The following is a 56,404-nucleotide window of genomic DNA, read 5'->3' as shown; positions in this document are numbered from 1 at the left end:
AAACCCTGCGTGCACTGGAAGATGCCTTGCTCGAATTTGCCGGCAGCGTCATGGTGATTTCCCATGATCGCTGGTTCCTTGACCGTATCGCCACCCACATTCTGGCATTCGAAGGTAATTCGCAAGTCAGTTTCTTTGATGGCAACTATCAGGAATATGAAGCCGATAAGAAAAAACGCCTGGGTGAAGAAGGTGCCAAGCCAAAACGCATCCGTTACAAACCTTTGACAGTGTAAATGAGGGTATAAGCACGACGGGAGCACGACGGAAGCAAGCCAGAACAATCAGGCCTGTTTTTTGCATTAGCCGGTTTCAAGCATGCTTGAAACCGGCTTTTTCACATCTGACAGCAACAATTATTAACCTCCAATCAAGTTTCTTTAACAGTGTGTTTCAGCAAGATGCGCTAAGCTAATGTTCATCGCCCGATAACGAATACTGGGCCAGGCAATCTCAATAGGACTTACGCAAAATTGTCCCAGCAAGGCGTAGCGACGAAGACAGTACGAATAGTACGCGGCTCCTAGGAGAGGAGCTGCAACGCAGTTGGGGCGGTTTTGCGTAAGTCCAACTAAATATAAATTACACCCAATGGCAAAAATATCCTCAATCACCCTCGCCCTCTGTCTTGCCCTTGGCATGGTAACGGGGTCGGCCTCTGCCAATTCAGGCGGCAAGGAAGCCAGTGCGTCTGCTGGTGCACCCACCGCCAAGCTGGAAGCATTCGTTGTCAATCTGTCGACAACTGAACGCTATCTGCAACTCAGCATGGCACTACAGATTGCCAATCCCGAAGTGAGTGACAGAATCAAAATGCTCATGCCCAAGGTCAGGCATACTCTGATACTGCTGTTGAGCGGCAAAGGCAGTGAACAATTGCAAAGTCTGGAAGGCAAGCATCAGTTGATGGAAGAAATCAAGGACGGCGTCAACAAAACCCTGGAACTGAAAGAACATGATGGCGTGACCGATGTGTTCTTTGAAAACTTTGTGATTCAGTAAGCACGGCAGATCAACTGAGGCGAGTGGCATCACTCAGACCAGCGACCACGCAGTTTCCATGGCAATTTCCATCATATGATTAAAATTGTTTTGCCTTTCGTCGGCTGACATGCTGCTGCCTTTGCGCAAGTGATCGGACACCGTCAGCAAACCCAGCGCCTGCACGCCATGTTCTGCCGCAATCGAATATAAACCGGCCAGTTCCATTTCCACCGCCAGTATCTGCATTTTTTCCATCACATCAAACAGGGCTGGCTGTACCGAATAGAACAGGTCCGCAGAAAACACATTTCCCAGCCTGACCGGCAATTGCAGTCGCTGTGCGGTTTCAACTGCGCGGGCCAGCAGCGCATAATCAGCAATGGCGGCAAAGTCATGGTCCATGAAACGCATGCGGTTGACCTTGCTGTCGGTACTGGCCCCCATGGCAATCAGCACATCACCCAGCTCAATATCTGCATGCAAGGCACCGCATGAACCCAGGCGCAGCAGTTTGCTCACACCGTAATGCCGTATCAGCTCAGTGGCATAAATGCTGATGGACGGTATGCCCATACCATGCGCCATGACAGAAATTCTTTTGCCACGGTAAGTGCCGGTATATCCCCACATATTGCGTACCGTATTGACCAGCCGCGCATCAGTCAGCCAGGCATCGGCAATCGCCTTGGCCCGCAAAGGGTCGCCCGGCATCAACACGATATCGGCAAAGTCACCGGCTGCGGCATTTATGTGGGGTGTGGACATGCGGTATCACTTATAAGCTGCTTGGATAAAGATGGCGTGCCATATTGCAAAGAACCGCGCACGGTATGCCGGATTTGTTGCGGGCGAGCCAGCGCCTCTTCACCAAATGTGAAGGCGGCCAGCAACTGCCTGCCGGCTTCCTGCGCGCTGGCTTCATCGCTGGCATGTATGATGGCCAGCGGCGTATCGGCATCAACTCTTTGCCCCAGTTCAGCAAGCTGGCTAAGACCTGTGCTCAAATCCACACCGGCGTTGCGGCCAGCGCCCATTTTCAATACCGCCATGCCTACCGCCCGGGTATCGATATGATTCAAAAACATGCCAATGCCAGTCTGCGGCGCCAGTAAAGTATGCTGCACCCTCGCTTGTGGCAGGTAGCGATCAAAGCCGGACAATAAATCGGCAGGCCCGCCAAGCGCTGCACAACTGCGTTCAAAAACCTGTGCTGCCTTGCCACCGTGCAGGGCATCGAGCAAGCGCACCTGGGCATCAAGAGCATTACTGGCCAGGCCTGCCTGCATCAGCATTTCTGTGCCCAGTGCCAACACCGTCTGATGCAAACGCGACGGGCAGGTATCTGCGCGCAAGTAATGCAGGGCCTCACGGATTTCTGTCGCATTACCTACACTGGGTACAAGCGGCTGGCTCATGTCGGTAATCAGGGCTGAACACACCATGCCAGCCGCATTCGCGGTGTCGATGATATGCCGTGCCAGTGTTTGCGCCTGCAACAACGCTGGTGTTTGTGCGCCGTTGCCGCACTTAATATCCATCACCAACACATCCAACCCGGCCGCAAATTTTTTCGACAGGATGGATGCCGTAATCAAAGGCAGACAATCCACCGTCGCCGTTATATCGCGTATGGCATACAGACGCTTGTCAGCCGGTGCCAGATCAACAGTCTGGCCTATGATGGCCATGCCGCATTCCCTGACTACCTTGCGAAAGCGAGCCAAATCTGGTGTGCTGCAATAACCAGGTATGGCTTCCAGCTTGTCCTGTGTACCGCCGGTATGCCCCAGACCGCGCCCGCTAATCATGGGTACCACGCCACCACATGCCACCACCATCGGTGCCAGCACCAGCGACACCAGATCGCCTACACCACCGGTAGAATGCTTGTCGACGATAGGGCCAGCCAAATCCAGATCGTCCCAGCGCAAGACCGTGCCAGAATCGCGCATGGCCAAGGTCAGCACCGCCCCTTCTGCCGCCGTCATTCCCTGAAAACAGGTCGCCATGCAAAACGCGCCCAGCTGGGCGTCAGACACGCTGCCATCCACCATGCCTGCGACCAAAGCCAGAATCTCTGGCTGATCCAAAGCCTGCCCTGCCCGCTTCTTGCGTATCAGCTCTTGTGCCAGCAACATCTCAATAACCCGTGGAAGACTGCATTTGCCCGCCGCGCAGGCAAGCCAGCAAATTATTCAACAGGCTGGAAGCGCCAAAGCGAAAGTGTGCCGGGCTCACCCAATCCGGCCCCAGCAGTGAATCAGCCAAAGCCAGATAGGCGGCTGCCTCTTCAGCGGTTTTCACCCCACCTGCTGCCTTGAAACCGCAATGCCCACCGGTTTCCTTAATCACCGTCAGCATGGTTTTTGCAGCCGCCAGCGTGGCATTCACAGCCACCTTGCCGGTAGATGTCTTGATAAAATCGGCCCCGGCATCAATCGCTAACAGACTGGCAACACGAATGAATGCCCCGGTTTTCAGCTCGCCACTTTCTATAATTACTTTCAACACCTTGTCGCCACAGGCTGCCTTGCAAGCCCTGACCATCGAGGCCCCCGTACTGGTGTCGCCCGCCATCAGCGCAGCATATGGAAAAACCAGGTCCACTTCATCTGCACCATAGGCAATCGCAGCACGGGTTTCTGCCAAGGCGATATCCACGTCTGCATCGCCATAAGGAAAGTTAACCACCGTCGCCACTTTGATGCCTGGCGTACCCAATTCAAGCAACATCTTTTTTGCATGTGGAATAAAGCGCGGATAAATACACACCGCCGCCACCTGCCCCTCTGCGCTGCTGGCCGCATTGCACAGGGCCGTGATTTTTTCCCTGGTGTCATCATCATTCAAGCTGGTCAGGTCCATCAGGCGCAAGGCGCGGCTGGCGGCCTGCATCAGGACGGGGTCGGTAAGGGAAGACATGTTCTCACTCCGGTAAAAGCGTGTTCAAACGCAAAAGATAAGATGCTTGTGGACCAGGCTGCTTGATATACATCATAGGTCGCCGCATCATCTGCAAAAAGCTGGTGAAATGCTGGCAATATGTGCCGATAACCGCATCGGCTTTGCATTCAGGCTTTGCAAGGTCGAAAGCAAACAAAGCCTGACACGCATAGCAAGAATGGTTTCGCCCCTTCCCCTTCAAGGGGAAGGCTGGGATGGGGATGGGTTTCCATAGTAATTTGCAAACAAGTCAATCCACCGAAACCCATCCCTACCCTAGCCCTTCCCTTGAAGGGAATGGAACTAAGCAAAATTTCACACACGAACCCACGCGGTTTTAGCGCCTTTTTTGTATACCCAAACCCAATAAGCCGCCAAAATAGCGACTTTGCCCCACCAGACCATCCATGTACCAGCTTGCTGCCCCCGCTTTTGCCGAAATTGAAATCAAGAAAAGCCGTTTTCTGGGACAGCTCTATCCACTCAACAGCCGTGCCGAAGCACGCCAGCAACTGGCAAGCATACGTGCACAACATCCGGACGCCGTACACGTCTGCTGGGCGTTGATCTGCACTGGCGATTCTGGCCTCGATGATGATGGCGAACCCTCTGGCACTGCCGCCAAACCCATGTACAACGTACTGGTACACAAAGATGTCACCAACGTATTGGCCGTCGTCGTACGTTACTGGGGCGGCACCAAGCTGGGTGCCGGTGGTCTGACCCGCGCCTATGGGCAAGCCATTTCCGACGCCTTCAAAAATGCAGAACTGGTGGAAGTTGAATATGTTGTTGAATGGGACATCGTCTGCGCCTATGCCGATGAATCGCATGTACGTCGCCTGAGCGATAAATTTGCCGCCACCGTACAGCAATTGGTTTATACCGAATCCACCACCATCACGATCGCCATCAAACAAAAACTGGCCCATCAGTTTGAAACAGAACTTGTGACCATGCTAAAAGGGCAAGTCAATATCATCAAACCGGACTGAAGCCGGAATACGCCGCATCGCATAGCAAAAGTGCTAGTATTTTAGACACCCTGCATTAATAGATGCATATTCATGCGGTAGCAGATTATTCAATTAGCAATACCCGTTGCTTACATGTAAATAGCTGCCTGTTGACATGTCATTTACATATAAAATATCTTTGCTTGTCACCATGAGTACACAGTTTTGTAATAAAGTTCTCTACCAAATTGCCGTTACAACTTGTTACGACTAGCAACTATCTTGCGTAGTTGGATAGCTGCTTAGAACAATATGCGGCAAAAAATAATAACCATGCAAGAAACCAATGCAAAATACCAATCAGGACAGCATAACCTTAAGGCATTACGAATTTAAACAACGCCTTGGTGAAGGCGGCTTTGGCCAAGTACACGAAGCCTGGGACACCAAGCTATGCCGCCCTGTTGCCATCAAACAGCTGAAAGCATTGGAAGGCATGGCCCAACCCGCCAGCCTGATCAAAGAAGCACGTCTTGCCGCCTCCCTGAAACACCCAGCCTTTGTCAAAGTATTTGCCATTGAAGAAGAAGGCGACAGCCAATCCATCGTCATGGAACTGGTACCCGGCCACACCCTGAAACAACTGCTGCGACAAGAAAAAGTCAGCGAACAGCAAGCCATCAACATCATCAACCAGGTGGCAGAAGCGATGCAGGAAGCGCATGCATCCGGCCTCATCCACGGCGACCTGAAACCATCCAACCTGATGGTGGAACCAGACGGCAGAGTACGCATCCTTGATTTTGGTCTGGCATCGCAAGCCGACGTGCAGGCCACCACATCATTAAGCCAGGTAGACCCCCAGGGCACCATCGCCTACATGGCACCAGAACGCATGATGGGCGCCGCCGCCAATGCCCAGAGCGATATCTATGCCTTGGGCGTCATCCTGTACGAAATCATCAGCGGCACCCGCCCCTTCGCCAACGCCAGCGGCCTGGCCCTGGCCGCCGCACTGATGCAATCCAATTCAGACACCTGGGAATTCCCGGCCGATACCAATCCTGCACTGATTAAACTGGTGCGGGCGATGACGGCGAAGCAGGTTGAAAAGCGTTTGGGGAGCATGCAGGAGGTAAGTGAAAAACTGCGGCCTTTGATTAGTGTATTGGCAGTAAAACCAAATCTGACGAGCAGCAAATCTACCGCCTCAAACAAAGGCTGGAAACAACTCAGCACACCCAAGCGTGCGGTATTGATATTGGCTGCCTTCATCGCGCTGGGTTACGGTGTCTGGCAGGCTGTGCCTTATCTTGAACTGGACAAGATGTCGTTGAAGCCGTTTTCACCATCATTGACAATGCAACAAGGTTTAGACGCGCTCAAATTATTTGATAGACCAGGTAAGTTAAATGCTGCCATCAATAGCTTCGAGAGCATTCTGCAACATAATCCCAAAAATGCAGCCGCAATCGCAGGGCTATCTATTGCCTATAGCCTTCGATTTACGAATGAGGATCAAGACGACATTTGGTTAAAAAAAGCGGATGCAAGTGCACAATTGGCCATGAAAATCAATGATCAGTTAGCGCTGTCTTATGTCGCTAAGGCATGGGTGCTAGTAAAACAAGGAAAAGGTGAAGAATCAATAGTCAACGCCGAAAAAGCGCTTGCGCTCGATCCCGGTGAAATATTTGGTTGGATGTGTAAATTAGCGGCTTTGCGGAGTATGAAGCAGCATGATGAAATTATAAAAATTGCGGAAATTGCACTGAAAAAATTCCCACAAGAACGTGTATTTGCCGAAGAAATTGGAACCGCACGTTATCAACAAGGTAGATATGCAGAAGCTGAACAAGCTTTCAGACTGAGTATAAAACTGCAACCAGACGCTGTAAATGCGTATGCAAATTTGAACGCCACTCTCTTGCATCAAAACAGAACTGATGAAGCGATGGCGGTGTTGCAGAAGGGGTTGCAAATTTCCCCAAGTGCCAGACTTTACACTAGCTTAGGAAATGCTCAATTTTTGAAAGGAAATTATCTGGCCGCAGCAGAAGCGTTTGAATATGCGGTATCACCAGACAAAGGCAACCCAAATAGTTACCTAGGCTGGGCAAACCTAGCAGATACGCTGTTATGGCTGCCAGGGCGAACTGAGGACTCGAAAAAAGCATATGAGAAGGCTAGCAATTTAATTGGGATTTTAATAGAAAAAAATCCAAATGATTCGACATTAATCTCTAGAATGGCCGTTTATTCTGCTCGAATAAATGACAAAGCGAAATCAGAAGAATTAATTAAACAACTTCTCAATTTGAAGTTGATAAGCGCTGTAGAGTATTTTCGTATAGGTCTGGCACAAGAATTGCTGGGGGATAGGCAATCTGCTTTGATCTCCATCAATAAAGCGAAAGAACTTGGGTATCCAATCAAAATCATCGAATCCGAACCGGGCCTAATGACTCTTCGCCGGGATACTGGTTACAAGTAAAATTCTTGTAAGTTGGAAAAGGATTTTCGAAGAGATTGTTGAATATTGATGTTTTAGTGAAAGTGAATTAGTAATTAACATTACTGATTCATAAAATTAACCAGTACCCCCTACTTCAAGGAGAAAATTTTGACAAATTATGTTTTCACTATACCTTATGACCGACGTGGTAACGCAGTTGGACAATTCACCTCATTACCTTTGCCCCCTATCGACCCTGCCAATGGATTGCCGTATTTTTGTGATGGCGACACAATCACGTATCAGTACAATTTCATTGAGCACGGTATAAATCAAGGTTCTGACTATTCGGTCATAAGCGAAAGTCAAATATGCGCCACTCCAGGGAACGTAAATGGCACAGGCCCCTTCCCCCCTGACGGTGCATATACATACGACCTCAATGCAGCGAATAACTTCACAGTAGCCTTAATAAACAATACGATAAAAACGGACAAATGGAGAATTCAAGGTTCATTTTTATCCACCCTTACAAATCCTGGTGTCACAGTCAAATGGGATCCGGAGTGTGATGTAGGACCCGGAACATAAGCAATTCAGAAAATTCCTAATGGTTCAGCAAAGTAAATATTAATAAATCATTTTAAATATTTCGGCTAAACATTGTACGGAGCACTGATTAGATTGGTTATTGATAAGCTGATGCAGTTGATACACTCTGCCCGATAAAGATAATCAATTTCAGTTAATCTAACCAACAAGTGCTCCCTTTTTAATCACCACCACCCTGTCCGCCATCGCTATCGTCTCCGGCCTGTGAGCGACGATAATGCGGGTTAAGCCCAGGTCAGTCACGGTCGCATTCACACTACGTTCGTTTGCCACATCCAGTTGACTGGTAGCTTCATCCAATACCAGTATTCGGGGTTGGCGGTAAAGGGCGCGGGCCAGTAATATCCTTTGTTTTTGCCCACCACTGATGCCTATACCACTGTCGCCTGTGATGGTGTAATAGCCCATGGGCATGGCGGTGATTTCATCATGTACTGCTGCCAATTGGGCGCAGTGGTGTATACGATCCCAATCTGGCAGCGGGTCAAAAAAGCAGATGTTGTCGGCAATAGAACCAGAGAACATACGGTCTTCCTGCATAACGGTGCCTATCATGTCGCGGTAATTGCTTAAACCCAGGCGCTTGATGGGCACACCGTCCAGCAAGACCTCGCCTTGCGTGGGCGTAAGCAAACCCAGCATGACCTTTACCAGAGTAGTCTTGCCACAACCCGATACGCCAGTAATGGCAATGCATTCACCTGCCGCTATGCTGAGATTGATGTTTTCAATCACATTCGGTTCGGTGGGCGAATAGCGGAAAGACACATCGCGCATTTGTATGCTGGGCTTGACCTTGCTTAAATCCAGTTCATGATCATGGTCTTGCGTGGTCAGTTCGGTTTCTGCCATGACGATATCAGCTACCCTTTCACCATGCAGGCTCAACATCATGAATTCGATGACTTTGTCTATCAAGGCTGCAAGGCGGGTAGAAAACTGGTCACGGTAAGCAATAAAAGCCAGCAACATACCTACCGTAAAAGTATTGTCCATCACGGCACGGGCAGCTAACCAGACAATGATTACTCTTTCCAGACCGAACAACAGGGTTTGAGCCGTTTCGTAACTGACACGAATACGCTGTATGCGTAAATCTGCATTAAATTGTTCTGCCAGAATATTCAACCAGCCTGCACGTCGCTGTTCGCCTTTGCCAAACAGACGCACGCTTTGTATACCGCCAGCGGTTTCCAGAAAATGCGTAGTCTGCTTGGCAGCGTGAATAATCTGCTCCGCCGTTGCTGTTCGCAAGGCGTTATAGACACTCCAGCGCATCAGGGCATACAGCAACACGGCAGCCGTAGCCACCAAGGCCAAGCTGCGGCTGTAAAACAGCATCATGCTAAAAGTGCCAACGACCATGACACCATCCACCAGCGCCTGTACAAAGCCTGTCGTCAGTGTTTTTTGTATGGTGGTGATAGAACCGAAACGAGAAAGAATATTACCAATATGTCTTTTTTCAAAAAACTCTAACGGTAGCTTAACCAGATGGGCAAAGACATTGCCCATCCACTGGAAATTGAGCCGAGTACTAAGCGCCACTACAAACCAGCTGCGCACGGCACTAATTGCTGACTGTATCAACACCAGCAAACCAAAACCCAGTGCCAGGGTGCTTAATAAATCACGATCTATGGACACCAGGGCATGATCAACCACCCACTGTAAATAAAAGGGCAAGGCTATCGAAACAAATTCCAGCGCAATTGCCAGTAAAAATATCTGGCTTAAGCCGCGCTTTAAACCAGTAATACGCCCCATCAGACTGCGCAGCGTGAATTGCAGTTTGTTGGTGGCAGGTGTGAAATCACTGGCCGGACTTAGTTCCAGCGCCACGCCAGTAAAATGTTTGGAAAATTCATCCAGACTAAAGCGGCGCAAGCCTATGGCCGGGTCGTGGATCACCACTTCTTTTGCCGAAACGGATTTCAACACCACAAAATGGTCCATATCCCAATGCAAAATACAAGGCAATTGCAATTGCGACAGATGGTTCAGTTCCAGTTTTAAGGGGCGGCTTTCCAGCTTCAGGCCACGGGCTATTCTGATCAGGCTTTGCAGGGTTGCACCCTTGCGTGAGATAGAAAAGCGCAAACGCAGTGTCGCCAGATCAGTCAGATAACCATGGTAATTGGCCACCATGGCCACGCTGCACAAACCACACTCTGTGGCTTCCGTCTGTAAAAATACGGGGAGCTGGCGACGTAATCCTAATCTATCCATTCAAACACTTTCTTTGCTAAGCAGTTTTGCGTACGCTTTGTTTTCATAACTGGCTGGCCATGCCATATAAGGGTTCCAGCACCCATTGCGCCAGGGTGCGGTGTTCCAACACCAGCGTAGCTGCCAGTTGCATGCCAGGTTTGAGTTGATGGCTGCTGCCAAAGGCCTTTACCTGTGTACTGTCAAGTTGCACACGCAGGCGATACACAGGTTCACCACCACCAGAAGATGCCACCTGCCGAACTGAATTATTGATACCGATCTGCACATCATCCAAAGCGATGGTGGCGACAGATACTTCTTTGACCACACCGCGAAACTGCCCAAATTTTTGGTAAGGAAACGCATCGTAACGCAGCATGACTTCAGTACCGGGACTGACAAAACCGGCAGCACGGGTGGGCGCATACAATTCCACTTCCAGCTTGCTGCCAGCAGGCATCAGGTTGGCCAGACGCTGATCTGCAAACACAGACTGGCCACGATTAACGACAATACCGGCGACACGACCCGGCTGATCTGCCCGTATCACCAGTTGCCGCCGTGCTTCGCTTTCTGTGACTTGCTGTTGTAGTTCTTCGATATTGCGCTTGAGTTGTGATGCATCACGCTCCGCCTGTAAAGGCAGATCAAGCCGGCTGGCGGACAGCGTGGCGACCTCACGTTGCAGGGCCAGTTGTTCCAGCTCTATGCTGGCCAGACGTGATTCTTGCTCTATCACATCCGCTGCTTTTTCATTGAGCGCCACTTTTGACACATTACCCGACTTGCCCAGGTCGGCCATACGGTTTGATATATCACGCACCAATTGCACACGCCGACGTTGTAGCACCAGTTCGTTATCGACATGCAGCAAACTGGCTTGCAGCTTTGCATAGCGACCATCCATGTCCATGCGTTTGTTTTTTGTTTGTTGTTGCAATTGATCAAGCTCTTGATTGAATTGCGCAATGCGCGCTTGCAGGCTTTGCTTGATGGATGCCTGCGTATCGGTGCTGCCGTTATTACGCTCACCCGACAGCGTGAACAGGGCTTCACCCGCCTGCACTTCTTGCCCTTCTTTAACATGGATGATAGATACGATGCCGGATTGTGGTGTCGCCAATCGGTACAAGCCTTGATCCGGCACCACCATGCCACTGACCGTTTCTTTGCGGGTAAAACCAAAAAACAGCGAAAAGATAACGATCAACACAATCAGGCCGAACAAAAACAGACTGAGCATTGGATAAGACCAGGTACGGGTCAACAATATCGCGCCATGATAACGCTGCGACTGATGATCCAGCGCTTCTTTGCGGAACAGTTTGCTCATGCCTTGGGTTTCAAAAAAATCTCAGTAAATATGCATCAAGATCTGGCGCACAATTTTTGCCCGCCGCAATCTGTCAACAAAGTAAGATAGACAATATACCGTAAAGACCTTCAAATAAATATCTCCGAATGCTCTTGCATTTAACATTATTTGACTATATCTTTAATCCAGCAATTGATCGTGCGCAGCCCTCACGAATTGCGACCCCGCAAGCTGAATTCTCTCAATCATCTGGAGGAAGAATGTATCACGTCTCTAGCGAAACATCGTGTTCGCCAATCAAAGAATCAACCGTCTTTTTCCATACTCACATTCAAAACACAAGCACAGGCAGCATGATGCGCGTGCTGTCTGATGATGAAGTGCTTAGCGTTGCTGGCGGGCCAGAAGTAGATATCGAAATAGGCGGCTAAATAGTCAAGTGCCCGGAACATGGGCTTGAGCAATCAAACCCAACAACGCATAACGATATACGATTTATTGAAAGGACCTATATGAAAAATACCGGTAGCGAATGCAGCCATTCAACTTTGAACAAGTCCTATGCAGATATCAATCAGTATCCATCTGATCAGCCGATGGGGATGCGTATATTGACTGAAAACGAAGTGTTGAGCGTGGCTGGCGGACCTGAAGTAGACATTGAAACAGGTGGTGGCGGCTAAGCAATCGCGTTTGTGAGATATGTCTGAAAACTTCAATCTCAAAGACACATATCAACGTGCGCTTTATCGAAAGAGTCAATATGAAAAATGCCGGAAATGAATTCAGTCCTTCGACATTGAAAAAATCTGATGCCGATATCAATCAACGCCCTTCAGACCAGGAAATCGAGATGCGTGTGCTGACTGATAGTGAAGTATTGAACGTGGGTGGTGGGCCTGAAGTGGATATCGAAGTAGGTGGTGGCTAAGCGATAGTTTAGTAGTCACAGTCCAAGTTCAGTCGTCATCAACTAACGGTTCATGTCAAAAGGAAAATCCATGAAAAATGCAGAAATCACTACATCCTTGAATAAATTCGATGTTGGCAGCGCACAGCATCAATCCAGTCAAGAACTGGAAATGCGTGTGCTGACTGATAGTGAAGTGCTGGGTGTGGCTGGCGGGCCTGAAGTGGATGTAGAGTCACAGGGTGGTGGCTAACAATCGTCGTTAGCCCTAGCTCAAGTTCAGTCCTTATCAATTAACGGCTCATGTCCAAAGGAAAATCCATGAAAAATGCAGAAATCACTACATCCTTGAATAAATTCGATGTTGACAGCGCACAGCATCAATCCGGTCAAGAACTGGAAATGCGTGTTCTGACCGACTTTGAAGTTTTGGTTGTTGCTGGCGGACCTGAAGTAGACGTTGAATCGGGTACCGGCGGCTAGTCATCAAGTGCCCGGAACATGGGCTTGAGCAATCAAGCCCAATAGCGCATAACGATACACGATTTATTGAAAGAGCCAATATGAAAAATACCGGGAACGAATGCAGCCATTCAACTTTGAACAAGTCAGATGCAGATATCAATCATTATCCATCTGATCAGCCGACGGCCATGCGTATGTTGACTGAAAGCGAAGTGTTGAGCGTGGCTGGTGGGCCTGAAGTGGATGTTGAGTCACAAGGTGGTGGCGGTTAATCAGTAGCTCGATCACCAATATCCAAGTTCAGTCGAAATCAAATAGCGGTTTATTTCTAAAGGAAGTCCCATGAAAAAAGCAGAGATCACTACGTCTATAAACAAATCTGAAGTTGACGGCGCGCAGCTTCATGCCAGTCATGAACTTGAAATGCGAGTTCTGACTGACAACGAAGTCTTGAACGTCGCGGGCGGGCCTGAATCTGACGTTGGTACAGGTAACTGATAATCCCAACAGCTAAGCGAGTGCTTTGCATTCCAAATTTAACCCGACATTCAGTACTACTTATCCTTTAGAGGCATTCTATGAAAAATGCAGAAATCACTGCGTCTATAAACAAATTTGAAGTTGGCGAGTTACAAAGTCAATTTGCTCAAGAACTCGAAATGCGCGTCCTGACTGAAAATGAAATCTTGAACGTAGCTGGCGGCCCCGAATCTGATGTTGGTACTGGCGGCTAATAGACGAATTCCGGCTTCAGACAAAAATACGGGAACCAGACCCGTTAAAGTTCTGGCGATAATCTACCTTATTAAGGAAAACCATGAAAACTGAATTGAACACATCCGAAGTCGAAATCAAACAAGATCAATCCGGCCAGGAACACGCAATGCGTGTTCTGACCGAGAATGAAGTCTTGAGCGTAGCTGGTGGACCGGAATGTGACGTTGGATCTGGTAACGGTTAATACACTCAAACCCCCACCACCTTCAAATACCGCCGCAACGCCTCACTAGGCGTTTTCAACAACGCGGCGCATGCTTCAATATCGCCAGCGCTGGTTTCCAGTGTCTGGCGAATTTCTTCCATGGATATCTGTTCGGCGCGGCGTATCTGGCTGTGGCTGTCCAGCAGTTTGTACATGGATGGGCGTGAAATACCCAGCTCTTGTGCGGCACCCTGTATATACCAGTCATTGTTTTCCATGGCGCGCAAGACGTCGTCTTCACCGAGTTCGGTCAATTTCTTGCGCGGGACGACGGGCAGCGGGATTTTGCTGTCGGCGGTGATGGTGGCTTGCTCTACGCCTGCGGATGCTGGTTTGTGGGTGGTTTTGACCAGGCTGGCCAATTGCGGCACCTCGCCCAGTTGCAGGGCCAGCAAGGCGCGGCGCAAGACGTGCGACAACTGGCGGATATTGCCTGGCCAGTCGTAGTTGGCAAATTCGCTGACCAGTGCCACCGGCAGGTTGGTACCCAGGTCATTCGGCATTTTGCTGGTGCTGAGCAGATGCAGCAGCAGCACGCCTATATCTTCACGCCGGGCGCGCAGAGGTGGTAGGTGGATGATGAAGCTTTCCAGACGGCGCAGCAGGGCCTGGTTGAAGCCTTCGCTATATAAATCTTGATCTGTCGCGGCGATCAGGCGGGCGCTGGACTTTTGGTCGTTCTGTGCGCCCAGTGGCCGGTAGTCGCCGCTTTCAAGCACGCGCAGCAGCATGGGTTGGATGCTGGCTGGGGTATTGCCGATTTCATCAAGGAAGAGTGTTGCCCCTTCTGCCTCGGCAAACAGACCTTTACGGGCATTTTGGGCGCCGGTGTAGGCACCTTTGACGGCACCAAACAAATCGGCAGCGGCCAGGGCTTCGTTCAAGGCGGCCATGTTGACGCTGACCAGTTGCGCGCTGGCGCGCTTGCTGTAGGCATGGATGGCGCGGGCGGCGATTTCTTTGCCGGTGCCGGTTTCACCCAATAACAGCACAGGCAGCTCGGTACCGGCGACCTGACGTATCTGGTCGCGGGCGACGATGGCAGCGCTGCCGACGCCGACAAAGCCGAGTGCAGGATTGTGCTTGGGCAGGCAGCGCATCCAGTGCAGGCAGATCAGCACGGCACGGCCCAGGCCGAGGATGACGCCAGATTCGATTTGTTCGCGACTTAATGCTGCGGGGGCAGTAATTTCTGTGCCATTGACTTCGACCACCATGCGGCTGGCAGGTGGGGTAATGACGATGCCGTCATCGCTGTCGCGTGTTACCCGTACCGGGTCGCGCGATATGCCGCCATAGCCTAGCGGCAGGCCTTCTTTGGCAGGATGGCGGAACAGGGGCAAAAACCGATTAATTTCAAGCAAGCCATTGGGGTTGCTGGCAATAAACTGTTCGCCTATGCGCTGGCTGTCCGGATGCCAGACGACAGTTAAACCCAGCAAGGCTGACGCATTGTCAGACAGCTTTGCCAGGGGTGAGGTCAGCGTGTAATCAATATCGGTCATTGTGTGTACTGCCTATGTAAAGCACCAATGTAAATTTGTGCGCTTGACATGTCAACCTGCAATCACAAATACCTGCTCTCCCAGTAGAAGACCCGTTGCACACGCTGGCACGGCGCTTGCAATTATCACCACATACAGCAGGCGATGATGGCCTGCAATTTGGGGAGAGAGAAAATGTTACCAACTGAAATTTCATTGATATTGCTGAGTCTACTGCTGTTTATCCTGTTAAGCAGAATGACGCTGAAGGCCAGGCTGGCGCGCCAGATCGCCATGCGTTTGCTGATGGACGATGTGTATTACCACGAAACCCGCAGCGCCCTTATACAAAAAAATGTAGAGCGTGCGCCACATTACCTTGGCCGCACCCGTATCAGCACCGGTACAGTCGCCATGTGCCTGCCTACCCATGATCCACAGGCAGCATGGACAGCGGCCATCCATACTTCAACCCGCATACGCCTGCGCCAGCAGCCAGCCCCTGCGCCATCGATCATGGAAAAACCTTATCTGTGGGCAACCACCTGGGCGTCGAAAGATAAAGCCTGGTCAACCACGATAGGCCTGGCCAAGGGTGAAGAAAAAGCCGCCAGCCCGGTTCAGCCTGTGAGTAATCAAGCCCTGGGTCACGTCAGCAATCGTGCCGCCGCCCCCAGCCGCGTCACAAAAAAGCCCGTCAAAGTGGGCAAGAGTGCGGTTGATCTGTTGAACCTGGGAATGATGCGCCAAGCCATGGCTTGCGACTGATATTGACATGTAGACGAAAGCCGCGTTGACACGTAAATAGCAGCTTTTTACACAGTAAACAGCTTACATCAGGCTGAATAGTCCCTGAAAACTGCAACAGCACCGCTTTTTTTGCTGGCACGGATTTTGACTATGTTCAGTAAGGCGGCCAGCCAGCCTTACTGAACAGCCAGCAAACGTCTCAACTTTGAAACAGGAGTCAGACATGAAATTCGCACAGGACATCAGGACTACAGACATGCTTTTAAGAACAGATTTTTGCGGTGATTTTGCCAGCTTCCAGGCTACCTTGCCGCCACTGCTGAGGCTGCAAGCCCATTTGTTTGGGCAGCATGCGCCGACCGAAGAAGAGAACACGCTTGATCAAGACAAGCTGCGCGAAATATTTGGCGATACGCCACCGCGTTTCGACAGAAGAAAATCCGATCGCCGCCAGGATCCTTCACGCATTTTGCAAAACAGCCGGATCAGCGGCGACCGGCGCAGAAAGAGTGATGGCAGCGTAGAAGTAAAGTCAGACACGCTGACCTGATCCGGCACAGCCTGCCTGTCAGGCAAAGGAGACCATATGAGAAAAACAGACAGGGACATCGCCATACCGGAAGCCAGAAAACCCTTTAATTTTTACAAGGAAGAGGCCGACCTGCAATGGGTCAAAATTCCTGGTGTGGTCATGCATGACGAGGCTGCCTGGAACAACGAAGTGTGCCACAAGACTTGCATGACCCTGGCCGAGGCCAAGGCATTTGCGGCGGGCAATGACCGCATCACTTTCTTTTTTTATGTAAAACATTTCACGATACTGGCGAAGCAGCGAATTTTGCATGCAGGTGACGTGGTATTTTTTTCCGGCAAACCAGTTCTGGGTACCGAGGCCGGTGCCGATGTCTACGAGAAACCGGCCCCCAAGGGACGCATCGTCAGCCTTTGCGCGCCACAGGGCAATGGCTGGGTTTCTTTGCAGGCCAGCATGCAGGTGCCTTTTGCCGGCATTGACAAAGGGGTGATATTCATCTGGCCGGGCTTGCAGCCGGGTGGAGATCATTTCGCGCCGGTGGGCCGTGGCGTATTGCAGCCGGTACTGACTTACTGTAGTGGGCAAAATACCTCCTGTGCGCCCAACCCTACACAGTTGCCGGAAGTGGGATGGTGGATTTCTGGCCAGTATGTGAACACCGAAAACGCGGACAGCCCGGTGTTTGGCTGCTTTGGCGGGCCGCGCATGGCGGTCAGACCAGGCGATATCCTGACCTGTCGCATCGTCTATGATGCGGCAACACAAACCTGGACCCAGACCATACTGAATACGGCCAACAAGATCAGCGTCAGTTTCCCCATGCAGTTGACGGACCTTGACGGACAAACGCAGGAACAGAATATCGCTTACTTTTGTCTGGAAAACCCTGGCCATGCATCACTGAGCCAAAGCGTCAGCCTGTTTAACATCGTCGCCAGGGTCGCCCGCCCGCACTACAACCTGGGCCAGGACATGGCCAGCATGCCCTGTGTCGAAAACCTGGCAGTCAGCGATGACCAGACCACGGTCAGCATTGACCGGGTGATTATTTACAGCCCGATTTTTAATACCGATTGATATTTATTCGCTTGCTGCTTTCCAGGTTCCAAAGTAGCTTTGAAAAGCAGCAACTACCTCATCAATGTCGGCACTGCTGACATCCAGATGGGTGACCATACGCATATGCGGGGTTACGCGGGCGAGGATGCCTTGCGTCAGCAAATGCTTTTCCAGCCCGGCGCAGGCGGCTGTGGGTATTTCTGCATACAGAATATTGGTCTGGGGTGTCTGCACCTGCATGGCAGCTATCTGCTGCAAGCCTTTTGCCAAACGTGCTGCGTTGGCATGATCTTCTGCCAGCCGCTGTACATTATTTTCCAGCGCATATAGCCCTGCTGCTGCCAGGCTACCCGCCTGACGCATCCCACCGCCCAGCATCTTGCGCCAGCGCAGCGCGCTTTTGATGAAGTCTTTGTCGCCACATAATACTGAACCAACCGGTGCCCCCAGACCCTTGGACAGGCAGACCGATACGCTATCAAAACCGGCCACGACCACATTCAGTTCTACCCCCAGTTTGACGGCGGCATTGCAGATACGTGCGCCATCCAGATGGGTAGCCAATCCACGTTCGTGGGCCAGGCTGGTTGCTGCCTGCACATAGGCTGGTGGCAGCACGCGGCCACCGATGGTGTTTTCCAGAGCCAACAGGCGACTGCGGGCAAAATGAAAATCATCCGGCTTGATGGCAGCGGCAATATCGCCCAGGGCAATGCTGCCATCGGCCTGATTGTTCAACGGTTGCGGCTGTATGCTGCCCAGTACGGCAGCACCACCGCCTTCGTATTTGTAGGTATGGGCTTCTTGCCCGACGATGTATTCATCACCACGGCCACAATGCGCCAACAGGGCCAGCAAATTGGTCTGGGTGCCGGATGGGGCAAACAGCGCTGCTGCATAACCAAAGCGTTCAGCAGCATAGGCTTGCAGGCGGTTGACGGTGGGGTCGTCGCCATACACGTCATCACCCACTTCGGCGGTATGCATGACGGCACGCATGGCACTGCTGGGGCGGGTAACGGTATCACTGCGCAAATCGATGCGGACGGGCGGTCTGACTGACATGAGGGGTTTCCTTTTTACTATCGGGATTGTGCATCTGTGCTGCGGGAATGCTCAATTGTATGCGGTTTAACCATGTTTATATGCGCGATTGCTATGAAGCCACTGCCATAAACAGATACACTAACATTCAAGAGTAGGACTTACGCAAAACGGTCCCGGCAAGGCGTAGCGACGAAGACAGTACGAATAAAGTAGCCGCCCCCAGGAGAAGAGCTGCAACGCAGCTGAGGCTGTTTTGCGTAAGTCCTAAAAAGGATTGATGCCATGCAGCCCCTGGCGAGGGTGATCTTGTGCTTATCCCGACTTACTGTTCAGTTGCCCGGATCACTTGCACATGCGAAGTACGGTAGCAAAATTTGCCCTGAGTTTCAGTATCTTGCTTGTCTTTGCCAGCCCCGGAGCGCTTTCCGGCCTGGTGGATTTTTCGCATGGTTTACTGGATTCGATGAACAAGCGCTTTGGCGTCGAGGGACCACGCCGTCTGGCGCAAATGCAAAACGCGGTACGCAAGATCAGCGCAGCGGCTGGTAAGGACTTTGCCAAAAACATTGCCGCATCAGGCGACGGCAAATATGAAATGCCGGTACTGCGACAGGTGAATGATTTCTTCAATCGCGTGCCCTATGTCAGCGATCAGGAACACTGGGGCGTGGCCGATTATTGGGCCACCCCGGCAGAATTTGTGGCGTCCTGGGGTGGGGACTGTGAAGACTATGCCATCGCCAAATACATGACGCTGAAAGACCTGGGCGTGCCAGTGGAAAGATTGCGTATCACCTATGTCAGGGCGATACGCATAGGCGAAACCCATATGGTGCTGGCTTATTACCCGACGCCGGCAGCAGAACCCTGGATCTTGGATAATCTGGTGGATGAAATCCAGCTGGCATCGGCCCGCAGCGACCTGGTGCCGGTCTACAGTTTCAATGATGAAGACCTGTGGCTGGCCAGCGGCGGCGCACGTAAAGGCGGCGCATCCACCGTGCGTTTATGGAAGGACATGATAGACAAGATGGAGAAAGAAAAGCGCATGTGATGTAACTAAGGCTTACCCTCCATCAGTGCTTTTTCTTTTTGTCCGGTCTTGATCAGTCTGTCTTTGTCACCACTATTTTTTCCGGCACACCAAAGTAAAAACCCTGACCGCAATCGATCTGGTCTGCCAGTAACAATTGCAGTGATTCTTCACTTTCCACATTCTGTGCGATCAGCGGTATGCCCATGGACTGGGCGAATTTGATGATGGCGCGCAGGTGGGCGTGGCTGCTTTCATTGCTGGCAATCTGCTGTATCAAACCGCCATCGAGCTTGATGTAATCCGGCGGGATTTCGCGGATGACGTTCAAGGCATGTGGGTCAAGACCAAAATGGTCCACCCCAAAACGGATGCCGGCCTCACGCAGCAGTGCTACAAATTTTTTGGTGACGGCGTGATCTCTGGCACAACCGAATTCGCTGATTTCCACCGACAGGCGGCCTGCCAGTTCGGGGGAAAATTTTAAACGTGCCAGCAACCAGTCACAGAAATCCTGGCTCTCCATCGATTGCAGCGACACGTTGACGGCGATATGCTTGAATGCCGGATTGGGTGTCAGCAGCATGTCGATGATCAGGGTGATGACGGCCTGATCAATTTCTGGCATCAGTTGATGGCGCAAGGCCATGGGCAGGAATTTATTCGCAGGGACCAGGTTACCCTGGGTATCGAGCAGGCGGGAAAATACTTCGTGGTGTACCAACTGCCGCAATTGCAGACGCATGACAGGTTGCGCAAACAATACCCAGCGGTTTTCTGCCAGTGCATTGCGGATCAGGATGCGCCAGCCATGTGAACCGGCGATTTGGGTTTCGCTTTCTTCCAGATGCACCACGCTGATTTGTCCGTTGCCAGACTGGCGCATGGTTTCTATAGCCAGATCAGCACGCGAAAAAATATCGGTACGGGTATGCGCCAAACCAAAGACGACTGCACCTGCGGCCAGGCTGACTTGTCTGGATGCACGCAGCAATACCTGGTTCAGGCGGTATTGCAATACGTCGACCAGTTGGCCTATCCCTTTTTCGTCAACATCGATACAGACGGCAGCAATCGAGGTACCGCCTATACGCCCCACGATGTTGGGGTATTTGCTGACGACTTCGCGTACCACGGTGGACACGTCTGCCAGCAAGGCATCGCCCTGCTGGTAGCCGTATTGATGATTGAATTCTTTAAGGCCATCAAATTCCAGCACAAAGATCACTGCGGTATCGAAGCGCCCGTCTTCTGACAGCAAGTGATTGAAACGCAGATCAAAACCATGGCGGTTTTCGAGACCACTGACCTTGTCCATAAAGGCATCGCGCCGGTAGGTTTCGGCCTTGGCGATTTCTTCATCGAGCAAGGCAGAGATGCGGTCTGACATATGGTTCATGGCAACCACCACGCGCTGCAATTCGCGCGTTTGTGGCAGCACTTCAATGCGCTGAAAACGTTTAGCCTGGATGGCGATGGCGACTTCTTCAATTTTTTCCAGCGGGCTCAGGATGATGCGTAATAGCAGTACGGTCAGCCCCCAGACGATGAGATACATGACAAACATCCACAGTGCCATTTCCTGCATGGACCGCCACAGATATTCATAGGCATAGGCCGGATGGCTGATGACGACCACCTTGCCCAGTTGGCGCCAGCCAGAGGAAATGAAAGCTTCGCCGGGTGGGGTTTGCAGATCAAACAATACCGGCATCCAGGTTGGCACTTTTTCTTTATTGGCGGGGAGTTCTTTACTGATGATGATCTTGCCAGCCGGATCAAGCACCATTATTTTTTTGTAATAACCGCGATCAAACAGGGTCGTGATCTGTATGTCAGCCAGGGTCTGGTCATTTTTGGCCATGGCATCTTCCAGCGGCCGCGACAAAGCGGTCGCTGCATCTTGCGCATGAGATGCCAACTGCTGTTGCAGATAATCTTTGGTGGTCAGCACCGACAGGATTTGCAGACCTATGAATACAGCAAAAAATATGACCGAAATTGCAATAAGTAATTGTCGTCTTAATGTCATGTCATCTCTTTTGGCATCGATCAGAATTTTTCGTGTTATTTTTCCGCTATACCTACACTACTTCATCTTGAAGTGTTTTTGCAACTTAAACAAGAAAATAGCATTGTTGATCTATTTGTGCTGATCTATTTGTTTTAATTAATTTGCAGACTAACTTATACGTGCACTTAGAACTCATTTCATAAATAGGGATGAGATGCGTTTGCCTCATAACGCGGGCTGGCAAGGCGGACGAGGCAGTCAATAGCGGGTCTATTGACAACGAGTCCAACGCAGTCCAGCACGCGTTATGAGGCAAACCCTTCGGGAGCTGGCGATTCGGGCGCATTGCAGCGTTGCGCCGCTTGCCAAGGCACGAGCCTTGGCTACGCGTCACGCCTTGCACTGCATCCCGAATCGCCTTGCTCGCACTCAGCCCTATTTATGAAATGAGTTCTAGTAAGCAAGTGCGCTACATCGCCATCCTCAAGGGAATTCAAGAAATTCAAAAAAACATACCAACACCTTCAACTATACGTCAAGCAATGAGCAAGCTTAGGTAAAATAAGCGTCTCCAGTTCCCCCTGCTATGGCGCTGGTGACAAATTGTCTTGTTTTACAAGGAAACCTGTTATGCCTCTGAAGGCCATTGCTCTGACCAGTGCGTTGACTATTGTAGTGCCTGGCTTGCCTGCCCATGCGGCAATCGTCGGGCAGACTGTTCCAGCCAGGGCAATCACTGAGAACAGTGTCGCAGACAAACCCGAATGGCAAGGCTACCTCGCCCGGTCACGCGCATTGATGGCAGCAGACAAAGCATTTCTCGAAGCCGAAAAAAACAATGCCCCCCACACGGTTGCAGTAGTACTGGAATCTGGCTCCAGTGACAAGAGCATGCCGCTTAAGCAGCGCGATGTCTGGTATGCCACGAAAGAAGCCCATCATGTCGCAGATGTCATTGTGAGCTTTCAGACACCTGCTGGCGGCTGGAGCAAAAACATGATGCGCAACGGTGATCTGCGCCAACCTGGTCAGCATTTCGTGGCGACACATGACAAAAAATACCCTGACGATATGGCCTGGGGCTGGGTTGGTACATTTGACAATGATGCGACGACTACCGAAATTTATTTCCTTGCGCGCGTAGCCGCTCAAGATACTGGTGCATCAGGCAATATCTATCGCAGCAGTATTTTGCGCGGTCTGAACTATATCTTCAATGCCCAGTTTCCTAATGGTGGCTGGCCCCAGGTTTATCCCCTGCAAGGCGGCTACCACGATGCAATTACCTATAACGATAACGCGATGATCAACGTCGTCCAGTTACTTTCTGATGTCGTCAAAGAAAAAGGTGATTTTGTCTTTGTTACCCCAGATGTGCGGGCCATGGCCGGGCAGGCATTGCAACGAGCGATCGACTGCATCCTGAAAACGCAGGTGGTGGTTAACGGCAAGCTTACCGTGTGGGCACAACAATATGAGCCCTTGTCGTTGCAGGCTACTGGGGCACGCAACTACGAGCCTGCTGCCTTATCCAGTGCCGAAAGTGCAAACGTGCTGGAATATTTGATGAAAATTGAACATCCTGCACCGCCAGTCATCGACGCCATTGAGGCCGGTATCACCTGGCTCAAGTTGAATGCCATCCGGGACAGGTCATGGCGGGCAACAACACAAGGCAAGTTGCTGCTAACACAGCCAGGCGCCCCTTTGTTATGGCCGCGCTACACCAGCCTGATCGATGGGAAAGCTATTTTTGGTGACCGTGACCTGACTTTACACGACGACGTGATGGAGATTTCCCTTGAACGCCGCAACGGTTATGCCTGGTACGGCAGCAGTAGCCAAAAAGCGCTGGCAGAGTATGAGATATGGAAACAAAGCAGTGCGTCAAAGGGCACACATCAATAATAGGACTTACGCAAAATTGTCCCGGCAAGGCTATCGCTTTTAGGAAACCTCCCTTGCAGGGGAGGTTCGTTTCGTCGGCAGGCAACATGTTGCCTGAAACACCGACTGCACCGTCAGCGACGCAGACAGTACTTTAGTACAAGGTCTTAGTAAATGCGGGAGCTGCAACGCAGTTGGGGCGGTTTTGCGTAAGTCCTATTTATTTCAACTACATCATTTATGTCGAACAACGATCATCTACGCACGAAAATCAATCTTGAAACCGCCAGCTTTCCATGGAGCGAGCTATTACGCCATTTTGCCGGAGGCACCGTGCTGGTGGTGGCGGGCGAACTGGATCTGGTCGAGGTCGCCCTGCATATGGCCGAAGACCGTGCCGAACAGATTGCCGCCCTGCTCAACAGTGGACAACTGGCCAGGGTCAGCGATGCACAGGCCAGTGAATGGCTGGAACAGGACAGGCAACTTTGGACCGTCGTGGTAAAACCCTGGATACTGGTGCAGCACCGGGTTGACCACGCTTAGCAACAACAGATGAACTTTTAGCAATCTCACCATGTCTCAGGCATAGTCGTCACCAGCCAGGGAGCACCATGCAAATTTTCACAGCATCGGCAAAACCAGGGCGTCACCATCTGCTGACGCTGCTATTGATCATGCTGATGCATTTGGCATTATGGCAAGTTATTCGCCACCCAGGCTTGTCTGGCAGAGCGCACACCAAAGATGATGTGGTGGCCTATCTGGACGTGTTGAACATCGTGCAGCCACGTCCCAAACCGCCAGTCGCTGATGACTTACCACCCAAAGTGGTCTCGACTACCCCACCCACCAAGTCACTTGCTATACGCAATACCCCGCAAACGCCGCTGGCGAAGGTGCCGCTGGCATCCGCTCCTTCAAGCAGCCCGGTCACCACGCTGCCCCCGGTTGTTGAAACTGACCAGAGTAACACTGGCAATAATAACAATACCCCCGGCCTTGACCTGGATACCTTGCGTGCCTCGGCATTGGCGCTGGACCGTCAGCGCAAACCCGGAGAAATCGAGCAAATGCAAGCCAGCCACCGACGTAGCGACACGCTGGAAAAGCGTCTGGGCGAAGGAGCGAAAAGGGCCGAAAAGAAGGAATGCCTGAAAGCGTTTTCAGGTTTGGGGATATTAGCCGTCATCCCATTGGCCGTCAGCACCGTTGTAGACACAGGATGCAAATGGTAATGCTGGCCCATGCTCGGCTATAATGCGAAATTCCGCAGCTTCACTGTGAACGGGATTAGAACGGAAAAGGACTGATGCAAGACTTTCCGGCATGAATTGGCGACGATGCCAGCCTGCCAATTTGCCTGGTCCCGGCAGGTGTTTCATTGTGTCGTACTCATCCTAATGCGGCAATTTCATTTTTTTATCTGGATCATTCATGAAAAAAATCTCTTACCTGTTCGCCGCCATGATGCTGGCAGCCTTCGGATCTGGCTTCTCTACCGTCACCGCTGATACCGCGCAAGCACAGGCAGCTGCGCCTGCGGATGCCGCCAAGCAGCAAACCGTACGTGCTGAAATGGGCAAGCCGCTCAATGAGATTCAGGAATTGCTGAACGCCAAACAATATCCTCAGGCATTGGAAAAAATCAATGCACTGGATGCGATGGAAAAGAAAACGCCGTATGAGACGTTTGCCATCCACCGCCTGCGTGCCGTGGTTGCTTCCGGCATCAATGATTCAGCCATGATGGCCACGTCGTTCGAAAACATGATCAGTACAGATTTTCTGAAAGAACCAGAAAAACTGCGCCTGATCGAAGCCATGGCCGGCACCATGTTCAATGAAAAGAAATATGCGCTGGCCAGGTCCTGGGCCACACGTTATCTGGACAAAGAACCAGGCAACGTCGGCATGAACAATCTGGTTGCCCGCTCCTACTATCTGGAAAACGATTATGCCAACACCATCAAGGTGTTGAATGCGCAACTGGCTGAAGATGACAAAGCTGGCCGCAAGCCTACCCAGGAAAACCTGCGTTTGCTGGGCGGTGCTTATCAGCAGTTGAAAGACAACAATGGCTATGCCATGGTGCTGGAACGCCTGCTGGGTACGTATCCACAAAAAGAATACTGGGGTGACCTGCTGTACCGTGTAGAACACAGGCCAGGTTTCGCAGACCGTCTGCGTCTGGACATGTACCGCCTGCTGCTGATCACGGATAATCTGGATGATGGTTCACAGTATGTGGAAATGGCCGAACTGGCATTGCTGGCTGGTTTGCCCGCAGAGGCCAAGAAAACCGTGGATGCCGGCTTTGCTGCCAATGTCCTGGGCACCGGCAAAGAAGCCGCCAAGCACAAGCAATTGCGTGACCGCGTCAACAAGCAGGCGGCTGACGATATCAAAACCCTGGATGCGGGTGAAGCGTCTGCCAAGTCAGCAAAAACCGGTATCGGCCTGCTTAACATAGGCTACAACTATGTTATCAATGGCCAGCAAGAAAAAGGTATCGCGCTGATGGAACAAGGCCTGGCAAAAGGCGGCCTGAAGTCTGTTGACGAAGGCAAGCTGCATTTGGGCATGGCTTATCTGCAAGCAAAAAATCGTGAAAAAGCCAAGGAAATCTTCAAATCCATACAAAGCACAGACGGCGCAGCCGATATGGCCCGCCTGTGGTTGCTGGTACCGGAAGATGGTAGCAAGCCAGCCGCTGCACCTGCAAAATAAGCAGTAGTCAAAGGCTGATGGCTGCCATGCAGCCGAAAAAAGAAACGCGTTACCCGACAAGGGCTAACGCGTTTTTTTATGATCGTTTGATTACCAAAAGAGAAGTCGGGCTATCGCAATGTATTGAATGTACCAGCAAGATGCAGTGGCGTTTGTAAAGCGATGATCCCCTAAGCCCACTAACACTACACGCTATCCTGAGCCGCTTCCCGCCTTGAATAGTGCTCATATCCGCCTGCACGTCACCAGCTTGCTTTTTGCGGTGCCAACAACATTCAAAAGGTTCACGCAAAATTGTCCTGACAAGAATAGGGTAATTTTGTGTAAGCCTTCATAAAAAAAGGCTGCTCTGCGGGTAGCAGAACAGCCTGTTAAATTCAGTACTGCAAGCTCTGATTACGGTACTGACACACCTTTGGAAACTAGTACATCTTCAAATTATTGTAATGAATTTGATCAAGAATGATAAGCGGATTCACCGTGGCTGGTGATGTCCAGACCTTCACGTTCTTCATCTTCTGGTACACGCAAGCCAACCACCAGGTCAACCAGTTTGTAAGCGACCAGAGAAACAATGCCTGACCACAGGATGGTGGTACCAACAGCAGTTGCCTGCGTCAGGACCTGGCCCATCATGTCATACGGATCGGCAGACATTTTGTTGGTGACATAATCAAAAATACCTTGGCCGCCGAGGGATGGTGCAGCAAACACACCCGTCAACAAGGCGCCCAGGATACCGCCAACGCCGTGCACGCCAAATACGTCGAGGGAATCATCTGCACCCAGCAAACGTTTCAGGCCATTGACACCCCACAGGCAGATGATACCTGCCAACAGACCGATGATCAGTGCGCCCATAGGACCGACGAAACCGCAAGCTGGTGTAATCGCTACCAGACCTGCTACCGCACCGGATGCACCACCCAGCATGGAAGGTTTGCCTTTGGACATCCATTCACCAAATACCCAGGAAACAGTGGCCGCAGCAGTTGCCAGCAAGGTGTTGATGAATGCCAGGGCAGCAACGTCGCCTGCTTCCAGCGCGGAACCAGCGTTGAAACCAAACCAGCCCACCCACAACAGGGATGCACCAATCATCGTCATGGTCAGAGAGTGAGGAGCCATCGATTCTTTACCGTAGCCAACACGCTTGCCAATCAGATAGGCACCAACCAGACCGGCGACCGCCGCATTGATATGAACGACAGTACCACCAGCAAAATCAAGCGCGCCTTTTTGGAACAGGAAACCAGCCTTGGCAGTTTCTGTCGCCAGTGTTGCCGCATCTTTGATTGCATCAGGACCAGTCCAGAACCAGACCATGTGAGCAATCGGCAGGTAGCTGAAAGTGAACCACAAAACCACGAACAACAGCACAGCAGTGAATTTTGCACGTTCAGCAAATGCGCCGATGATCAGGCCGCAAGTGATGGCTGCAAATGTCGCCTGGAAGGCCACATAAGCAAATTCAGGAATGACCACACCCTTGCTGAAAGTCGCAGCGGTACTAAAAGTCGCCTTGGCCGGATCCCATATGCCTTTGAGGAACAGGCGATCAAACGAACCGATGAACTTGCCACCTTCGGTGAATGCCAGTGAGTAACCGTAGATACACCACAAGACAATGATCACCGCAAAGATCATGAACACCTGCATCAGGATGGACAGCATGTTCTTGGAACGAACCAGACCACCGTAGAACAAGGCCAGGCCCGGGATGGTCATCAGGATGACCAGCAAGGTGGCAACCATCATCCAGGCGGTATCGCCTTTATTGGGTGTAGGTGCCGGTGCTGCCGCAGCGGAAGCCGCAGCCGGGTCAGCCGCAGCTGCGGGTGCAGCTGGTGCCGATGCAGGCGCTGCCATTGCCGTAGAGGCAGGTGCTGCTACCGAAGCGGCAGGTGCTGATGCACTTGCCGATACGGCGACACTGGATGCTGCTGCAGCCTCTGGTTTGGCTGGTGCATCTTCGGCGATGGCCATCGATGCGAAACCCAGACTGACCAGTATGGCTGTCCCTGCCACTACATTCTTTAATAGTTTTTTCATGTGAACTCCCTGGTAGCCGATCAGAGTGCGTCGTTGCCGGTTTCACCGGTACGAATGCGCACAACTTGTTGCAAGTCGTAGACGAAAATCTTGCCATCGCCGATTTTGCCAGTGCGGGCAGCGGTTTCTATCGCTTCGATCGCACGGTCAACAATGGCATCATCCACGGCAGCTTCAATTTTTGTCTTCGGCAGGAAGTCAACAACATACTCGGCACCACGGTACAGCTCGGTATGACCTTTTTGACGGCCAAAGCCCTTCACCTCTGTCACAGTGATCCCCTGTACACCAATGGTGGACAGCGCCTCGCGGACTTCATCGAGCTTGAAAGGCTTAATAATTGCAGTAATCAGTTTCATGCTAGCCCCAAATGTTTAAAAGGTTTTGACTGCAGACAGTACCAATGTGGTCTTGCCTGTAAACTTGCCTGCCGGTGTTACGTACAGCTTTTTGTCTGCATTGGTACCCAGTGCTGCCAGGCCAAAGTTGACGCCAAAGAATTCCTTGTTGATGCCGATTTTCCAGTCAGAGTAGGACGATGCGCCATTGTTCTTGACTGTTTGACGACCAACATGCAGACCCAGCGTGTAACCTTCAGGCAGTTCAATATTCGCGCCCAGATCCAGGTAGCCACTGTTTTTACTGTTGACGAAGCCGAACAGGTTGGTCACAGAATGCGAGTATTTTGCATACACAGGACCGGTACCGATCTGGCCATAGATTTCTGTCGTATTGGCATCAGCAAAACCTGCCACCTTGTTCAGGCCATTGGATGGGTAGATGTAAGTCAGCACACCAACGTCATAGGAAACATCCTTGACGATCTCGCCTTTTTTACCGGCATAGATATCCCATTCGATATCGCCACTACCACCAGCATCCTTGGTCCATTTGATAGTCGACAACCAGGTACCAGCATAAAAACCGCTAGGGTTATTCACATAGTCAGCACCGCCCTGCAAGGCAGGATCAAGACGGGATTGCGAAATAGCACGATAACGGTATTCACTGACTACGCCGACGTTGAAGCTGACTTCGTTGTCCGGCTTGGCATCTTCTGCCTGGGCAAAACCACCGAAGAATGATGTGGCTACAGCAGCGGCGATCACTAATTTTTTCATTGCGCTTCCCCCTAGTTAATTAAGATTTGAATCGAATTAAACCTTTGTGCATTCATCACATACTTGCAAATACCACTGCATGAACGCCTGAATTTTCTTTTCATATCCCTGTTAGCAGGAGTCGTGCCAACTGCGCAATTTTCTACGTAGTACCCGAAATACCTCTGGCAATACCAATAACCATCAGGGGCAGATGCGTTATCATTCCCTTATGGGTAAAATGGCAAGCGAACATTACGGCCTTACCGCACCAATAAAATGCACCGATTTTTCTGCACAAAAAAGTGGCGCAGGCAAATTTGCACCATGCAGGTGCAAATTTAAAATAGAGGATGGAAAATGAATAAGCAAAATTTCTTTAATGACATGCAAGCCAAAGTCAACCAGGTACTGGAAAACTCGCCTGCCAAAGATATCGAAAAAAACGTCAAGGCCATGATGAGCCAGGGGTTTTCCAAACTGGATCTGGTGACCAGAGAAGAATTTGATATACAGGCGCAGGTACTGGCCAAGACCCGCGCCAGGCTGGAAGCACTGGAAGCACGGGTCGCCGCCCTCGAAGCACAGCAAAACAACAAGTAAACAATAGCCGCCAGCCGATGTCGCTCGCCGTCCTCAAAAGCCGCGCCCTGAATGGCATGGATGCACCACAAGTTACCGTGGAAGTGCATCTGGCCAACGGTTTGCCAGCCTTTACCATCGTCGGGTTGCCTGAAACCGAGGTCAAGGAATCCAAGGACAGGGTCAGGGCTGCGCTACAAAATGCACGCTTTGATTTTCCGGCCAAGCGGATTACCGTCAACCTGGCCCCGGCTGACCTGCCGAAAGAATCTGGCCGTTTTGATTTGCCCATCGCACTGGGCATACTGGCCGCCTCCGGACAAATCCCCGCAGATGCGTTGGACCAGTATGAATTTGCCGGTGAGTTATCACTTTCGGGTGAATTAAGACCGATACGCGGTGCGCTGGCGATGACCTTTGCCATCTGTAAAAGCCAGCAGCACACTAAACAAGTACCCGCCTTCATCCTGCCGCGCGCCAATGCCGATGAAGCTGCACTGGTCAGCGATGCCGCCATTTACCCGGCAGATTCATTGTTGCAGGTGTGCGCTCACTTTGCTGCGCTGGGTAATGACAGCAAGCTGGTACGTCACCGCGCCCATTCTCAGGTACAGCGGCCGCGCTATGCCGACTTTGCCGAAGTCAAAGGGCAATTGCAGGCCAAGCGGGCACTGGAAGTGGCGGCAGCGGGTTCTCATTCAGTCATCATGGTGGGCCCGCCAGGCACCGGCAAATCGATGCTGGCAGCCCGTTTCCCCGGCATTCTGCCAACCATGACCGATCAGGAAGCACTGGAATCAGCCGCTGTACTATCGCTGACATCCGGCTTTGCGATAGAGCGCTGGAAGGCCAGGCCTTACCGTTCACCGCATCACACAGCATCTGCGGTGGCGCTGGTTGGTGGCGGTAGCACGCCGCGCCCGGGAGAAATCTCATTGGCGCATCGCGGCGTGCTGTTCCTCGACGAGCTTCCCGAATTTGACCGAAAAGTACTGGAAGTCTTGCGTGAGCCGCTGGAATCGGGCCACATTACCATTTCAAGAGCAGCGCGGCAGGCGGATTTCCCGGCCAGCTTTCAGCTGATTGCCGCCATGAACCCCTGCCCTTGCGGTTATTTTGGGCACAGCAATGGCAAATGCCGCTGCACGCCGGACAACATCGCCCGCTATCAGGACAGGATATCCGGCCCGCTGCTGGACCGTATAGACTTGCAGATACAAGTCGGCGCCCTGCCCCACGCAGATTTGCTGAAACAGGCAGATGGCGAAGCCAGCCAGGATATACACGCCCGCGTGGAAGCTGCTTTTGCCCAGCAGCAGCTACGCCAGGGCAAAGCCAATAACCTGCTGTCCACCACAGAAATCGACGAATACTGCCGCCCTGACAACAGCGCCGAACAGTTACTGCGCAATGCCATGAACAAGTTCAGTTGGTCTGCGCGCGCCTATCACCGTGTATTAAAAGTGGCCCGCACCATTGCCGACCTGGCAGGTGCCGGACAAATCACGGCTGCCCATGTGGCTGAAGCCATACAGTACCGACGGGCGCTGAGGGAGCATTAAGCAATTTCGTTATGCGCTTTAATTCAGCACTTTAATTCATAGGACTTACGCAAAACGGTCCCAGCAAGGCGTAGCGACGAAGACAGTACTTTAGTACGGCGAGGAGCTGCAACGCAGCTGGGGCAGTTTTGCGTAAGTCCTAATTCAGCACTTTCAGCAGTCTTGCTACTCCACATGAAAGGCGTGGTCATGGCCGAATCCAGTTTTCAAAACAAAGCCCCTTCCGCACCAACGGAAGCCAGGGTGGGTTTGGCGACAGAAAACGGCTTGCACGACAATCAAAGTTCGGCAGCGAGGGGAAATTCGGTACTCAATCCATATACCGGTGACAATGGCACGGTTGCCACACAACTCGTCGATAATCGCCCCGCCACCAGACAGTTCAACACCTACAGCAATATGGCACAAAATAGCCGGCGTGCTACCCAGCTCAAGGCGGTGCAGGCAATGATGGCAAGTAGCAAAGCCGCGGTACAACTCAAAACCATGCAGGCAATGCTGGATGGCCATGAAAGTACTGACGAGCCGCTGCAAGCCAGGCTGGCTGACCAAGGCAAGGCACAACTGGCAGGACAAAGTGAACCCAGAGCGAATAACACCGGCTTGCCCAATCAGTTGAAGGCAGGCATAGAGTCGCTTTCCGGCATGAGCATGGATCACGTGCAGGTCAACTACAACTCGGACAAACCCGCGCAGCTGAACGCCCATGCCTATGCACAGGGTAGCGAGATTCACGTCGCCCCCGGCCAGGAACAGCATCTGCCGCACGAGGCCTGGCATGTCGTGCAGCAGGCGCAGGGCCGGGTCAGGCCAACCATGCAGATGAAGGTCGGGGTGCCGGTGAATGATGATGCCGGTCTGGAAGCCGAGGCTGATGTGATGGGGCAAAAAGCGCTGGGTGTGGGGGCGAGCGTGCAACGAGCAGGCATTGCAAGTGCAGCCAGCGGTCCGAATCAAAACCCGCTAAGCGACATGGCTTCCATCCAGCGCAAGACTTATCTGGCGAATGAAGATCAAAATATTTACGCAGATGACAAGCTGGGTACAGAATTAACTTACCTGGGTGACATGGGTGACTCACCCAAACTGCCGCTGTTTATGGATTACGCCCGCTATCAAACACTGGCCGATAGACTGCTCCAGCAATTCAAGGATGCATTCTCCAACCCATACTCAGGTATTCACAAGCTGGTACGCGAAGGCAAAAACGGGCCTGACACGGCACTTTGGGGAGAAGCCTTGAGCACATTCTCCCGCGGTGTCATGAATTTGATTGTCAACAGCAAAGAAGAATTACCGAAATTTCTCAAAGAAGTCGGGGAAGTGTATGTTGAAGACACCGATGGCGTACTGAAGACGGTCAAAGTTGAAGACTACCTTGTGGTGATACAGGCCCGTCTCACAGGCGCATTGGCGAATGGGCCACTGTACCGCAACGTGGGTGGGGGCTCACGCAATCCGCCAGCAGAAGGAACGTTTTTTACCAATAATAAGTCGATTGCCCGGGATGGCATACTGCAGGCCATAGGAGTGACAAAGGAAGATGTCGGCAAATATGATAAGGTCAAAATTGAATATGTCAGCGACTATGACAAGGCAAAGCAGGAAATATTGAAGCTTGGCGGACACGTCTGGGAAGATGGCCATTCTCACTTACTCTATTTATCCACCGCAAAACTGATGCGCTCAAAAAGTGCACGCTTTACAGCTGCCGGGGTAAGCTATTCAGAAAAATTCAGTGAACTGACATTAGATCTGACTGACAAGAAAAGATTGGAAGACTCTTTCAAAACCCTTGGTGCACCAGTGAATAAAGGATGGCAAGCAGGTACAGTACTGTCCAAGACTGATCGCGGAGATGGCCAGGCGAAGGCGATGAGCAACTGGAACGCACTCGGCGTAGCAGCTTATTCAAACGCAATATTGGGAACCAGTTACCCTCTGGCGCAAAATTGGGAATGGTTACACCTGCAAGGTGCGCAGATTGGCGGCGTCACCGATTCCACCAATCTGGTTGCCGGTACGTTTTCGACCAATTCTGAAATGATACCGCACGAAAACCGTATTGCACACTGGGCGAATCGGGGCCCCAAGAAAATGGCAGTGCGTTTCTCATCCGATCGGGGAAACGGCGTACTTTCACAATTTATTAAAATTGAGATTGCAGCAGAAAATCATCCCGACTTGGGAACCATAAGTAATTCTAGCCCCTTAAGCGTCGGCTTCGATGCACATTCTGCCGCTGTATCTGATCGCATGACATCTAAACTACAGGAATTTCAACAGAAAAATGCCATCGAAAGTCTGCAGCCACCATTGATACCTGACGAAGAGCACCCGAATCCCGAGGACGTTATGGAAGAAACATATGAACATAAAAATGACGCTGATATGTATAACGGGGAAAACTGAGTTTTTAAGCAAATAACTCCTTAGAACTTTTTCAAGGCAACATCAACATGAAACAGAAATATTCGCTTTCAACGATGGCAAACACTGGCTGAAGCATTGAAATCCCCTTCTACGTAACCAGATAGGGAGTAGTCAGCTACATCAGGAGATAGCCATGTCCCCACAAGAAACCCAGGTTTTACAGAATTTTCTCGATCAGTTGGTGAAAGTACAAGGCATCAGCAAGGATGCACAGGCGCAAAGCCTGATTAGTGATGCTGTCAGCAAACAGCCTGATGCCAGTTATCTGCTGGTGCAAAGGGCTTTGCTGCTGGATCAGGCACTGGCTCAGGCCAATACCCAGATCAACAGCCTGCAAGCAGAGGTGCGTGAATTGCAGGCGGGCAAGAGTAATGGCTACGGCAATACTGCCGGCAATTTTCTGGATCCGGCGACCAGCGTCTGGGGTAATAGCGCAAGCAGTCGCCCCTTACAAGGCGTGCCGACGACAGCAGCATCGGTCACTGGCACACCTTTACCAGGCTACAGCGGCATGCAACCGCCACCGTTGCCTGCCAACGCCATGGCTCCTGCGCCAGCTTCCAGTTTCTTTGGTGGTTCTGGCGGCAGCATGTTAGGTACAGTGGCAGCAACGGCTGCTGGCGTGGCGGCGGGTGCCTTTCTGTTTCAGGGTATAGGACACTTGATGGGCAACCAGTCACATCAGCAAATGGCGGACAGCGGCAGCGGTGCAGCGCAATTGAATCAGGGCGGCAGTGACTTGTTACCTGGTTATTTTGACAAAGCACCTGCGACGCTCGAGACTGCGCATGAAGCACAGCCCGCAGAGGACACGCAAGCAGCCAGCCTGACAGATGATTTTGATGATGACATGGCTGATTTTTCCTGAGACTGATTTTTTCTAAGAGTTCGGCGCGGCTCGCCTATGCCCACTCTCCCCCAAGTAACAAAGCTTGCGAATTGATTACGGCGCTGTAACAACTTGGGGGATACAGCGCCGTACGATGGCGCTTTCCCCTGGCGCTGAGCGGATTCTCAGTCTTTCCATTTTGCAAATCTTTGTGCAAGTTTTTTATGCACAAGCACGCTGGCACAGGGTTTGCGGGTGGCGTGCTGATTGGCCCATCCATCTTCCCGGCAACATTTATCCCACTGGCAACTTTCTGACTAAAGATATCGCCAGATCCACGTTGTTACAGCGCGTTACCAAATATCCTCAAAATTTCTTATTTCAGGTATGACAATTCGCCAGTCGGTGCGTTAATGGCTGATGCCAGTCAATAATCGGGTGGCACCACTATTCTTTTGTGCAATACGGAAGAGGTTAAAAATGAGAATTCAACAGACCATGCAGCACTTGCTGAGTGCCAGCCTGATAGTCTTGCTGGCAGCATGTAGCACCAACCCGCAACAACAGGCTGGCAATACAGGCAGCAGTAAAAGCCAGCCAGCCGTAGGCAAGACCCTGACGCAAGCGGCGATCCCACCCGAACAATTACTGAACCGCATCACCTGGGGTAGCACTCCTACCACCCTGCAAGCCTTACAGGCGGTTGGCCCGGATCAATACCTGGATCAACAATTGCGTGGCCGCACCGCAGCCTTGCCTGCGCCTATTCAGGCACAGATTGATACCCTGACCATTTCCAGCAAGCCATTTGAAGAAATCATGCGTGATCTGGAAGCGCGCCGTATCGCGTCTGACCAGCAAAAAGGCACGGACGATACGCTGGCCAAGCAGTACCAGCAAGAGCTGACTCGTCTGGCACGCGAAGCAGCCACCCGTTCCTTGTTGCGCGACGTGTATTCATCCAATCAGTTGCAGGAACAGATGAGCTGGTTCTGGATGAATCATTTCAATATCCACAGCGGCAAAGCGAATGTACGCGCCATGCTGGGTGATTTTGAAGAACAGGCGATACGCCCGAATGCACTCGGCAATTTCCGCGATTTATTGCGCGCCACGGTCATGCACCCTGCCATGCTCAGGTACCTGGACAATGAGCACAATGCCGTCAACCGCATCAATGAAAACTATGCGCGCGAGCTGATGGAATTGCATACCATGGGCGTCAACAGCGGCTATACCCAAAAAGATGTGCAGGAACTGGCACGTGTGCTGACCGGTGTGGGCATCAGCCTGAATAAAGATGCGCCACGCATGAAACCGGAGCTGGAAAAGCTGTATTACCGCCAGGGCCTGTTTGAATTCCAGCCACAACGGCATGACTTTGGCGAAAAGCAGATCCTGGGTAAAACCATCAAGGGTCGCGGCATGGCGGAACTGGACGAAGTTTTGCTGATGCTGTGCAGGCAACCTGCCACTGCCAACTATGTCAGCCAGAAACTGGCAACCTTCTTTGTCTCGGATGCACCTTCCAAGGCACTCATAGACAAGATGGCAAGCCGTTTCCTGCAAACAGATGGTGATATTCCATCGACCTTGCGGGCCATGTTTGATTCGCCTGAATTCATCGCTTCACTGGGCAAGAAGTTCAAAGACCCCATGCACTATATGCTGGCATCGGTACGCCTGGCGTATGACGGCACTACCATCGTCAATACCGGCCCCATGCTGAACTGGCTGAACATGATGGGTCAGCAATTGAACGGACGCCAGACCCCCGACGGCTATGCCCTGAACGAAAGTGCCTGGGCCAGTTCCGGCCAGATGACCGTGCGTATTGACATTGCCAAGTCCATCGCCGGCGGCAACCCGGCCTTGTTCAAGGTAGACAACCAGCCAGCACCACAGGAAAAACCACCACAACCAGCACTGGCAGTATCCAATTATGTCAAAAGCTGGACCAAGCAATTCAGCCCGTCTACCCAGACGGTCCTGAGCCAGGCAAATACAACACAGGAATGGAATACCTTGTTTCTTGCCTCCCCCGAAATGATGCGTCGTTAATCTTTTCATAGAAAGATCAAGGATATGAACCGCCGTGACCTGTTGAAAGCGATGGCCTTGTTGCCATCCACCGCCATGCTGGGTATGAGCAGCCATGTAATGGCCGCACCCGCCACCCAAAACCGCCTGCTGCTGGTGTTTTTGCGGGGTGGCTATGATGCCAGCAATTTGCTGATCCCTACCTCCAGCAATTTTTATTATGAAGCCAGGCCAAACATCGCCATTGCCCGGCCAGGTTCAGCACCGGATTCGGCGCTGGAACTGACTGCCGACTGGGGCCTGCACCCAGCACTGAAGGACACGGTCTATCCGATGTTTCAGAATGGGGAAGCCAGCTTTATCCCGTTTGCCGGTATTGATGACCTGTCGCGCAGCCATTTTGAAACCCAGGACAGTATAGAACTGGGACAACCGCTGACAGCCAGCCGAAACTTCCATTCCGGCTTCATGAACCGTCTGGCCAAGGTCTTGAGCAACAACAGCAAAGTTGCCGCGATGTCCTTCACTGATCAGTTGCCTATCGCCATGCAGGGTTCAGCACGCATCTCCAATACTGCATTACGCAATGTCAGCAAGCTCAATGTCGATCAGCGTCAGCGTGACATGATCTTGCAGATGTATGGCGATACCAGTCTGTCGCAGGCCGTCAAGGATGGCTTTGCCATGCGTGAAGAAGTCGCCCGTGACTTGCAGGAAGAAATGAACAGCGCCAACCGCAACGCCATTTCCACCAAGGGCTTTGAGCTGGAAGCACAAAGAATCGCCAAGCTGATGCGGGAAAAATATGCACTGGGTTTCATCGATGTCGGCGGTTGGGACACCCATGTGAACCAGGGCGGCGTCAACGGCACACTGGCGGTCAAGTTTGAAGAACTGGGACGCGGCCTGGCTGCTTACCGTACCGAAATGGGTAGCGCCTGGCGCAATACGACCGTGGTGGTCATCAGTGAATTTGGCCGCACCTTCCGCGAAAACGGCAAGCGCGGTACTGACCATGGTCATGGCAGCGTGTACTGGGTGCTGGGTGGTGGTGTCAAGGGTGGACGCATTGCAGGCGAGCAGATCGCGCTGGAGCAAGGCAAGCTGTTCCAGAACCGTGACTACCCTGTACTCAACGAGTACCGCGCCGTGCTGGGCGGCCTGTTCACCAATATCTACGGGCTCAATACCAACCAGTTGGACCAGATCTTTACAGGTGTCAAAGCACGGGATCTGTCTTTGGTGTAATGGTGCCGATGTCGGTAATCACTTCTTCATGCAGGGGTAAGTCGATATAAAAATGGGTCCCCAGCGCTTCATGGGCGGATTCCATGTAATAGCCGATATCACCATGCATTTGCCGGATGATGGCCTGGGAAATTGCCAGGCCTAATCCGGTTCCCCCTTTGGCACGGGTATCGGACGAATCTGCCTGAGAAAATTTCTGGAACAGACGTTCACGGAAATTTTCCGGGATGCCACTGCCCTGATCAATCACCTCTATACGCACGCTCTTGCCCGAACGCACCTCGGCCAGGACGCGTACGGCAGACCCTTCCGGCGAATACTTGCAGGCGTTCGATAACAGATTCGCCATCACTTGCTGGAAACGCCCTGCATCCACCATCACATGGGCATCCATGCTCTGTGCATCAAAGACGATTTCTGTCCCTACGCTATGGGCAAAGGCCTGGTTATTATTCACGGCAATTTGCAATAGTGAATGCAGGTTAAGGTGCTCAAACACAAAGTCCATCTTGCCCGCTTCGATTTTCTGGATATCCAGCAAATCATTGATAAGCCGGGTCAGGCTTTCGCTGTTTTTGTGGGCCATGCCAAGCAACGGGGCAATCTTGTCTGGTACCGCACCAACGGCACCGCCAACAACCAGGCCCAATGCACCACGTATGGCGGTGAGCGGGGTACGCAATTCGTGACTGACGGTAGAGATGAATTCGCTCTTCATGCGTTCCATCTTGCGCCGCTCGGAAATGTCCCTGACGATGACGATCAGCTTGCGCCGGCCTGCATGGTAGTACTCACTGATGGCCAGTTCGGCGGGGAACAGGCTGCCATCCTTGCGCATTCTTTCCACCTCGGTACGCAGGCAGCCAGTTTCCAAAAATTCGCTGCGGCTCATGGCCAGGCCGAGCAAATCAGGCTGGCCCGGTGGCGAGAAAAACCGCCCGTTCTTGCCCACCACTTCACTGGCCGGATGCCCGTAAATGGCAACGGCAGCGGGGTTCAATGCCTCTATCTTGCCGGTATCATCAATCATGACGATACCGTCCGCGGCATTCTGGAAGATGGCTTGCAGGCGCTCGGATGAATCTTTCAAGGCGATCTGCTGTTCAGTCAGATTTTTGAGCAGATGGGCCTGGTTGCGGTTGATGATTTCAGCCTGCTGCTTCAATTCTGTGGTGGCGAGCAAATCCTGCTCGCGTTTTTCCAGCAGGTTCACCAGCACGCTGAACGCTGCCACCAGTGCCAGGATGCCGCTCATGGCCACCACCACAATGCCGGTCGTGATCTTGCGCCAGTCAGACAGGTATAAATCCTCATCCACAGTAAAATTAATGATCAGAGGATATTTCTGCAATGACTGTACGGCTGACATACGTGTCACATGTTTGCCCCCATCCCCCATACGTGAACTATTGGTGATGATAACGCCGGATTTTTTGTTTTGATTGTGCACCAGCTCATAGGTACTGCCAGTCAGGTTTTTCATACCCATGATTTCACCTCGCTCTGGCCAGCGTGCCAGGTAGGTAAAATCATTTCTCAGCAGGGCTATCGATGCATGTCCATCGGCACTGAGCTTTTCATAAAACTGTGAGTAAAACGAGGGCGACATGCCCAGAATGACCACACCGATGAATTCACCATCACTGCCGGTCAGCCTGTGACTAAGGAAGAACATCCATTTCCCGGTGGTTTTGCTACGCACCGAAGAACTCAGAAAAATCCCCTGCACAGGGTTGTCACGCTGGGCAATGAAATAATCGCGATCAGCCAGACTATAGGTCGGTGCCGGGAAATTGCGCGAAGTGTTGATCACATTGCCGTTTACATCCAGCACTGAAATGACTTCAACTGCCGGTGACAGGCTGGCCTTTTCACGCAAGAACTGATGGAAATCATAGGTCGATAATTTCGACGACAGGTAGTCGGCACTGACACTCCAGCGATCCTGTATGCGTTCGGAAATACTGTCCAGCGCCGTATACGCGAAATCCATTTGCTGGCTGACGGTTTCAGTCAGGACCACACTAAAGGTCTCGGTCTGCTTTTCCCATTTGCCAATTTCCTGTGCCCGCAACATCCAGACTGCACTGGCTGCCCCCAGGACAATTGCCAACACCAGACACGCGGCAAGCGCAATGGCCAAACGACTGGTGGGTAATCCTGTTTGCTTCATCTCAATCTGTCCATTGGCGATAAATACGCCATGTTATCCGCAATATAGTGTTCGTTATTTTTGCCGCACAGACATGTTGCCTGATTTTTACGTTTGGGGGAATGCCTGCGCAGCTTGTCCAGACATGCAGCGATACCCTGTCCGCCCAGTCTTCCGGCTCAGAAGCCCGCATGTCGGCATGGCTGCCGGTTGCGCCTGCCAGTGCTACTGTACGCGAAAAATGTACATTAATTACGAACCAGACAAGGGCCACTACCTATTTTTGTAAAAAAATAATTTCATTTTTCAAGCTTGAGACTGTCGTGAAAAAACGATAGCTTTCATATGAAAATCGCCGGCAAATCCCACTACAGACCTGCATTGCGGATGATTTACTACACTTTCCTGAAAGAAACGAACGTATTTCTGTTAAAACCCGACAAGAAATGTTACGGTTTTACCACCCGTAGGACAGAACCCGATACAAACAATCAGCAAGACCCGAAAATGCCGCATCTGGCATGGAACGGGTCTGCACACTATCCGATCAAGGAAAAGGAGCAAGCAAAATGAAAAGAAGTACGTTGATACATACCTTGATAAGCGGTTTGCTGCTCATCAGTGCATCCGCCCATGCGGAAGCAGGCATACTCAGTTGCGAAGCCTTGAAGGAAAAAATCGCGACCAAGCTGGAAGGCAAGGGCGTCGATAACTACACCCTGCAAGTCGTGTCGAAAGACACTGAAACCAAGTACCGCGTTGTTGGTTCCTGCGAAGGGGACAAGAAAAAAATTATTTACAAGAAGGAAAAAGCGGGCGCAAAAGCAGAAGAATAAATAAAAAACAAATAAGTAATAGCGGCTGCCAGCCGTAATCACGATTGCAAATAAAAACGCATTGCACTTTCAAACGTGCAATGCGTTTGATTTTTTGCTTCCGCATCAGACGCCGGCATACAGGTCTTTGATCATATAAAACGCCGCGCCGCTATAACTGGCCAGCTTGTCAGTCTGCTGCTGATCAAGTTCTGCTTGTACTACAAATCCAAGGCGCTGCCAGAATGCACTGGTACTTTGCACTGACACCAGACAGAGATATTGCCAGTTTTGCCGCTGAGCATAGGCAAAGGCATGCGCTATCATGGCTTGCGCCACACCTTTGCCTGCATGCGCCGGATCCACCGCAAGATCATGCAAATACAGAGCGTTGGGTGCGCTGGCCGGGCTGAATGCCTGTCCAAGTGCAGACATACGACCGCCGATGCTGGGATAAGCGGCCAGATACGCCATGATGCAGCCATCCTGCTCTGCAACCCAGGCCGTGTCAGGCGCACTTTGCAGGCGTGCCGCCAGCAAGGGCAAGGCTTCCACCATGTCTGACACATAGGCCAAAGACTGTATATCAAACACTGCCGCCAGATCCTGCGGCTGCATGCTACGCACCTGCCAGTTCATGTTTGCTGATTTCTTTTACTTTTCTGCTTTTGCACTGGCAGAAGCGCTGGCTTCTTCGGGCTTGGAGGATGCGTCTGATTTGGCCAGTTCCGGCTTGACGACATCGATCTTGTTTTCACGCATGTAATCATTCATTTCCTTCCAGCCGGCGTAGACCGCGGCACGCGCCGCATCCGGGTTTAGGGCGTAACAATCTTCGATGGCGCGTCCGGCATGACGGCAGGCGCTGCCGGTCGCTCTGGCATCCGATTCCTTGGCTGCCGCATCTCTGGCCGGATCAGGCAGGCCAAGGCGGTCGCAGGCACTCAGCGATATCAATAGCAGTAGTGAAATTCCAAGTGATTGGCGTAGTGGCATCGTGGCACCAGAAAAATGAATTTTTGCGCAAGTTCTAAAAAACCATGATCGAACTCAGACTTGCCGCCATGATACCCCAGTGTATGGATGCTTTGACAGCGGTGATCATGGTTGTAAAGTCAGAATATTGCATACTGACAGTGTTTACGGCCATTCTGGCCGATACTTAAAAAACCGGCGTAAGCCTGGGCAAAGCATTATCATGTGGGCTGAATCGCCGGTCAGGCTGGCCGGCTAGTATTTGCCTCACCTACGTCAGAATTTACGCTTTACCAGAAACCGCAAGCCTCATGAAAATCTTAATCAAAAGCATTATCTTAAGTGCAGCCATCGGTCTGGCCGCATGCAGTCCCAAATTTGACTGGCGCGAAACCCGCAGCAATGAGGCTCCGTTTTCCATCCTGATGCCCGGCAAGGCAGTCAGCGATACCAAGAGCATGCAGCTGGAAGGCATCGATGTGAAAATGACTATGCTGGCCGGTGAAGCGGGTGGCGTCAGTTTTGCCGTCGGCAGCACCAAAGCAGCCGATGCTGGCAATGCAGGCCTTATCATGGAAGCAATGAAGAAGGGCATGATACGTAACGTCCAGGGCAATGCCGACAATACCCGTGTCACGCCAGGCGGGGACGTGGAAGTTCGTGGCAAATTGCGCAATGACGTGCCGGTCCTGATGGTAGGCCGTTTCCTGGTACGTGGCCCCTGGGTCTATCAAATCGTCATACTGGGGCCGGAAAAAGCCGTCAGCCGTGATGTGATTGATACATTTATGACATCATTCAAAGCAAACTGAAACAACACCAGGTTAATTTAGGATTATGATGTAGTTATAAGTATGTATATCTTTAGCCGATATGCATTTCTACATCATAGCTACCCACAAAGAGGAGAGATGTCCATGCTGATCACATTCAAATCCAAAGCTGCTACAGAAATCACCATGTATAAAGAACATGCGCGTCGCATCCTGGATCTGATACAGAAAGATGTGGAACGCGGCGTGATTACACCGCAAGAATTGCCACAAGCCATACAGAAGATAGAAGCAGCGGTTGCGGACAGCAAAGCCCATCCGATCTCGGACGAGGTCAATCGCGATGTCAATGCCCATCACAATGAAAACGGTGACGACAACGAGCATGAAGCGCCGGAAACAGTCAGTTTTGCCACCCGCGCCTTCCCGGTACTGGAAATGCTGCATGCCGCCAACAAGATGCAGCGTGATGTGATGTGGGGCGTATAAACCCATGACTTCCCATGTAGAAAATACCCGGGAATTCGATCTGGAGGCCGCCGACGGTACTCCCATCTTTGTACGCGACTGGCCCTTGGCCGGCCAGGAAAATACCACATCACCATCCCAGCAGGGTGTGCTGATCATGCATGGCCTGGGCGAACACTGCGGGCGCTATACCCATGTGGCGCGCTTTTTCAATGCACTGGGCTTTGTTGTCAGAACCTATGACCACCGGGGGCATGGCAAATCTGGCGGTGCCGTTGGCGACGTGCCGGATAACCATGCCATGCTGGACGATGCCCGGATGGTGCTTGCCGACTTCCGCCAGCAATTGGCTGGCCCGCCGATTTTGCTGGGACACAGCATGGGCGGCCTGTTTGCGGCCCGCTTTGCACTGGAACACCAAAACCAGTTGCGGGCTTTGATCCTGTCTTCGCCGGCCCTGGCGATACGCATGTCCGGCTTCCAGCAAGGTTTGTTGAAAACTGCCTTTCGCCTGATACCTGGCATAGGCTTGCCGAACGGCTTGCAAACCCGTTACCTGTCACATGATGCAGAAGTGGTACAGGCCTATAAAGATGATGCGCTGGTACATGGCAGGCTCAGTGCGCGCTTGCTGACCAGCATGCTGACGGCGATGGCCTATTGCCATGAACATGCCGCAGAACTGCAGCTACCCACATTGCTGATGGTGGCAGATGATGACCACCTGGTAGACCCCGAGGGTAGCCGGCGTTTTGCACAAAAAGTCAATAAAACCTGGCTTGGCAGCCATTTCTACAAGGGCTTTTACCACGAAATTTTCAATGAACTCGATGCCATCCGGGTTTTTGATGATTTGCGTACCTGGCTGGAAATACAGCAATTCACACCGCTGGAAATGAGCCAGAAAGCAGCTTAGGCTTGCACTGCGGCTGACAATTACCGCGTAATTAATACCTACGTGATGCCTGCATGCCTACCTACGCAACCAGGTTTCAACTGCGGCAAAAGCCACAGAAACAGGGTTTGTACGCACGGGCTGTTACACTTACGTGTCGGTTCATACCTAGCCAATTCAAAATATGCAAGAAAATACAAGAAAAACACTGGGAAAACCCCAAAAACCTGCACGTCCGGATGCACGCAAAAATGCAGGCTCTGGGGTAATCTCTGGGGTGCGCTCAGGATCAGGCCCAAATACCTCCCCGAATGTACGCGCGGATGCTCGTCCACCGACGACCGTCCCGGAATTTCAGACAATCGACATCAAGCCTGATTCCCTGGCCTTTTGCCTGGTGGGTGCTGCGCAAGCCGTCAGCTATGTGCTGGAAGGCACGGCCTTGCCTATGGCATTGTCGCGGGTGTTTACCCAGACCAATGCCCTGCCACAGGCACGTGGTGCCATACAGGATATTGCTTATCGCACCATGCGTCAGGTCGGCCGTGTCGATGCCCTGATCAAGGTCATGGCCAGCAAAACCCCGGAACCGGCCCTGTTGTACAGTCTGTTGTGCTGTTCTCTGACTTTACTCATTGGCAACGAAGGAGACGAGCAGCCTGCGTATGAAGAATTCGTCGTGGTCGACCAGGCGGTTACCGCCGCCACCTCCAGCCCGCATATGGTGTTTGCCAAGGGCATGGTCAATGCCGTGCTGCGCCGCTACCTGCGCGAAAAGGACGAGTTGCTGAAGCTGGTCATGAAACAGCCAGCCGCCACCTGGAATTACCCACAATGGTGGGTAGACCAGTGCAAGGCAGCGTATCCGCAAGACTGGCAAGCCATACTTACTGCCGGTAACCACGCGCCGCCTATGACTTTACGGGTCAACCGTCGCGCCACCACGGTAGCCGCCTATCTGGAACTGCTGGCATCGAAGCAAATTGCCGCCAGCCAGATCGGCCCGTCTGCCATCCGGCTAGTAAGGCCCATGCCGGTACAACATATCCCCGGTTTTGAAGAAGGTATGGCATCGGTGCAGGACGCCGCCGCCCAGCTGGCAGCACCATTGCTGGATGTGCAAGACGGCATGCGGGTGCTGGATGCCTGCGCCGCCCCCGGTGGCAAAACCGGGCATTTGCTGGAGCTGGCTGATATTGAACTGCTGGCCCTGGACTCCGATCCGGCCCGTCTGCAACGCATACATGACAACCTGGCAAGATTAAAATTATTCGCTACCGTCAAGGAGGGTGATGCCAGCCGCACTGCCTGGTGGGATACCAAGCCCTATGACCGTATCCTGGCCGATGTGCCCTGTACCGCTTCTGGCGTGGTAAGACGCCACCCGGACAGCCGCTGGCTACGCCGCAAGACGGATGCAGCCCAACTGGCCGCCCTGTCTGCCCGTATCCTGGACAATCTGTGGCGCATGCTGAAGCCGGGTGGCAAGATGCTGATGGTCACCTGTTCAATCTGGCCGCTGGAATCGGAAGCCCAGGCCGCCGCCTTTGTCACCAGGCACGGTGCCATACGGCTTGATGCCCCGGGTCAATTACTGCCCATGCTGCCGACACCGTCCGCTGCTAACAACGAACATGACGGTTTGTTTTATGCATTGTTTCAAAAACCACTGCAAAATTAACGAATGCCAACAAGTTCAAGCTATCATTAGCAGACTTTTGATTTCGTACTGATTGCATGCTCCGACGTTCAAGCTCCCTGCTGCGCCAACTGATGCTGACATTTTTGTTAGCCTTATTGGCATTCGCAGGCACATCCGTCAGCCATGCAGCCGATGTGGAAGTCAAATCCGCCAAAATAGAATCCAGCGACGAAGGCTACCGCCTGGCAGCCGTGTTTTCCATAGAACTCAGCGAAGGCTTGCGTAAAGCCATCAAGGAAGGCATCCCGGTGTCCTTCACGACCGAGGTCGAACTGACGCGCTCACGCTGGTATTGGGTCGACGAAAAGGTCGTTCGCAGTGAAAACACGGTAAAAATCGCCTTTAATGAGTGGACGCAACAATATACCGTCATCGTCAATAATGGCCTGCAACAGACCTTTCCTTCTCTCGATTCCGCTTTGAATCTGGTGCTCAGGCCCAGTCGCTGGCTGATCGCTGAAAAATCCCTGCTGACCAGTGGTGCCACCTATACCGTGGCTGTACAGTTACGTATGGGCCTGTCCAAGATACCGATGCACTTCCAGATTCCGACTTTCAACGACAGTAACTGGAGCCAGAAGACAGAGTGGAAGCGTTTTTCCTTCAAGGCTGACGACAAGTGACAAGATTTTTGCGGTATGCCCTGATTATCGGCGGTGCTCTGATGAGCATACTGCTATTCTTTCTGACCACCGTTTCAGAAAATTCCTCGCGCTTCGAACGTTATTATGAATGGCTGCTGGACGCCAATGCTATTGTTGCCCTGGCACTGCTGATCCTGGTTCTGACCCTGGTATGGCGTTTGTTCCGGCGCTTCCGCACGCGGGAATTCGGCTCACGCCTGATGACGCGGCTGGTAGTTCTGTTTGCCCTCGTCGGTATCTTGCCCGGCACCGTCATTTATGTGGTGTCGGTACGCTTCGTGTCACTGTCTATCGAATCGTGGTTTGACGTCAAGGTTGAGTCTGCTCTCGATTCCGGCAAGAACCTGGGCCTGACGGCGCTGGATTTTTTGCTGGCTGATTTACAAACCAAGGCCCGCGACATGGCGTCGGAACTGTCTGACCCAACCGAAAGCTCGATGTCCATCCACCTGTCGCGCCTGCGTGAAAGAATGCAGATACAGGAAGCCACCATCGTCAATGGCAAGGGCAGGCTGATCGCCACTGCCAATGAAAATATGGGCAGCCTCAGCCTGTTACCAGAACTGCCTACCGGGGAGATGATACGTCAGGTCAAACTGTCACGTTATTACGCCGCGCGAGATGAAAAAATCGCCCCTGCCGATTCGGAAACCGCCAGTGCTGCCAACGCCAACCGTGGTGCCAGCCACCCCACACTGGCGGCAGAACCGGCCAGGATACTGCGCTCGCGGGTAGTGGTACCAATACGCAGCAGCAGCTGGATATCGCTACAAAATGAATCCCTGTACCTGCAACTGATACAACCCGTTCCCGCCAATCTGGCCATGCATGCCGAAGCACTGAGCAGTGCATCCCGTGAATACCAGGTGCGCTCTATAGGCAGGGTCAATCTGAAAAAGATGTACATCATCACCCTGACACTGACCCTGTTGCTGGCCATTGTGGCCGCCATTACCAGTGCCTTCCTGATTTCCGGCGAGCTGGCCCGCCCCCTGCTCTTGCTGGCCGAAGGCACCAAGGCGGTGACCGAGGGTAACTTCTCGCCCCGCCCCATCGTCACCAGTGCCGACGAACTGGGCAGCCTGACCAAATCCTTCAACACCATGACCAGGCAATTGTTTGATGCCCGTGCAGCAGTGGAAAAAAACCGCAGCGAACTGGAAAACGCCAAGGCTTACCTGGAATCGGTACTGGCTAATATGTCCGCCGGGGTGATGGTGCTGGACCAGAGTGGCAATCTGGTCACCTGTAATGAATCGGTAGAACGCATACTGCAACGCAGGCTGGAAAGCGAAATCAACAAACCACTGGCTACCATTGAAGGCATGCAGGCATTTGCATTTGCCATATCCAAGGCGTTTTCCGAGCAGCATGCACAGTCGGCTGCGGGTGGAGAAAACGAACGCGAACAGCACTGGCAACAACAGATAGAAGTACCCCGCCCCAACAAGGGTAAACAAACGGCAACAGGCGGTGACAACATCGCCGCCGAAGAAGAACAAAGCATTACCTTGCTGGCACGTGGCTCGCATCTGCCGGTGGCATCTGGCAGCGGTTATGTGGTGGTTTTTGATGATATCAGCAATATTATTTCTGCCCAGCGCTCTATCGCCTGGGGCGAAGTAGCACGCCGTCTGGCGCATGAAATCAAAAATCCGCTGACACCTATACAATTGTCTGCCGAGCGCCTGCAAATGAAGTTGCAGGACAAACTCAGCGACAGCGATGTCCTGATCCTGAACAAGAGCACCACCACCATCGTTAATCAGGTCACTTCCATGAAGCGCATGGTGGATGACTTCCGCGATTATGCACGCACACCACCAGCAGTTTTGATGCCTTTGAACCTGGCTGGTTTGATCGACGAAGTACTGCATTTATACATCGCTGGCGACGGCAGGGATGCGATACGCCTGACGCTGGCCCCCGATTTGCCGCAGATAATGGGTGACGCTACCCAGTTGCGGCAGGTAATTCACAATCTTTTACAAAATGCCCAGGACGCCGTTGCAGACAATACCAATCCCGATTTTGTACCCCGTATCGACGTCATCACCGATGTGGTGCGTTACACGGGAACAGACCAGATCACCCATTCTGCGGTACGGCTGTCAATTATCGATAACGGCCCGGGATTTTCGAGCAAAATTCTGGGTCGTGCGTTTGAACCTTATGCCACCTCCAAGCCCAGAGGCACCGGTCTGGGGCTGCCGATGGTAAAGAAAATCATCGATGAGCATGGCGGTAGAATTGATATTCAAAATCGCAGCGATACAAACGGTGCAAAAGTAGCGATTTTGCTGTTAAAGTTAGCACCGGATTCAAATACAGCGTAAGAACCTGTTTACGATCTGTAGCGAGGGTCAGCGGGAATGAAGAGCAGCGCAGTAAGATCGTAAGCAGATTCCAGGAAATTGTATTTGAGCGAGCCATTCTTCTGATGTTCCCAAAAGAGGAATACGGACAAAAAGCTTCGGGTCATTTTGAAATTTTTATCCGGCAAACAGTAGGCGGCATTTCCCGGAAACGGGATGGTGGCAGACAATGCAGGAAATGAACGGCAAGAAGCACCCAAGAAAACATAGAGGCAGTAATAGGGTAGATTTATGGCAAACATATTGGTCGTAGATGATGAAATGGGGATCCGGGAATTGTTGTCTGAAATTCTTGGGGATGAAGGACATGTGGTCCAGCTTGCAGAGAATGCACAGCAGGCGCGTCTGGCACGCCAGGAAGCGCGACCAGATCTGGTCTTGCTTGATATCTGGATGCCGGATACCGATGGCGTGACACTGTTGAAAGAATGGCAGCGCGATGGCTTGCTGACCATGCCAGTCATCATGATGTCTGGCCATGCCACCATCGATACTGCGGTGGAAGCAACCCGTATCGGTGCCCTGAATTTCCTGGAGAAACCTATTGCACTGCAAAAACTGCTGAAAGCAGTACAACAGGGTCTGACCCGCAGCTCAGAAGCCCCCAAACCGGCAGCACCAGCCTTGCGCGTCATCAGTAATGACAATACGGCAGCGCCAGCCATGTCTGGCAGTTTTGGCAATGCTGCCCCGGCATACGAAGCACGTCATTTCTCGGCAGCACAACCGGTAGCGGCTACGCCGAACAACCAGTTTGCCAGCCTGTCCTTTGACTTGCCGTTGCGTGAGGCGCGCGATGCCTTTGAACGCATCTATTTTGAATACCACCTGAACCGCGAAGGCGGCAGCATGACACGTGTTGCTGAAAAAACAGGTCTGGAACGTACTCATCTGTATCGCAAGCTCAAGCAACTGGGCGTAGAGTCGATGAAATACGCCAAGCGTGGTGAGTAAAATTAAAAGTAAGTTTGAAAGTAAGTTTGAACACTGCGAAAGCACAATTACATCTGGTACACGGCGGTAGTTATACTCAAAGGGAGGCTGCGATTGCGGCCTCCCTTTCCCGTTTACCTGCAACATTGCACAATGTCGTCATCCTTGAAGGTTTGCCTGACGGGCAAGATATCCTGCTTCCTGGCGACAATCTGCACATCAGCCGCATTGCCCCCGGTTGTTTTTGTTGCATAGGCAACCTCAGCCTGCGCGTCACCCTGAATCGCGCCCTGCGTCAAAAACCCGCCCATATCTTCCTGGGAGTCGCCAGCGATGCCCATCTGGACCAGTTAACACTGACCTTGCAAGAACCGGCCTATGCCAACTTGCTGGAGATCAGCAGTCAGTCTCGCTTGTGAACCAATGTTAAGTGCCCCTAAAGTTGAGGGGTTGCCGTGCCGTAATACTTCATGTAAGCCCGTAACACATTAAAGGAAGCGTATCCGGGGAAGCGTAGTAAGCATCGCAGGCTCAAAATTGCGTCGCACAGTAGCTTAATCCAGTACCATTCTTGAAATTCGCTGTCGTCAGCACCATGTCTGCTCTATGTACGGTAACCAGAGGAAAATTTCCTCCAGCCAGAAAGGATGCACAAAATGAATCTTATTTATAACAGCGAACAATACAGCGTCATCGAATATGGCGCTGACACGGATCACGAAGCCTTGCGCTTTGGCGGCTATGAAATCACCGACAAGGCCGTACGCCGTGAATGGTTCATCGGCGGCCCGCTGGCTATCAACTTCCGCAAGGACGTCACCGACCTCATTGCATCCGAACCCAGCATAGAAGAAATCGACGATTTTCTAGGCCAATATGATGGCTATATGGGCCAAAGCGTACTGCTGCACTAAATCGTAGACTCAACTGCCATGGCACAAAGTCATGGCAGCAAATTTCCCATCTATCTTCCCTGCATCACTTTGCATTTGCCTGACGTCTCCCGATCAAACGGCATCCCAAAGTAAGCAACGATATGCTGCCAGAGATACAGGACATCATGGTCTCCTGATATCTTAATTAACGTCACAATGTTATTTTAATCAATACTTGGCTGGCATGAATGATGCATCCTCCGCTGATACTAATGAACTGTTACGGTCCATTGGGACGGCGTTTGCACTACACTGGTCGAAACGCAATCACATTCCTTATCTTTCATCCAGGTCTGACATATGAGTACTACGCACCATGATTTTATTCGCGGCCTGCCAAAAGCCGAATTGCATCTGCACATAGAAGGTTCACTGGAACCGGAACTGATGTTCGCCCTGGCACAAAAAAATGGCGTGCAACTGCCCTATGCCACGGTGGATGAAGTGCGTGCTGCCTACGACTTTGAAGACTTGCAGTCATTCCTGAACCTGTATTACGCCGGTGCTGCCGTATTGCAGACCGAGCAGGATTTCTTTGACCTGACGCATGCCTATATCCAGCGCGCACTGGCTGACAATGTGCGCCATGTGGAATTGTTTTTTGATCCGCAAACCCACACTGCGCGCGGCATCCCCATCGCCACTGTGTTTGCCGGTATCGCCCGCGCCTTGCGTGAAGCACGTACCAGCCATGGTTTTTCTGGTGCGATGATACTGTGCTTCCTGCGTCATCTGAGTGAAGAAGATGCCATCGCCACACTGGAAGCAGCGCTACCCTTGCGTGATCAATATGCCGACCTGTGGACAGGTGTAGGGCTGGATTCTGCCGAAGTAGGCAACCCGCCAGAAAAATTTGCCCATGTCTTTGCGATTGCCCAGGCCATGGGTTTTCGCCTGGTCGCCCATGCGGGTGAAGAAGGGCCACCGGCGTATATCCATAGCGCCCTGGATGTGTTGCAGGTCGAACGCATAGACCATGGCGTACGTGCCGAAGAAGACCCGACCCTGATGGCGAAGCTGCAGCAAAGCCGCATGCCGCTGACAGTCTGCCCGCTATCGAATCTGAAACTGTGCGTGGTCAAGGATATGCGTGATCACAACCTGGCACGCATGCTGCGGGCCGGTTTATGCGTCACCATCAATTCAGACGACCCCGCGTATTTCGGTGGTTACATGAATGCGAATTACATCGCCACCGCCGATGCGCTGCAACTCGGCAAGGAAGAATTACTGCAACTGGCACGCAATGCGTTTGAAGCTTCGTTTGTCACGCCTGAGCAAAAACAGGTCTGGCTGGACGAGCTGGATGCGTATGCAAAAAAAGCGGCATAAGTGTCAGATTCAAATTACATTTTTTTCCAGCAACGGCCTGCCATCCAGCAATCGTTGTGCTGACAAAGGCGACAGATCCAGGCTGCTGTAAGCACCATCCACCAGCAATTCTGCAATGCCGCGCCCGGCTGCGGGTGCGTGTTGCATGCCATGGCCGCTGAAACCATTGGCCAGTATCAAATTCGATAACAGCGGATGCGTGCCAATGACGGCATTCTGGTCAAACACATTATATTCATAGTAGCCAGCCCAGGCTCTTTGCATGCGCAGTGCTTCAAAAGCAGGAACGCGGTTCGCCATGATTTGCCAGACCGTATCAAACTGTCCGTAATCAGCTTCCAGCGGCGCATCGTCGGGATCATCCTCCGGTGGCAAGCCGCATATCCAGTGCTGGCCTTCTGGACGTAGCCACAAACCCGATGGATCAATGATGAGCGGGCAAGCAGGTGTCTGTGCCGGGCTGGACACCACAAATACCGTGCGCCTGCGACCAACTACAGGCAAATCAAAACCGGTACCGGTCAGCAAGGGGCGTGCCCAGGCTCCAGCCGCATTCGCTACCGCATCACAAGGGATGACGCGACCATCACGCAAGCGCACGCCCTGCACTTTGCCATGACCTTGTTCAAACCCCAGTGCATCAGCCTGAATATAATTAACACCGAGGCTGCGCGCCTTGCGGCGAAACGCCATCAGCAAGGCATAGCCGTCGAACCAGCCTTCACCACTGAGGCCCAGCGATCCGACAGCCAGATCATCTATATTCAACCACGGGAACCGGCGTTGCAATGCATCCGGATCAAGCAGGGCAACATCAACATGCTCTGTCTTTTGTATGTGATGATTTTCCTGCAGCGTGGCAGCACCGGCAGCCGTCGCCAGATACAGGTAGCCGTGTTCGGTCAACCCCAGTTCCGGCACCTCGCCATCCACTGCCAGATGCTGATGCAGTTCACGCAGGAAGGTGATGCCGAACTGCGACATCTGTATATTCAGCGGAGTGCTGAATTGCTGGCGTATGGAACTGGCCGACAGGGCTGACGAAGCATGGGTATAAGTGGGGTCGCGCTCCAGCACGCTCACCCGGCCCTGAAAGCGCGGATGCACTGCCAGAAAATAAGCAATCGCACTGCCGATGACGCCACCACCCACGATGACTACGTGTCTGTTATCCATTGCGACTATCCCATCCCGGATGTTTAAAAACGTAGACCAAATCTGCGCCGGTAATCCTTCGGCGTTACCTGCGCCCACTGTTTGAAGATTTTACTGAAACTGGAAACATCTTCATAACCGCAGCGCGCAGTGATGTCTTCCAGCGACAGGCGGGTCGTTTCCAGCAAGGCCTTGGCCCGTTCTACCCGCAGTTGCTGCACATAGTGTATCGGGCTGAGATTGGTGGCATCCTGAAAACGTCTTAACAGAGTGCGCTGGCTGACGTGGCAATAGCTGGCCAGTTCTGCCATGGTCCAGCGCTGATCCAGTCGCTGGTTCAGCCAGCGACGGGCGCGCTCTATCACTACGTGCCCCTGTTCCTGCATCATGGCCTTGGCGATATAGGGTGCCTGACTATTGCGGTTGGCGTCCACCACCAGAATCTTGGCCGTCAACTGGCGTAATTCTTCACCGGCAAAATGCGCCACCAGCCACAGTGACAAGTCAATATACGAAGTAACACCGCCAGATGACACCAGTTGGCCATCCTGAACGATCAGTTCTTCGGCTTCCAGCAGGACCTGCGGGAAGTGCTTGCGGAAATAGGCACTCAGCCACCAACTGGTAGTGGCACGACGACCATCGAGCTGGCCGGTCCTGGCCAGCAGGCTGGTGCTGGAACAACTGGAAACCAGCAGACGGTCACCTTGCAGGTAATCATGCAGCAAAGCCTGCTCCGGCCCCAGTTCTGCCATCAGGGCATCGAGTTGCCTGCTGTCCCTGTGGTCGATGCCGGGCACCATCAAGGCATCCAGCTTTTGCGTCGAGATGTCACGCGCCTGAAAATGCAGGCCACCTACTTCCTGCATGACATCCCCTCTGGCACTGACCCAGAAGGCGTCGAACAGTACCGGGCGACTGCCTGCCGGGCGTATTCCAGCCAGGGTATTGGCAATGGCAAATACGTCAATAGGCATCACGGCACCACTGCGCAAACAGCCGGGATACACCAGCACACCGATACGGATAATATTGTCTGCGATCGTCATATGGCCAATTCAAACCTTTTTTTGTCGATTCAGCCAATGGTACAACTTTTCCGTGACCGCCACAATCCAGGTTCTTACTAACCGGCTGTGGGCTGAGGTTGTAAATCAGCCATAGCCACAACACTATCAGGAGCCAGCATGCCCTACGTACAAATACACACCATCAAAGGAATGTTAAACCCCGGTCAAAAGCAGTTATTACTCGAAAGAATTGCCGATATCATGGTGGACATCGAGGGTGCGGGTGACCCTGAATTCAGGAAATCCGTCTGGATCAATATCCTGGAGAGTGAGGCAGAAAGCTGGTCCATGAGTGGTTTTCGCCCATCCACCGGCCAGATCGAACAATTTCTCGCGCTCAGAAACGCACGTGCCACAACACAAGAAGAGGCCGACAAATGATGGCCTTCCCTGCCCTGTCCAGCTTTGTGCTGGCTTTGCTGGCGCTGTTTTTGAAAGCCAGCCTGTTAAGTGCCCTGCAAGTCATCAGCCGCATACGCAGCCGTCGCTATCTGTTGCCAGAAGACGCCGGCATGTTTGGCCTGCGCATGGTAGAAGCTGAAGTCGAGCTGGTGCAGCGCTGTGCCCGTGTCTGGCGCAATGATGTTGAAAATCTACCGCTGTTTCTGGCGCTGGCGCTCAGTTATGTCTTGCTGGGTGGCGATGCATACAGCGCCAACTGGCTGTTTGGCAGCTATGTGCTGATACGCTATCTGCATACCATCGTCTACCTGCGCGGTTTGCAACCCTGGCGTGCCATGCTGTATCTGTCTGGCATGGTGGTATGCTGGATGATCGCTGTGGGCAACCTTCACCACATTTATTCATAAAGCGCTATCCTGTTATTTCACTAGCTGTTTTCCCTGCTGTTTTTTCTGCTGTTTTTTCTGCTGTTTTTTTTGAATACTGAAAGGTGTCTATGGCTTTCATTGGTCCCGATGTCACACTTGATCAACCCGTGTATGTGCATGACACGGCACAACTGTATGGCAAGATCAGCGTGGGGCAGAATGCCTCCATCTGGATCAATGTGGTGGCCCGGGCCGAACACAAGGAAATCATCATCGGCCCATACACCAATATCCAGGATTTTGTCATGCTGCATATTGGTGACCAGACCGCGACCATCATAGGCAGCCATTGTTCGATTACCCATCATTGCACCATCCATGGCTGCACCATAGGGGATAACTGCCTGATAGGCATCAATTCCACCATCATGGATGGCTGTGTGATCGGGAACAACTGCATTATTGCCGGCCACAGCTTCCTGAAGGAAGGTACGGTCATTCCCGATAATTCCATCGTCATGGGTACGCCGGGAAAAGTCGTACGCACCCAAAACAATTATGTACGTAATCGCCTGAATGCCTACATGTACTATAAAAACGGCCTGGCTTACGCTGCCGGTGAATACCGCGAATGGGCCAGGGAAGAGTTTCCGGTAGAAATCATGGCCGAAATTGCCAGACTGAATGCCCAGCTCAATGATGAAGAATGACAACTTAAGTTAAAAGCCGGCAAGAAAGCCCTTGCAAGCCCGGCTTGGGATTGACACACCCCAGGCAAATATACAAACTGAAAGCTCTGGCCTGCGTGGCCGATTAGTTTGAAGTGAAAGGGACACCGTGTCGAATACCCTGAGCAAATTCTTTAACCGCCTGTTTGGTGGTGATCAGGTACCGGTAAGCACCAGCCAGGCCAATCAGCCTGCGACTGCGGCTACGCCGGAACCGGCGATGAGCGCAGCGGCAGCACTGGTCAGGGCGACCACCCCAACAGTCACACCTACAGCCACACCGATAGCCACGCCAGCATCAGCACCTGCTGTGCTCAGGACCGATGCAGACAGCAATTCACAGCCAGCCACGGTATTGACCAGTATTACGCCTGCACCTGCGACTGCGACTACAGCACCACACGCAGAGAAACTCATTGCCTGGAAACCGGCGCTACCTATCGACAGTCTTTATTTTGACTGGA

General features: G+C 52.1%; 60 protein-coding genes (2 of these 60 only partly in view). 44 read left to right on the top strand and 16 right to left on the bottom strand.

Annotation, left to right across the window (positions count from 1 at the left end; translation table 11 throughout):
- Together ettA and ACO0LK_RS17075 are read left to right on the top strand one after the other, a co-directional pair.
- Window positions 1–236: the 3' portion of an energy-dependent translational throttle protein EttA gene (ettA, locus tag ACO0LK_RS17080; RefSeq protein ID WP_422977082.1), read on the top strand. 1,432 nt of this gene lie to the left of the window's left edge; the window shows 236 of its 1,668 coding nt (coding positions 1,433–1,668); its start codon lies beyond the left edge, outside the window; the stop codon is at window positions 234–236.
- 355 nt (window positions 237–591) lie between these two features.
- The gene (locus ACO0LK_RS17075; RefSeq protein ID WP_422977080.1) at window positions 592–1,002 is read left to right on the top strand and encodes a flagellar basal body-associated FliL family protein; all 411 of its coding nucleotides are present in this window, start codon (window positions 592–594) and stop codon (window positions 1,000–1,002) included.
- A gap of 33 nt (window positions 1,003–1,035) precedes the next feature.
- Here ACO0LK_RS17075 and deoD read toward each other — a convergent pair whose 3' ends face one another.
- The 3 genes from deoD to deoC are packed head-to-tail and all read right to left on the bottom strand — an operon-like array spanning window position 1,036 to window position 3,906.
- Window positions 1,036–1,749, bottom strand: a complete 714-nt coding sequence (gene deoD / locus ACO0LK_RS17070; protein WP_422977078.1) for a purine-nucleoside phosphorylase — start codon at window positions 1,747–1,749, stop codon at window positions 1,036–1,038.
- Complete coding sequence (deoA, locus tag ACO0LK_RS17065) at window positions 1,731–3,122, bottom strand: thymidine phosphorylase (protein WP_422977076.1); 1,392 nt, start codon at window positions 3,120–3,122, stop codon at window positions 1,731–1,733. The genes deoD and deoA overlap by 19 nt, the downstream gene beginning before the upstream one ends.
- A 1-nt stretch (window position 3,123) precedes the next feature.
- On the bottom strand, window positions 3,124–3,906 hold the full coding sequence (gene deoC, locus ACO0LK_RS17060) for a deoxyribose-phosphate aldolase (protein WP_422977074.1): 783 nt from the start codon (window positions 3,904–3,906) through the stop codon (window positions 3,124–3,126).
- A gap of 428 nt (window positions 3,907–4,334) precedes the next feature.
- Between deoC and ACO0LK_RS17055 the strand changes: the two genes are divergently transcribed.
- From ACO0LK_RS17055 to ACO0LK_RS17045, 3 genes are all read left to right on the top strand, one after another.
- Window positions 4,335–4,922 (top strand): IMPACT family protein, encoded by a 588-nt coding sequence (locus ACO0LK_RS17055; RefSeq protein ID WP_422977072.1) that lies wholly within the window; start codon window positions 4,335–4,337, stop codon window positions 4,920–4,922.
- Window positions 4,923–5,229: 307 nt separating this feature from the next.
- Window positions 5,230–7,377 (top strand): protein kinase domain-containing protein, encoded by a 2,148-nt coding sequence (locus tag ACO0LK_RS17050; RefSeq protein WP_422977070.1) that lies wholly within the window; start codon window positions 5,230–5,232, stop codon window positions 7,375–7,377.
- Window positions 7,378–7,506: 129 nt separating this feature from the next.
- Window positions 7,507–7,929, top strand: coding sequence for a hypothetical protein (locus ACO0LK_RS17045; RefSeq protein ID WP_422977069.1), 423 nt, complete (start codon window positions 7,507–7,509; stop codon window positions 7,927–7,929).
- 159 nt (window positions 7,930–8,088) lie between these two features.
- On the opposite strand, the gene ACO0LK_RS17040 is transcribed toward ACO0LK_RS17045, so the two are convergent.
- Together ACO0LK_RS17040 and ACO0LK_RS17035 are read right to left on the bottom strand one after the other, a co-directional pair.
- A complete protein-coding gene (locus tag ACO0LK_RS17040) occupies window positions 8,089–10,179 on the bottom strand; it encodes a peptidase domain-containing ABC transporter (protein WP_422977067.1) in 2,091 nt (696 codons plus the stop codon).
- Between the two features lie 43 nt (window positions 10,180–10,222).
- Window positions 10,223–11,494 (bottom strand): HlyD family secretion protein, encoded by a 1,272-nt coding sequence (locus ACO0LK_RS17035; protein WP_422977065.1) that lies wholly within the window; start codon window positions 11,492–11,494, stop codon window positions 10,223–10,225.
- Window positions 11,495–11,622: 128 nt separating this feature from the next.
- On the opposite strand from ACO0LK_RS17035, the gene ACO0LK_RS17030 reads away from it, so the two are divergent.
- From ACO0LK_RS17030 to ACO0LK_RS16990, 9 genes are all read left to right on the top strand, one after another.
- Window positions 11,623–11,907, top strand: a complete 285-nt coding sequence (locus ACO0LK_RS17030) for a hypothetical protein (RefSeq protein WP_422977063.1) — start codon at window positions 11,623–11,625, stop codon at window positions 11,905–11,907.
- An 81-nt stretch (window positions 11,908–11,988) separates the two neighbouring features.
- Window positions 11,989–12,159: a hypothetical protein gene (locus tag ACO0LK_RS17025; protein WP_422977061.1), complete on the top strand. Its 171-nt coding sequence runs from the start codon at window positions 11,989–11,991 to the stop codon at window positions 12,157–12,159.
- Between the two features lie 80 nt (window positions 12,160–12,239).
- On the top strand, window positions 12,240–12,407 hold the full coding sequence (locus ACO0LK_RS17020; RefSeq protein ID WP_422977059.1) for a hypothetical protein: 168 nt from the start codon (window positions 12,240–12,242) through the stop codon (window positions 12,405–12,407).
- 70 nt (window positions 12,408–12,477) lie between these two features.
- Window positions 12,478–12,639, top strand: a complete 162-nt coding sequence (locus ACO0LK_RS17015; RefSeq protein WP_422977057.1) for a hypothetical protein — start codon at window positions 12,478–12,480, stop codon at window positions 12,637–12,639.
- 68 nt (window positions 12,640–12,707) lie between these two features.
- The gene (locus ACO0LK_RS17010) at window positions 12,708–12,869 is read left to right on the top strand and encodes a hypothetical protein (RefSeq protein ID WP_422977055.1); all 162 of its coding nucleotides are present in this window, start codon (window positions 12,708–12,710) and stop codon (window positions 12,867–12,869) included.
- 80 nt (window positions 12,870–12,949) lie between these two features.
- Window positions 12,950–13,123 carry a hypothetical protein gene (locus ACO0LK_RS17005; RefSeq protein ID WP_422977053.1) on the top strand — a complete coding sequence of 58 codons (174 nt, stop codon included), beginning with the start codon at window positions 12,950–12,952 and terminating at the stop codon, window positions 13,121–13,123.
- Window positions 13,124–13,193: 70 nt separating this feature from the next.
- The gene (locus ACO0LK_RS17000) at window positions 13,194–13,349 is read left to right on the top strand and encodes a hypothetical protein (protein WP_422977051.1); all 156 of its coding nucleotides are present in this window, start codon (window positions 13,194–13,196) and stop codon (window positions 13,347–13,349) included.
- 80 nt (window positions 13,350–13,429) lie between these two features.
- A complete protein-coding gene (locus tag ACO0LK_RS16995; RefSeq protein WP_422977049.1) occupies window positions 13,430–13,585 on the top strand; it encodes a hypothetical protein in 156 nt (51 codons plus the stop codon).
- Between the two features lie 83 nt (window positions 13,586–13,668).
- Complete coding sequence (locus ACO0LK_RS16990) at window positions 13,669–13,812, top strand: hypothetical protein (RefSeq protein WP_422977047.1); 144 nt, start codon at window positions 13,669–13,671, stop codon at window positions 13,810–13,812.
- A 5-nt stretch (window positions 13,813–13,817) separates the two neighbouring features.
- On the opposite strand, the gene ACO0LK_RS16985 is transcribed toward ACO0LK_RS16990, so the two are convergent.
- Window positions 13,818–15,338 carry a sigma-54-dependent transcriptional regulator gene (locus ACO0LK_RS16985; protein ID WP_422977045.1) on the bottom strand — a complete coding sequence of 507 codons (1,521 nt, stop codon included), beginning with the start codon at window positions 15,336–15,338 and terminating at the stop codon, window positions 13,818–13,820.
- Between the two features lie 174 nt (window positions 15,339–15,512).
- Between ACO0LK_RS16985 and ACO0LK_RS16980 the strand changes: the two genes are divergently transcribed.
- The 3 genes from ACO0LK_RS16980 (at window position 15,513) to ACO0LK_RS16970 (ending at window position 17,679) form a co-directional block, all read left to right on the top strand.
- Window positions 15,513–16,085 (top strand): hypothetical protein, encoded by a 573-nt coding sequence (locus ACO0LK_RS16980; protein ID WP_422977043.1) that lies wholly within the window; start codon window positions 15,513–15,515, stop codon window positions 16,083–16,085.
- A 205-nt stretch (window positions 16,086–16,290) separates the two neighbouring features.
- The gene (locus ACO0LK_RS16975) at window positions 16,291–16,617 is read left to right on the top strand and encodes a hypothetical protein (protein ID WP_422977041.1); all 327 of its coding nucleotides are present in this window, start codon (window positions 16,291–16,293) and stop codon (window positions 16,615–16,617) included.
- A 36-nt stretch (window positions 16,618–16,653) separates the two neighbouring features.
- A complete protein-coding gene (locus tag ACO0LK_RS16970) occupies window positions 16,654–17,679 on the top strand; it encodes a hypothetical protein (RefSeq protein WP_422977039.1) in 1,026 nt (341 codons plus the stop codon).
- A gap of 3 nt (window positions 17,680–17,682) precedes the next feature.
- Here ACO0LK_RS16970 and ltaE read toward each other — a convergent pair whose 3' ends face one another.
- Window positions 17,683–18,726 carry a low-specificity L-threonine aldolase gene (gene ltaE / locus ACO0LK_RS16965; RefSeq protein WP_422977037.1) on the bottom strand — a complete coding sequence of 348 codons (1,044 nt, stop codon included), beginning with the start codon at window positions 18,724–18,726 and terminating at the stop codon, window positions 17,683–17,685.
- 334 nt (window positions 18,727–19,060) lie between these two features.
- Between ltaE and ACO0LK_RS16960 the strand changes: the two genes are divergently transcribed.
- Window positions 19,061–19,762, top strand: coding sequence for a transglutaminase-like cysteine peptidase (locus tag ACO0LK_RS16960; protein WP_422977035.1), 702 nt, complete (start codon window positions 19,061–19,063; stop codon window positions 19,760–19,762).
- Window positions 19,763–19,814: 52 nt separating this feature from the next.
- Here the strand turns inward: ACO0LK_RS16960 and ACO0LK_RS16955 are convergent, their stop codons facing one another.
- The gene (locus tag ACO0LK_RS16955; RefSeq protein ID WP_422977033.1) at window positions 19,815–21,773 is read right to left on the bottom strand and encodes a bifunctional diguanylate cyclase/phosphodiesterase; all 1,959 of its coding nucleotides are present in this window, start codon (window positions 21,771–21,773) and stop codon (window positions 19,815–19,817) included.
- 612 nt (window positions 21,774–22,385) lie between these two features.
- Here ACO0LK_RS16955 and pelA point away from each other — a divergent pair.
- From pelA to ACO0LK_RS16935, 4 genes are all read left to right on the top strand, one after another.
- Window positions 22,386–23,663: a pectate lyase gene (gene pelA, locus ACO0LK_RS16950; protein ID WP_422977030.1), complete on the top strand. Its 1,278-nt coding sequence runs from the start codon at window positions 22,386–22,388 to the stop codon at window positions 23,661–23,663.
- Between the two features lie 219 nt (window positions 23,664–23,882).
- Complete coding sequence (locus ACO0LK_RS16945; protein WP_422977028.1) at window positions 23,883–24,188, top strand: DUF2288 domain-containing protein; 306 nt, start codon at window positions 23,883–23,885, stop codon at window positions 24,186–24,188.
- 68 nt (window positions 24,189–24,256) lie between these two features.
- Complete coding sequence (locus ACO0LK_RS16940; protein ID WP_422977026.1) at window positions 24,257–24,880, top strand: hypothetical protein; 624 nt, start codon at window positions 24,257–24,259, stop codon at window positions 24,878–24,880.
- 199 nt (window positions 24,881–25,079) lie between these two features.
- The gene (locus ACO0LK_RS16935; protein ID WP_422977024.1) at window positions 25,080–26,372 is read left to right on the top strand and encodes a tetratricopeptide repeat protein; all 1,293 of its coding nucleotides are present in this window, start codon (window positions 25,080–25,082) and stop codon (window positions 26,370–26,372) included.
- A gap of 456 nt (window positions 26,373–26,828) precedes the next feature.
- On the opposite strand, the gene ACO0LK_RS16930 is transcribed toward ACO0LK_RS16935, so the two are convergent.
- The 3 genes from ACO0LK_RS16930 to ACO0LK_RS16920 are packed head-to-tail and all read right to left on the bottom strand — an operon-like array spanning window position 26,829 to window position 29,545.
- Entirely contained in the window at window positions 26,829–28,424 is a 1,596-nt protein-coding gene (locus ACO0LK_RS16930; RefSeq protein ID WP_422977022.1) for an ammonium transporter, read from the bottom strand.
- Between the two features lie 20 nt (window positions 28,425–28,444).
- Window positions 28,445–28,783 (bottom strand): P-II family nitrogen regulator, encoded by a 339-nt coding sequence (locus ACO0LK_RS16925; RefSeq protein WP_110254759.1) that lies wholly within the window; start codon window positions 28,781–28,783, stop codon window positions 28,445–28,447.
- Between the two features lie 15 nt (window positions 28,784–28,798).
- Window positions 28,799–29,545 (bottom strand): TorF family putative porin, encoded by a 747-nt coding sequence (locus tag ACO0LK_RS16920; RefSeq protein WP_422977021.1) that lies wholly within the window; start codon window positions 29,543–29,545, stop codon window positions 28,799–28,801.
- A 339-nt stretch (window positions 29,546–29,884) separates the two neighbouring features.
- Between ACO0LK_RS16920 and ACO0LK_RS16915 the strand changes: the two genes are divergently transcribed.
- The 6 genes from ACO0LK_RS16915 (at window position 29,885) to ACO0LK_RS16890 (ending at window position 38,218) form a co-directional block, all read left to right on the top strand.
- On the top strand, window positions 29,885–30,127 hold the full coding sequence (locus ACO0LK_RS16915; RefSeq protein WP_422977020.1) for an accessory factor UbiK family protein: 243 nt from the start codon (window positions 29,885–29,887) through the stop codon (window positions 30,125–30,127).
- A 17-nt stretch (window positions 30,128–30,144) separates the two neighbouring features.
- A complete protein-coding gene (locus tag ACO0LK_RS16910) occupies window positions 30,145–31,668 on the top strand; it encodes a YifB family Mg chelatase-like AAA ATPase (RefSeq protein WP_422977018.1) in 1,524 nt (507 codons plus the stop codon).
- Between the two features lie 189 nt (window positions 31,669–31,857).
- On the top strand, window positions 31,858–34,080 hold the full coding sequence (locus ACO0LK_RS16905; RefSeq protein ID WP_422977016.1) for a DUF4157 domain-containing protein: 2,223 nt from the start codon (window positions 31,858–31,860) through the stop codon (window positions 34,078–34,080).
- A gap of 154 nt (window positions 34,081–34,234) precedes the next feature.
- A complete protein-coding gene (locus ACO0LK_RS16900; protein WP_422977015.1) occupies window positions 34,235–34,969 on the top strand; it encodes a DUF2076 family protein in 735 nt (244 codons plus the stop codon).
- 441 nt (window positions 34,970–35,410) lie between these two features.
- Window positions 35,411–36,991 carry a DUF1800 domain-containing protein gene (locus ACO0LK_RS16895; protein ID WP_422977013.1) on the top strand — a complete coding sequence of 527 codons (1,581 nt, stop codon included), beginning with the start codon at window positions 35,411–35,413 and terminating at the stop codon, window positions 36,989–36,991.
- Window positions 36,992–37,015: 24 nt separating this feature from the next.
- The gene (locus tag ACO0LK_RS16890) at window positions 37,016–38,218 is read left to right on the top strand and encodes a DUF1501 domain-containing protein (protein ID WP_422977011.1); all 1,203 of its coding nucleotides are present in this window, start codon (window positions 37,016–37,018) and stop codon (window positions 38,216–38,218) included.
- On the opposite strand, the gene ACO0LK_RS16885 is transcribed toward ACO0LK_RS16890, so the two are convergent.
- Window positions 38,190–40,391 (bottom strand): ATP-binding protein, encoded by a 2,202-nt coding sequence (locus tag ACO0LK_RS16885; RefSeq protein WP_422977009.1) that lies wholly within the window; start codon window positions 40,389–40,391, stop codon window positions 38,190–38,192. The two genes, ACO0LK_RS16890 and ACO0LK_RS16885, sit on opposite strands and share 29 nt — an antisense overlap.
- A gap of 324 nt (window positions 40,392–40,715) precedes the next feature.
- Here ACO0LK_RS16885 and ACO0LK_RS16880 point away from each other — a divergent pair, with 324 nt between their 5' ends.
- Both ACO0LK_RS16880 and ACO0LK_RS16875 read left to right on the top strand, forming a co-directional pair.
- Window positions 40,716–40,943: a hypothetical protein gene (locus ACO0LK_RS16880; protein WP_422977007.1), complete on the top strand. Its 228-nt coding sequence runs from the start codon at window positions 40,716–40,718 to the stop codon at window positions 40,941–40,943.
- On the top strand, window positions 40,940–41,206 hold the full coding sequence (locus ACO0LK_RS16875) for a DUF1161 domain-containing protein (protein ID WP_422977005.1): 267 nt from the start codon (window positions 40,940–40,942) through the stop codon (window positions 41,204–41,206). Before ACO0LK_RS16880 ends, ACO0LK_RS16875 begins: the two co-directional genes overlap by 4 nt.
- Window positions 41,207–41,311: 105 nt before the next feature.
- Here ACO0LK_RS16875 and ACO0LK_RS16870 read toward each other — a convergent pair whose 3' ends face one another.
- Together ACO0LK_RS16870 and ACO0LK_RS16865 are read right to left on the bottom strand one after the other, a co-directional pair.
- A complete protein-coding gene (locus tag ACO0LK_RS16870; RefSeq protein WP_422977003.1) occupies window positions 41,312–41,803 on the bottom strand; it encodes a GNAT family N-acetyltransferase in 492 nt (163 codons plus the stop codon).
- 36 nt (window positions 41,804–41,839) lie between these two features.
- Entirely contained in the window at window positions 41,840–42,181 is a 342-nt protein-coding gene (locus tag ACO0LK_RS16865) for a hypothetical protein (protein ID WP_422977001.1), read from the bottom strand.
- A gap of 290 nt (window positions 42,182–42,471) precedes the next feature.
- On the opposite strand from ACO0LK_RS16865, the gene ACO0LK_RS16860 reads away from it, so the two are divergent.
- From ACO0LK_RS16860 to ACO0LK_RS16815, 10 genes are all read left to right on the top strand, one after another.
- Window positions 42,472–42,972, top strand: coding sequence for a hypothetical protein (locus ACO0LK_RS16860; protein ID WP_422976999.1), 501 nt, complete (start codon window positions 42,472–42,474; stop codon window positions 42,970–42,972).
- A gap of 105 nt (window positions 42,973–43,077) precedes the next feature.
- Entirely contained in the window at window positions 43,078–43,422 is a 345-nt protein-coding gene (locus ACO0LK_RS16855) for a DUF1840 domain-containing protein (RefSeq protein ID WP_186946058.1), read from the top strand.
- 4 nt (window positions 43,423–43,426) lie between these two features.
- Entirely contained in the window at window positions 43,427–44,317 is an 891-nt protein-coding gene (locus tag ACO0LK_RS16850) for a lysophospholipase (protein ID WP_422976997.1), read from the top strand.
- Window positions 44,318–44,480: 163 nt separating this feature from the next.
- A complete protein-coding gene (gene rsmB / locus ACO0LK_RS16845) occupies window positions 44,481–45,977 on the top strand; it encodes a 16S rRNA (cytosine(967)-C(5))-methyltransferase RsmB (protein ID WP_422976995.1) in 1,497 nt (498 codons plus the stop codon).
- Window positions 45,978–46,033: 56 nt separating this feature from the next.
- Window positions 46,034–46,621 carry a DUF4390 domain-containing protein gene (locus tag ACO0LK_RS16840; RefSeq protein ID WP_422976993.1) on the top strand — a complete coding sequence of 196 codons (588 nt, stop codon included), beginning with the start codon at window positions 46,034–46,036 and terminating at the stop codon, window positions 46,619–46,621.
- Window positions 46,618–48,978 carry an ATP-binding protein gene (locus ACO0LK_RS16835; protein WP_422976991.1) on the top strand — a complete coding sequence of 787 codons (2,361 nt, stop codon included), beginning with the start codon at window positions 46,618–46,620 and terminating at the stop codon, window positions 48,976–48,978. The genes ACO0LK_RS16840 and ACO0LK_RS16835 overlap by 4 nt, the downstream gene beginning before the upstream one ends.
- A gap of 270 nt (window positions 48,979–49,248) precedes the next feature.
- On the top strand, window positions 49,249–49,971 hold the full coding sequence (locus ACO0LK_RS16830; RefSeq protein WP_422976989.1) for a response regulator: 723 nt from the start codon (window positions 49,249–49,251) through the stop codon (window positions 49,969–49,971).
- 26 nt (window positions 49,972–49,997) lie between these two features.
- Complete coding sequence (locus ACO0LK_RS16825; RefSeq protein WP_422976987.1) at window positions 49,998–50,369, top strand: GTPase; 372 nt, start codon at window positions 49,998–50,000, stop codon at window positions 50,367–50,369.
- A 237-nt stretch (window positions 50,370–50,606) separates the two neighbouring features.
- Window positions 50,607–50,864: a BTH_I0359 family protein gene (locus ACO0LK_RS16820; RefSeq protein WP_186946051.1), complete on the top strand. Its 258-nt coding sequence runs from the start codon at window positions 50,607–50,609 to the stop codon at window positions 50,862–50,864.
- Window positions 50,865–51,185: 321 nt separating this feature from the next.
- Window positions 51,186–52,217: an adenosine deaminase gene (locus tag ACO0LK_RS16815; RefSeq protein ID WP_422976985.1), complete on the top strand. Its 1,032-nt coding sequence runs from the start codon at window positions 51,186–51,188 to the stop codon at window positions 52,215–52,217.
- A gap of 9 nt (window positions 52,218–52,226) precedes the next feature.
- Here the strand turns inward: ACO0LK_RS16815 and ACO0LK_RS16810 are convergent, their stop codons facing one another.
- Complete coding sequence (locus ACO0LK_RS16810) at window positions 52,227–53,393, bottom strand: NAD(P)/FAD-dependent oxidoreductase (protein WP_422976983.1); 1,167 nt, start codon at window positions 53,391–53,393, stop codon at window positions 52,227–52,229.
- A gap of 23 nt (window positions 53,394–53,416) precedes the next feature.
- Entirely contained in the window at window positions 53,417–54,421 is a 1,005-nt protein-coding gene (locus ACO0LK_RS16805; RefSeq protein ID WP_422976981.1) for a GlxA family transcriptional regulator, read from the bottom strand.
- Window positions 54,422–54,559: 138 nt separating this feature from the next.
- On the opposite strand from ACO0LK_RS16805, the gene ACO0LK_RS16800 reads away from it, so the two are divergent.
- The 4 genes from ACO0LK_RS16800 to ACO0LK_RS16785 form a co-directional block, all read left to right on the top strand.
- A complete protein-coding gene (locus tag ACO0LK_RS16800) occupies window positions 54,560–54,823 on the top strand; it encodes a tautomerase family protein (RefSeq protein ID WP_422976979.1) in 264 nt (87 codons plus the stop codon).
- Window positions 54,820–55,251, top strand: a complete 432-nt coding sequence (locus ACO0LK_RS16795; protein ID WP_422976977.1) for an MAPEG family protein — start codon at window positions 54,820–54,822, stop codon at window positions 55,249–55,251. The genes ACO0LK_RS16800 and ACO0LK_RS16795 overlap by 4 nt, the downstream gene beginning before the upstream one ends.
- Window positions 55,252–55,340: 89 nt before the next feature.
- Window positions 55,341–55,922 (top strand): gamma carbonic anhydrase family protein, encoded by a 582-nt coding sequence (locus tag ACO0LK_RS16790; RefSeq protein WP_422976975.1) that lies wholly within the window; start codon window positions 55,341–55,343, stop codon window positions 55,920–55,922.
- A gap of 127 nt (window positions 55,923–56,049) precedes the next feature.
- Window positions 56,050–56,404, top strand: the start of a protein-coding gene (locus tag ACO0LK_RS16785; RefSeq protein ID WP_422976973.1) for an HDOD domain-containing protein. 878 nt of this gene lie beyond the right edge of the window; only the first 355 of its 1,233 coding nucleotides appear in the window; its start codon is at window positions 56,050–56,052; the stop codon falls past the right edge of the window.

Source organism: Undibacterium sp. Ji49W (assembly GCF_049340205.1).
In the GTDB taxonomy this organism is placed as follows: Bacteria; Pseudomonadota; Gammaproteobacteria; order Burkholderiales; family Burkholderiaceae_D; genus Undibacterium.
The sequence above is the reverse complement of the archived record's forward strand: the minus strand, read 5'-3'. Positions and strand labels throughout refer to the sequence as shown.

Bases quoted from the DNA above. Each gene is read 5' to 3' on its own strand.
- ACO0LK_RS17075 (WP_422977080.1), top strand. From the start codon at position 592: ATGGCAAAAATATCCTCAATCACCCTCGCCCTCTGTCTTGCCCTTGGC.
- deoD (WP_422977078.1), bottom strand. From the start codon at position 1,749: ATGTCCACACCCCACATAAATGCCGCAGCCGGTGACTTTGCCGATATC.
- deoA (WP_422977076.1), bottom strand. From the start codon at position 3,122: ATGTTGCTGGCACAAGAGCTGATACGCAAGAAGCGGGCAGGGCAGGCT.
- deoC (WP_422977074.1), bottom strand. From the start codon at position 3,906: ATGTCTTCCCTTACCGACCCCGTCCTGATGCAGGCCGCCAGCCGCGCC.
- ACO0LK_RS17055 (WP_422977072.1), top strand. From the start codon at position 4,335: ATGTACCAGCTTGCTGCCCCCGCTTTTGCCGAAATTGAAATCAAGAAA.
- ACO0LK_RS17050 (WP_422977070.1), top strand. From the start codon at position 5,230: ATGCAAAATACCAATCAGGACAGCATAACCTTAAGGCATTACGAATTT.
- ACO0LK_RS17040 (WP_422977067.1), bottom strand. From the start codon at position 10,179: ATGGATAGATTAGGATTACGTCGCCAGCTCCCCGTATTTTTACAGACG.
- ACO0LK_RS17035 (WP_422977065.1), bottom strand. From the start codon at position 11,494: ATGAGCAAACTGTTCCGCAAAGAAGCGCTGGATCATCAGTCGCAGCGT.
- ACO0LK_RS17030 (WP_422977063.1), top strand. From the start codon at position 11,623: ATGCTCTTGCATTTAACATTATTTGACTATATCTTTAATCCAGCAATT.
- ACO0LK_RS17025 (WP_422977061.1), top strand. From the start codon at position 11,989: ATGAAAAATACCGGTAGCGAATGCAGCCATTCAACTTTGAACAAGTCC.
- ACO0LK_RS17020 (WP_422977059.1), top strand. From the start codon at position 12,240: ATGAAAAATGCCGGAAATGAATTCAGTCCTTCGACATTGAAAAAATCT.
- ACO0LK_RS17015 (WP_422977057.1), top strand. From the start codon at position 12,478: ATGAAAAATGCAGAAATCACTACATCCTTGAATAAATTCGATGTTGGC.
- ACO0LK_RS17010 (WP_422977055.1), top strand. From the start codon at position 12,708: ATGAAAAATGCAGAAATCACTACATCCTTGAATAAATTCGATGTTGAC.
- ACO0LK_RS17005 (WP_422977053.1), top strand. From the start codon at position 12,950: ATGAAAAATACCGGGAACGAATGCAGCCATTCAACTTTGAACAAGTCA.
- ACO0LK_RS17000 (WP_422977051.1), top strand. From the start codon at position 13,194: ATGAAAAAAGCAGAGATCACTACGTCTATAAACAAATCTGAAGTTGAC.
- ACO0LK_RS16995 (WP_422977049.1), top strand. From the start codon at position 13,430: ATGAAAAATGCAGAAATCACTGCGTCTATAAACAAATTTGAAGTTGGC.
- ACO0LK_RS16990 (WP_422977047.1), top strand. From the start codon at position 13,669: ATGAAAACTGAATTGAACACATCCGAAGTCGAAATCAAACAAGATCAA.
- ACO0LK_RS16985 (WP_422977045.1), bottom strand. From the start codon at position 15,338: ATGACCGATATTGATTACACGCTGACCTCACCCCTGGCAAAGCTGTCT.
- ACO0LK_RS16980 (WP_422977043.1), top strand. From the start codon at position 15,513: ATGTTACCAACTGAAATTTCATTGATATTGCTGAGTCTACTGCTGTTT.
- ACO0LK_RS16975 (WP_422977041.1), top strand. From the start codon at position 16,291: ATGAAATTCGCACAGGACATCAGGACTACAGACATGCTTTTAAGAACA.
- ACO0LK_RS16970 (WP_422977039.1), top strand. From the start codon at position 16,654: ATGAGAAAAACAGACAGGGACATCGCCATACCGGAAGCCAGAAAACCC.
- ltaE (WP_422977037.1), bottom strand. From the start codon at position 18,726: ATGTCAGTCAGACCGCCCGTCCGCATCGATTTGCGCAGTGATACCGTT.
- ACO0LK_RS16960 (WP_422977035.1), top strand. From the start codon at position 19,061: ATGCGAAGTACGGTAGCAAAATTTGCCCTGAGTTTCAGTATCTTGCTT.
- ACO0LK_RS16955 (WP_422977033.1), bottom strand. From the start codon at position 21,773: ATGACATTAAGACGACAATTACTTATTGCAATTTCGGTCATATTTTTT.
- pelA (WP_422977030.1), top strand. From the start codon at position 22,386: ATGCCTCTGAAGGCCATTGCTCTGACCAGTGCGTTGACTATTGTAGTG.
- ACO0LK_RS16945 (WP_422977028.1), top strand. From the start codon at position 23,883: ATGTCGAACAACGATCATCTACGCACGAAAATCAATCTTGAAACCGCC.
- ACO0LK_RS16940 (WP_422977026.1), top strand. From the start codon at position 24,257: ATGCAAATTTTCACAGCATCGGCAAAACCAGGGCGTCACCATCTGCTG.
- ACO0LK_RS16935 (WP_422977024.1), top strand. From the start codon at position 25,080: ATGAAAAAAATCTCTTACCTGTTCGCCGCCATGATGCTGGCAGCCTTC.
- ACO0LK_RS16930 (WP_422977022.1), bottom strand. From the start codon at position 28,424: ATGAAAAAACTATTAAAGAATGTAGTGGCAGGGACAGCCATACTGGTC.
- ACO0LK_RS16925 (WP_110254759.1), bottom strand. From the start codon at position 28,783: ATGAAACTGATTACTGCAATTATTAAGCCTTTCAAGCTCGATGAAGTC.
- ACO0LK_RS16920 (WP_422977021.1), bottom strand. From the start codon at position 29,545: ATGAAAAAATTAGTGATCGCCGCTGCTGTAGCCACATCATTCTTCGGT.
- ACO0LK_RS16915 (WP_422977020.1), top strand. From the start codon at position 29,885: ATGAATAAGCAAAATTTCTTTAATGACATGCAAGCCAAAGTCAACCAG.
- ACO0LK_RS16910 (WP_422977018.1), top strand. From the start codon at position 30,145: ATGTCGCTCGCCGTCCTCAAAAGCCGCGCCCTGAATGGCATGGATGCA.
- ACO0LK_RS16905 (WP_422977016.1), top strand. From the start codon at position 31,858: ATGGCCGAATCCAGTTTTCAAAACAAAGCCCCTTCCGCACCAACGGAA.
- ACO0LK_RS16900 (WP_422977015.1), top strand. From the start codon at position 34,235: ATGTCCCCACAAGAAACCCAGGTTTTACAGAATTTTCTCGATCAGTTG.
- ACO0LK_RS16895 (WP_422977013.1), top strand. From the start codon at position 35,411: ATGAGAATTCAACAGACCATGCAGCACTTGCTGAGTGCCAGCCTGATA.
- ACO0LK_RS16890 (WP_422977011.1), top strand. From the start codon at position 37,016: ATGAACCGCCGTGACCTGTTGAAAGCGATGGCCTTGTTGCCATCCACC.
- ACO0LK_RS16885 (WP_422977009.1), bottom strand. From the start codon at position 40,391: ATGAAGCAAACAGGATTACCCACCAGTCGTTTGGCCATTGCGCTTGCC.
- ACO0LK_RS16880 (WP_422977007.1), top strand. From the start codon at position 40,716: ATGAAAATCGCCGGCAAATCCCACTACAGACCTGCATTGCGGATGATT.
- ACO0LK_RS16875 (WP_422977005.1), top strand. From the start codon at position 40,940: ATGAAAAGAAGTACGTTGATACATACCTTGATAAGCGGTTTGCTGCTC.
- ACO0LK_RS16870 (WP_422977003.1), bottom strand. From the start codon at position 41,803: ATGCAGCCGCAGGATCTGGCGGCAGTGTTTGATATACAGTCTTTGGCC.
- ACO0LK_RS16865 (WP_422977001.1), bottom strand. From the start codon at position 42,181: ATGCCACTACGCCAATCACTTGGAATTTCACTACTGCTATTGATATCG.
- ACO0LK_RS16860 (WP_422976999.1), top strand. From the start codon at position 42,472: ATGAAAATCTTAATCAAAAGCATTATCTTAAGTGCAGCCATCGGTCTG.
- ACO0LK_RS16855 (WP_186946058.1), top strand. From the start codon at position 43,078: ATGCTGATCACATTCAAATCCAAAGCTGCTACAGAAATCACCATGTAT.
- ACO0LK_RS16850 (WP_422976997.1), top strand. From the start codon at position 43,427: ATGACTTCCCATGTAGAAAATACCCGGGAATTCGATCTGGAGGCCGCC.
- rsmB (WP_422976995.1), top strand. From the start codon at position 44,481: ATGCAAGAAAATACAAGAAAAACACTGGGAAAACCCCAAAAACCTGCA.
- ACO0LK_RS16840 (WP_422976993.1), top strand. From the start codon at position 46,034: ATGCTCCGACGTTCAAGCTCCCTGCTGCGCCAACTGATGCTGACATTT.
- ACO0LK_RS16830 (WP_422976989.1), top strand. From the start codon at position 49,249: ATGGCAAACATATTGGTCGTAGATGATGAAATGGGGATCCGGGAATTG.
- ACO0LK_RS16820 (WP_186946051.1), top strand. From the start codon at position 50,607: ATGAATCTTATTTATAACAGCGAACAATACAGCGTCATCGAATATGGC.
- ACO0LK_RS16815 (WP_422976985.1), top strand. From the start codon at position 51,186: ATGAGTACTACGCACCATGATTTTATTCGCGGCCTGCCAAAAGCCGAA.
- ACO0LK_RS16810 (WP_422976983.1), bottom strand. From the start codon at position 53,393: ATGGATAACAGACACGTAGTCATCGTGGGTGGTGGCGTCATCGGCAGT.
- ACO0LK_RS16805 (WP_422976981.1), bottom strand. From the start codon at position 54,421: ATGACGATCGCAGACAATATTATCCGTATCGGTGTGCTGGTGTATCCC.
- ACO0LK_RS16800 (WP_422976979.1), top strand. From the start codon at position 54,560: ATGCCCTACGTACAAATACACACCATCAAAGGAATGTTAAACCCCGGT.
- ACO0LK_RS16795 (WP_422976977.1), top strand. From the start codon at position 54,820: ATGATGGCCTTCCCTGCCCTGTCCAGCTTTGTGCTGGCTTTGCTGGCG.
- ACO0LK_RS16790 (WP_422976975.1), top strand. From the start codon at position 55,341: ATGGCTTTCATTGGTCCCGATGTCACACTTGATCAACCCGTGTATGTG.